Origin of the sequence: Burkholderia sp. BCC1993, from assembly GCF_905339865.1 — a bacterium.
In the GTDB taxonomy this organism is placed as follows: Bacteria; Pseudomonadota; Gammaproteobacteria; order Burkholderiales; family Burkholderiaceae; genus Burkholderia.
The window spans coordinates 1-57,671 of sequence record NZ_CAJPGZ010000024.1 but is presented as its reverse complement, the minus strand read 5'-3'; the positions used below and the strand labels follow the sequence as shown (position 1 = coordinate 57,671).

Annotated in this window: 41 protein-coding genes (1 of these 41 running past the window's edge); 32 read left to right on the top strand and 9 right to left on the bottom strand. The window is 66.9% G+C overall.

Annotation, left to right across the window (positions count from 1 at the left end; genetic code table 11):
* The 6 genes from U4Y91_RS32620 to U4Y91_RS32595 all read left to right on the top strand — a co-directional run.
* A protein-coding gene (locus U4Y91_RS32620) for an efflux transporter outer membrane subunit (RefSeq protein ID WP_321808565.1) crosses the window boundary here: on the top strand, positions 1-931 show its 3' portion. 497 nt of this gene lie to the left of the window's left edge; the window shows 931 of its 1,428 coding nt (coding positions 498-1,428); its start codon lies off the left edge, out of view; it ends in the stop codon at positions 929-931.
* Between the two features lie 191 nt (positions 932-1,122).
* Positions 1,123-2,982 (top strand): FHA domain-containing protein, encoded by a 1,860-nt coding sequence (locus U4Y91_RS32615; protein ID WP_321808519.1) that lies wholly within the window; start codon positions 1,123-1,125, stop codon positions 2,980-2,982.
* A complete protein-coding gene (locus U4Y91_RS32610; protein ID WP_321808518.1) occupies positions 2,969-4,378 on the top strand; it encodes an HlyD family efflux transporter periplasmic adaptor subunit in 1,410 nt (469 codons plus the stop codon). Before U4Y91_RS32615 ends, U4Y91_RS32610 begins: the two co-directional genes overlap by 14 nt.
* A 101-nt stretch (positions 4,379-4,479) precedes the next feature.
* A complete protein-coding gene (locus U4Y91_RS32605) occupies positions 4,480-5,232 on the top strand; it encodes a peptidylprolyl isomerase (protein WP_321808517.1) in 753 nt (250 codons plus the stop codon).
* 18 nt (positions 5,233-5,250) lie between these two features.
* Entirely contained in the window at positions 5,251-8,322 is a 3,072-nt protein-coding gene (locus U4Y91_RS32600; protein WP_321808516.1) for a peptidase domain-containing ABC transporter, read from the top strand.
* Complete coding sequence (locus tag U4Y91_RS32595; protein ID WP_321808515.1) at positions 8,319-9,647, top strand: sigma-54 dependent transcriptional regulator; 1,329 nt, start codon at positions 8,319-8,321, stop codon at positions 9,645-9,647. The genes U4Y91_RS32600 and U4Y91_RS32595 overlap by 4 nt, the downstream gene beginning before the upstream one ends.
* A gap of 15 nt (positions 9,648-9,662) precedes the next feature.
* On the opposite strand, the gene U4Y91_RS32590 is transcribed toward U4Y91_RS32595, so the two are convergent.
* The gene (locus U4Y91_RS32590; RefSeq protein WP_321808514.1) at positions 9,663-10,433 is read right to left on the bottom strand and encodes a PP2C family protein-serine/threonine phosphatase; all 771 of its coding nucleotides are present in this window, start codon (positions 10,431-10,433) and stop codon (positions 9,663-9,665) included.
* Between the two features lie 84 nt (positions 10,434-10,517).
* The gene (locus U4Y91_RS32585; RefSeq protein ID WP_321808513.1) at positions 10,518-10,802 is read right to left on the bottom strand and encodes a hypothetical protein; all 285 of its coding nucleotides are present in this window, start codon (positions 10,800-10,802) and stop codon (positions 10,518-10,520) included.
* 482 nt (positions 10,803-11,284) lie between these two features.
* Between U4Y91_RS32585 and U4Y91_RS32580 the strand changes: the two genes are divergently transcribed.
* The gene (locus U4Y91_RS32580) at positions 11,285-11,806 is read left to right on the top strand and encodes a lecithin retinol acyltransferase family protein (RefSeq protein ID WP_321808512.1); all 522 of its coding nucleotides are present in this window, start codon (positions 11,285-11,287) and stop codon (positions 11,804-11,806) included.
* A gap of 42 nt (positions 11,807-11,848) precedes the next feature.
* Positions 11,849-12,091 (top strand): hypothetical protein, encoded by a 243-nt coding sequence (locus U4Y91_RS32575; RefSeq protein ID WP_257772335.1) that lies wholly within the window; start codon positions 11,849-11,851, stop codon positions 12,089-12,091.
* 30 nt (positions 12,092-12,121) lie between these two features.
* On the opposite strand, the gene U4Y91_RS32570 is transcribed toward U4Y91_RS32575, so the two are convergent.
* Entirely contained in the window at positions 12,122-12,340 is a 219-nt protein-coding gene (locus tag U4Y91_RS32570) for a hypothetical protein (RefSeq protein ID WP_124645719.1), read from the bottom strand.
* Between the two features lie 441 nt (positions 12,341-12,781).
* Here U4Y91_RS32570 and U4Y91_RS32565 point away from each other — a divergent pair, with 441 nt between their 5' ends.
* Positions 12,782-14,896: a serine/threonine protein kinase gene (locus U4Y91_RS32565; protein ID WP_321808511.1), complete on the top strand. Its 2,115-nt coding sequence runs from the start codon at positions 12,782-12,784 to the stop codon at positions 14,894-14,896.
* Positions 14,897-14,913: 17 nt separating this feature from the next.
* On the opposite strand, the gene U4Y91_RS32560 is transcribed toward U4Y91_RS32565, so the two are convergent.
* Together U4Y91_RS32560 and U4Y91_RS32555 are read right to left on the bottom strand one after the other, a co-directional pair.
* Positions 14,914-15,372 (bottom strand): (2Fe-2S)-binding protein, encoded by a 459-nt coding sequence (locus U4Y91_RS32560; RefSeq protein WP_321808510.1) that lies wholly within the window; start codon positions 15,370-15,372, stop codon positions 14,914-14,916.
* Complete coding sequence (locus U4Y91_RS32555; RefSeq protein WP_321808509.1) at positions 15,300-17,684, bottom strand: xanthine dehydrogenase family protein molybdopterin-binding subunit; 2,385 nt, start codon at positions 17,682-17,684, stop codon at positions 15,300-15,302. The genes U4Y91_RS32560 and U4Y91_RS32555 overlap by 73 nt, the downstream gene beginning before the upstream one ends.
* Before the next feature lie 281 nt (positions 17,685-17,965).
* Between U4Y91_RS32555 and U4Y91_RS32550 the strand changes: the two genes are divergently transcribed.
* Positions 17,966-20,311, top strand: coding sequence for a hypothetical protein (locus U4Y91_RS32550; RefSeq protein WP_321808508.1), 2,346 nt, complete (start codon positions 17,966-17,968; stop codon positions 20,309-20,311).
* Between the two features lie 11 nt (positions 20,312-20,322).
* Positions 20,323-21,294, top strand: coding sequence for an NAD(P)/FAD-dependent oxidoreductase (locus U4Y91_RS32545; RefSeq protein WP_321808507.1), 972 nt, complete (start codon positions 20,323-20,325; stop codon positions 21,292-21,294).
* A 149-nt stretch (positions 21,295-21,443) separates the two neighbouring features.
* Here the strand turns inward: U4Y91_RS32545 and U4Y91_RS32540 are convergent, their stop codons facing one another.
* Positions 21,444-21,704 (bottom strand): hypothetical protein, encoded by a 261-nt coding sequence (locus tag U4Y91_RS32540; RefSeq protein WP_321808506.1) that lies wholly within the window; start codon positions 21,702-21,704, stop codon positions 21,444-21,446.
* A 118-nt stretch (positions 21,705-21,822) separates the two neighbouring features.
* Here U4Y91_RS32540 and U4Y91_RS32535 point away from each other — a divergent pair, with 118 nt between their 5' ends.
* On the top strand, positions 21,823-22,107 hold the full coding sequence (locus U4Y91_RS32535) for a hypothetical protein (protein WP_321808505.1): 285 nt from the start codon (positions 21,823-21,825) through the stop codon (positions 22,105-22,107).
* 386 nt (positions 22,108-22,493) lie between these two features.
* On the opposite strand, the gene U4Y91_RS32530 is transcribed toward U4Y91_RS32535, so the two are convergent.
* Entirely contained in the window at positions 22,494-22,754 is a 261-nt protein-coding gene (locus U4Y91_RS32530; protein WP_124570417.1) for a hypothetical protein, read from the bottom strand.
* A gap of 388 nt (positions 22,755-23,142) precedes the next feature.
* Here U4Y91_RS32530 and U4Y91_RS32525 point away from each other — a divergent pair, with 388 nt between their 5' ends.
* Both U4Y91_RS32525 and U4Y91_RS32520 read left to right on the top strand, forming a co-directional pair.
* On the top strand, positions 23,143-24,738 hold the full coding sequence (locus U4Y91_RS32525; protein WP_321808564.1) for a GMC family oxidoreductase: 1,596 nt from the start codon (positions 23,143-23,145) through the stop codon (positions 24,736-24,738).
* Between the two features lie 384 nt (positions 24,739-25,122).
* Positions 25,123-26,136: a hypothetical protein gene (locus U4Y91_RS32520; RefSeq protein ID WP_321808504.1), complete on the top strand. Its 1,014-nt coding sequence runs from the start codon at positions 25,123-25,125 to the stop codon at positions 26,134-26,136.
* Between the two features lie 177 nt (positions 26,137-26,313).
* Here U4Y91_RS32520 and tagH read toward each other — a convergent pair whose 3' ends face one another.
* Together tagH and U4Y91_RS32510 are read right to left on the bottom strand one after the other, a co-directional pair.
* On the bottom strand, positions 26,314-27,726 hold the full coding sequence (tagH, locus tag U4Y91_RS32515) for a type VI secretion system-associated FHA domain protein TagH (RefSeq protein WP_321808503.1): 1,413 nt from the start codon (positions 27,724-27,726) through the stop codon (positions 26,314-26,316).
* 47 nt (positions 27,727-27,773) lie between these two features.
* Positions 27,774-28,160 carry a TssQ family T6SS-associated lipoprotein gene (locus U4Y91_RS32510; protein ID WP_321808502.1) on the bottom strand — a complete coding sequence of 129 codons (387 nt, stop codon included), beginning with the start codon at positions 28,158-28,160 and terminating at the stop codon, positions 27,774-27,776.
* A 630-nt stretch (positions 28,161-28,790) separates the two neighbouring features.
* On the opposite strand from U4Y91_RS32510, the gene tssJ reads away from it, so the two are divergent.
* The 18 genes from tssJ to U4Y91_RS32420 all read left to right on the top strand — a co-directional run bounded on the left by tssJ (position 28,791) and on the right by U4Y91_RS32420 (position 57,190).
* Positions 28,791-29,306, top strand: coding sequence for a type VI secretion system lipoprotein TssJ (tssJ, locus tag U4Y91_RS32505; protein WP_321808501.1), 516 nt, complete (start codon positions 28,791-28,793; stop codon positions 29,304-29,306).
* Entirely contained in the window at positions 29,303-30,685 is a 1,383-nt protein-coding gene (tssK, locus tag U4Y91_RS32500; protein WP_321808500.1) for a type VI secretion system baseplate subunit TssK, read from the top strand. The genes tssJ and tssK overlap by 4 nt, the downstream gene beginning before the upstream one ends.
* Before the next feature lie 15 nt (positions 30,686-30,700).
* Entirely contained in the window at positions 30,701-32,020 is a 1,320-nt protein-coding gene (locus tag U4Y91_RS32495) for a DotU family type VI secretion system protein (protein ID WP_321808499.1), read from the top strand.
* 1 nt (position 32,021) lies between these two features.
* A complete protein-coding gene (gene tssM, locus U4Y91_RS32490) occupies positions 32,022-35,651 on the top strand; it encodes a type VI secretion system membrane subunit TssM (RefSeq protein ID WP_321808498.1) in 3,630 nt (1,209 codons plus the stop codon).
* Positions 35,633-36,328, top strand: a complete 696-nt coding sequence (gene tagF / locus U4Y91_RS32485; RefSeq protein ID WP_321808497.1) for a type VI secretion system-associated protein TagF — start codon at positions 35,633-35,635, stop codon at positions 36,326-36,328. The genes tssM and tagF overlap by 19 nt, the downstream gene beginning before the upstream one ends.
* 65 nt (positions 36,329-36,393) lie before the next feature.
* Positions 36,394-38,619, top strand: coding sequence for a serine/threonine-protein kinase (locus U4Y91_RS32480; RefSeq protein ID WP_321808496.1), 2,226 nt, complete (start codon positions 36,394-36,396; stop codon positions 38,617-38,619).
* On the top strand, positions 38,606-39,730 hold the full coding sequence (tssA, locus tag U4Y91_RS32475) for a type VI secretion system protein TssA (protein WP_321808495.1): 1,125 nt from the start codon (positions 38,606-38,608) through the stop codon (positions 39,728-39,730). Before U4Y91_RS32480 ends, tssA begins: the two co-directional genes overlap by 14 nt.
* A 61-nt stretch (positions 39,731-39,791) precedes the next feature.
* Positions 39,792-40,346, top strand: a complete 555-nt coding sequence (gene tssB, locus U4Y91_RS32470) for a type VI secretion system contractile sheath small subunit (RefSeq protein ID WP_321808494.1) — start codon at positions 39,792-39,794, stop codon at positions 40,344-40,346.
* Positions 40,339-41,856 (top strand): type VI secretion system contractile sheath large subunit, encoded by a 1,518-nt coding sequence (gene tssC / locus U4Y91_RS32465; protein WP_321808493.1) that lies wholly within the window; start codon positions 40,339-40,341, stop codon positions 41,854-41,856. Before tssB ends, tssC begins: the two co-directional genes overlap by 8 nt.
* 71 nt (positions 41,857-41,927) lie before the next feature.
* Positions 41,928-42,419 carry an Hcp family type VI secretion system effector gene (locus tag U4Y91_RS32460; RefSeq protein WP_059525502.1) on the top strand — a complete coding sequence of 164 codons (492 nt, stop codon included), beginning with the start codon at positions 41,928-41,930 and terminating at the stop codon, positions 42,417-42,419.
* A 16-nt stretch (positions 42,420-42,435) separates the two neighbouring features.
* Positions 42,436-42,984 (top strand): type VI secretion system baseplate subunit TssE, encoded by a 549-nt coding sequence (tssE, locus tag U4Y91_RS32455; protein WP_321808492.1) that lies wholly within the window; start codon positions 42,436-42,438, stop codon positions 42,982-42,984.
* A 4-nt stretch (positions 42,985-42,988) separates the two neighbouring features.
* Positions 42,989-44,860: a type VI secretion system baseplate subunit TssF gene (tssF, locus tag U4Y91_RS32450; RefSeq protein WP_321808491.1), complete on the top strand. Its 1,872-nt coding sequence runs from the start codon at positions 42,989-42,991 to the stop codon at positions 44,858-44,860.
* A complete protein-coding gene (tssG, locus tag U4Y91_RS32445) occupies positions 44,857-45,981 on the top strand; it encodes a type VI secretion system baseplate subunit TssG (protein ID WP_321808490.1) in 1,125 nt (374 codons plus the stop codon). Before tssF ends, tssG begins: the two co-directional genes overlap by 4 nt.
* A 12-nt stretch (positions 45,982-45,993) precedes the next feature.
* On the top strand, positions 45,994-48,660 hold the full coding sequence (gene tssH / locus U4Y91_RS32440) for a type VI secretion system ATPase TssH (RefSeq protein WP_321808489.1): 2,667 nt from the start codon (positions 45,994-45,996) through the stop codon (positions 48,658-48,660).
* A complete protein-coding gene (gene tssI / locus U4Y91_RS32435; RefSeq protein WP_321808488.1) occupies positions 48,657-50,861 on the top strand; it encodes a type VI secretion system tip protein VgrG in 2,205 nt (734 codons plus the stop codon). Before tssH ends, tssI begins: the two co-directional genes overlap by 4 nt.
* A 15-nt stretch (positions 50,862-50,876) precedes the next feature.
* On the top strand, positions 50,877-52,142 hold the full coding sequence (locus U4Y91_RS32430; protein ID WP_321808487.1) for a hypothetical protein: 1,266 nt from the start codon (positions 50,877-50,879) through the stop codon (positions 52,140-52,142).
* Positions 52,143-52,154: 12 nt separating this feature from the next.
* Positions 52,155-56,645, top strand: coding sequence for an RHS repeat-associated core domain-containing protein (locus tag U4Y91_RS32425; RefSeq protein WP_321808486.1), 4,491 nt, complete (start codon positions 52,155-52,157; stop codon positions 56,643-56,645).
* On the top strand, positions 56,645-57,190 hold the full coding sequence (locus U4Y91_RS32420) for a hypothetical protein (protein WP_321808485.1): 546 nt from the start codon (positions 56,645-56,647) through the stop codon (positions 57,188-57,190). The genes U4Y91_RS32425 and U4Y91_RS32420 overlap by 1 nt, the downstream gene beginning before the upstream one ends.
* The last annotated feature ends 481 nt before the right edge of the window (positions 57,191-57,671 follow it).

Below are 57,671 nucleotides of genomic sequence, written 5' to 3'. Positions count from 1 at the left end.
CGTCGCCGACGTGTCGAGCACGTATTTCCGGATCCTCCAGTTCGACGACCAGATCGAGCAGGAACAGCGCACGCTCGACAAGAACCGGAAGATCCTCGCGATCTACCAGTCGATGCTGGCGAACGGCATCGCGCCGCAGACCGAAGTGCTGCGGCAGAGCGCGGAGATCAACGGGCTGGCGAACGAACTGATCGAACTGCACCGCTCGCGCGACACGGCCGAGAACGCGCTCGCGACGCTGCTGGGCGTGCCGGCCGGCGAATTCAGGATGCCTGCCGGCCATCTCCGCCAGCGCGTCAAGCTGCCGGACGTGCCGATGGGGCTGCCCGCGCAACTGCTGGCGCGCCGGCCGGATGTCGTCGCCGCGCAGTATCGCGTGCTCGAATCGTATGACGAAGTGGGCGCGGCGAAGCTGGCGCAGCTGCCGTCGATCAGCCTGACGGGGCGTGGCGGCACCGCGGCGTTTGCGCTGTCGGATCTCTTCAAGGCCTTCACGTTCAGCTTCCTGCCGAGCATCAACCTGCCGATGTTCGACCCGGGCGTGCGCGCGCACATCAAGACGACCGAGGCACAGACCCAGGTCGCCGTGCAGCAGTACCGGCAGACCGTGTTCACCGCGTTCAAGGAGGTGGAAAATGCACTCGTCGATCTCGACGCGCACAAGCAGCAGCGCATACAGCTTCAGCAGCAGAGCGCGCGTCTGCGCACCGTCGCAGCGCAGGTCGAGGCGCAGCTCAAGGAAGGGCTCGTCTCGCAACTCGAGGTGCTCGAATCGGAGCGCTCGGTGGCATCCGCGGAACTCGCGCTGCTCGCCAATCATCAGCAGATTCTGAGCGACACGGTCACGCTCTACAAGGCGATCGGCGGCGGCTGGCGCGCGGTCGAAATCTCGAATGCAGGCAGCGAGCCGGCCGGCCACGCGCTGCAATGAACACGCCAGCCCTGCGCAGCCGCGCGATCGGCGCCAGCCGATTGACTACCGCCATCCGTCGCCTAAACTTTTTTCACGATCGTGCCGCCACGTGCGTTGGCGGTGCGGCTTCACTCAGGTGGTTCGAAAGCGCGTCGCGTTTGCTGCGCCGCGTGTCCATTGGCGGGCGCATGTCGATCGTTGGCCGAATCATGGTTCCAGACGCCGCTTCGATTGCCGAGAAACACGCCGCGCTCGACCGGCAGTTCGACATCGTGCTCAAGCCGGTTTCGCATCCGGAGCTGAGCGAGATCCGGGTCGACAAGGCGCTGTTCGCCGTCGGGCGGACCAACACGCCGTTCGCGTCTGCCAGGCCCGAACTGGTGGCCGACCTGTCGCGCCGCCATGCGCGCATCTTCTTCGAAGGCAGCGCGGCCTATGTCGCCGATCTCGGCAGCAAGAACGGTACGGCCGTCAACGGTGTCGAGGTCGGCGACAAGCCGCACCTGCTGCGCGACGGCGACGAACTGCGCTTCGCCGGCGCGCTCGCGTACCGCGCCGCGTTCGTGCCGCGCGCGACGCATCAGCCGGCGCAGCCGGCCGTCGTCACGCTGGCGCCGGAGCGCGGCGATCTCGGCCTGCAACCGGTCATCATTACCGCCTTCCCGTTCCTCGTGAGCAAGACCGACGACACGTTCGCCTGCTACCGGAACGCGTATCCGCATCAGGTCAACTACCTGTCGCGGCGTCATGCGCACCTCTACGTGCAGGACGGCGACGTCTTCGTGGAAGACCTCGGCAGCACGAACGGCACGTTCGTCGACGGCCGGCGCCTCGACGAGCATGCGGTGCCGCTCGGCGACGGCGCGCTGCTCGCGTTCGGCGGCGATCATTTCGTCTATCGCGTCGGGGTGCAGCGCGAGCCGGGGCCGGACTCCACCGTGACGGCCGCATCGTCGCCCGGCGCCGCCGCGCATGCGGCCGCCGCGGACCCCGACCGGACCACCTTCGTCGATACCGCGCATTCGTTTCTCGACATCTTCTGCACGGTGCCGACCGTTCAGCCGGACGACGAGGTCAACCCGCACGCCGCGCACGGCGCCGCCGAAACCGCGCATGACGCGCGCCACCGGCGCGGCAGGATCGAAGTCTTCCTGTCGGAGCTGAGCGAGGCGTTCGGCGGCAGCGGGCACGTCAACCTGCGCCGGCTCGGCGGGTGGAGCGGCGCACTGCTCGCGGCGGTCGTCCTGCTGGTCGCGACGCTGTATTTCCAGGACGCGCCGCTGCGCGAGATGCACGCGCTGCTGGCGCGCGGCGACGCCGCGCAGGCGGCGCAACTCGCCGACCGCCATCTCGCGAGCCATCCGGACGACCCGGCGTTCCTCGCGCTGGGCACCGAGGCGCTCGTCCGGTCGAAAGTGCCGGACTGGATCGCCGCCATGAACGCGCGCGCCTTCGACCGCGCCCGTGCCGTCGTGCAGGACATGCGCACGCTGGCCCGTCACAACACCGACGCGCGGCCGCTCGTCGACGAAGTCGCGTGGATCGGCGAGCTGCAGGCGTTCGTTGCCGGTCGCGGCGGGGCGGAAGCGCCGATCCGCATCTATCGCGACGAAGCGCCGATCAAGGCCCTGACCGGCCGCTGGAACGACGACCCGGGTGCGCATCAGCGGCTGCTCGACCGGATTTCGTCATACGTTCCCGCGTTCGGCGTGCTGTATGCCGACGCGCTCAGTCAGCTGCGCCGGCTGCAAAGCGACAACTCCGTCTACGTGGCCGCGCTCGAGCGGCTGCAGCGCGCGATTGCGTCGGCGCTCGACGACGACCGGCTCGACGGTCTCCCGGCGCTGCTCGCCGACGACGAGCAGCGCTATCCGCGCCTCGGCGGCCTCGACGCCGTGCGGGCCGACCTGCAGCAGTACCTGCAGTTCGAGAGCGACGCGCGGGCCGGCCACGGGCCGGCCGTACTGGATCGCCTCAAGCAGTTCCGCTTCGCGACGCCGCAATTCGCCGCCCATGTCGCGACGCTGGAGCGGCTCGCTTCGTCGGGAGGGCGCAGTGAAGCTCGATAGTCTCCTCAAGCGCGCACGCCAGGCGCCGCCGCCGGAGCCGCCACGCTCGCTGGGCGAGGCGCTGGAGGATCACAGCATCGAAGGGATCGCGATCCTGACGGCGCGGCCATGGCGGCTCACGCAGGCGACCATCATCGCGATGGTCGGGCTCGTCGTGTGTGCGCTGCTGTGGTCGTTCGTCGGCCGTGCCGACGTCATCGTGACGGCGCAGGGCGCGCTCGCGCCGGAGTCCGAGGTGCGCCGCATCTACGCGCCCGTCGACGGCGAGCTGGTGGACATCTACATCGCCGAAGGCCAGCCGGTCGAAAAGAACGACGTGATCGGCCGGATCAACGCGCGCGGCGCGATCGAGGCGGCGACCAACGCGCTCGATGCACGCCTCAAGCTCGACGACGCGGAGCGCGAATGGAAGCAGTTTCCGGACAAGAAGCAGCTGATGGAGCGCAAGGCCGACGCGCTGAAGCAACAGATCGAGGTCGAGGAGCACCTGCACCAGAACCGCATTGCCGAAGGCACCAGCAAGCTCGCGCAGTCGCAGCACGCGCAGATCGACGAAGCGCGCAGCAATATCGACAACGCCCGCCACGCACTCGATCTCGCGAAGGACGAACAGGACAAGTACGCGCGCCTGTTCGCGCTGCCGGGCGGCGGCGGCGTGTCGCAGAGCCAGGTGGAACAGAAACGCAGCGCCTACCTGCAGGCCCAGGACAGCTACCGCGTCGCGCAGGCGCGGCTTACGCAGCTCGAGGCGCAGCAGAGCCACGAGTTCGCGCAGGCGAAGGCGCAACTCGAAGGCAGCGGCGAGACGCTCGCCGGGCTGCGCATCCAGTACGACGCGACCGTGCGCGACATCGCGAACACCGAAGAGAAGCTGCGTCTGCAGGTGCAGACGGCGCGCCTCGCCGCGGATGCCGCCGCGCGGATCCGCTTCGAGAACATCGACAAGGACAATTTCCTGCTCGTGCTGGCGCCCGTCTCCGGCGTGATCACCGATGTGACCACGACGCAGCCCGGCGACAAGATCCTCGCCAACACGCCGCTCGGCAGCATCGCGCCGTCGGATGCGCGGCCGGTGGTGAAGGTCGCGATCGCGGAGCAGGACCGCGCGTTCCTTCACGAAGGCCTGCCCGTGAAGCTCAAGTTCAATGCGTTTCCGTATCAGCGCTACGGCGTGATCGACGGCACGCTCGAATACATTTCGCCGGCGACGAAGCCGCAGGCGCAGACGAAGGAACCCGTCTACGAGGGCCGGGTGGCGCTCGTGCGCAACGCGTACACGATTGCCGGCACGACCTACCCGCTGCGCTACGGCATGACGGCCACGGCGGAAATCGTGGTGCGCGAGCGCCGCCTGATCGGGTTCGCGCTGGACCCGTTCAGGCAGATCGCGGGCTGACGGGCGCCGCCACGGCGTAGTGGAACGCAGGCAAGCGGTGAGGCGAGGCACCGGCGGCGCATCGCGGCGAACCGCCGCTGACAGGGATGAAGGGGAACGAAATGACGGCAATAGTGCGTATCGACGACGAGGTGATCGGCACCGACGACTTCATCCGCGTGCTGAAGCTCAGCGGGCAGTTCGAGGGCCTCGTCGAACAGCAGGTTCGCGACCGGCTGACGGTGATCGCGGCGAGGAAGATGGGCATGCAGGTCACGCCGGAAGAAATCCAGGAGCGTGCCGACCAGTTTCGCCGCGTGCGCGGGCTGCACCGCGCCGCGGACATGAACCGCTACCTGGACGTGTTCGGCGTCAGTCTCGACGAGTTCGAGCGCTTCATCACCGATACGCTGTACCAGGAAAAGACGCTCGACACGGTGTGCAGCGATGCGGCCGTCGACGCGTACTTCAAGCTCAATTCGCCGAAGTTCGACAGCATCGAGGTCAGCCACATCGTGCTCGATTCGGAAGGCAAGGCGCGCGAGATGATGGCGATCCTCGAGGACGACCCGGGCTGCTTCGGCGACATGGCGCGCGAGCATTCGATCGCCGACACGAGCGAGCGCGGCGGCGTGATCGGCAAGGTGCTGCGCGGCTCGCTGAAGACGGATATCGAGGCCAAGGTGTTCAACGCGCGCGTGGGCGACCTGCTCGGGCCGTTCGCGGCGCCCGACGGCGCGTTCTTCGAAATCTTCTCGGTGACCGCGAAACACCCGGCCGCGCTCGACGCCGACGTCGCGTCGGAGGTGCGCCGCCTGCTGCGCGAGGAGTGGCTCGCCGAGCGCGCGCAGGAACACATCATCGAGGCACGCTGATCACGGAGAACCGCATCGATGGACGCACAAGCCCCCGCCCCGGCCAGCACCCCGTCGCTCGCGGCGTTTCTCGCGTCGGTGGAGCCGCTGTCGCTCTTCTCGCACGACGAACTCGATCGCATGGCCGCCCATGCGCAGGTGCGCACCTACGCGTTCGGCGACACCGTCTGCAATCGCGGCGACCTCGCCGAGGGCCTGTATGTGCTGCGCTGCGGGTCCGTGCGCCTGATCGCCGACGAGCGCGGCAAGGAAACCAGCGTCGGCGTGCGCAAGGAACGCGAAGTGTTCGGCGAAATGGCGATGCTGCGCGAGTACTGGCACGAGGTGTCGGTGCGCGCGTCGACCAGGACCGAGGTGCTGTGCATCCCGCGCAGCGCGATCGAACCGATCCTGCGCGACAACCCGGCCGCGCAGTCGTTCGTGACGAGCTATGTCGCGATCAGCTCGGCCGGCGGTTTCGTGACGCGGCTGTTCGACCTGCGCGGCAAGCTGACGCGCGCCGAGCTCGAGGAATACGTGTCGAGCGTCGGCGTGAAGCGCGTGCCGGCCGGCAAGGAGATCGTCCGGCAGGGCCCGGGCGGCGACCTGCGGCTGTACGTCGTGCGCCAGGGCGAGGTCAGCGTCTCGTGCCGCGAGGACGGCAACGACTATCCGCTCGCGACGCTCGGCGCAGGCGAGATCTTCGGCGAGCGCGCGTGCCTGCTGCGGCAGGAGCAGGCGGCGACCGTCACCGCCGTCACCGATACGCGCCTGCTCGTCATTCCGGAAAAGACCGTGCACTTCATGCTCGAGCGCAACCCGAAATTGCGCGAGGTGCTCGAGGAGCGCATCCGCTTCGTCGACCAGGAGCTGCAGCGGCAGAAGAAGCTGGCCGAACGGCGCCGCCATCCGCTGCAGATCGACATCGGCGCCGACGCCGCGTTCGGCGAGCGCATGATCAAGCGCTTCGTGCTGGTGGAGCAGGCGGAGGAAATGGATTGCGGGGCGGCGTGCCTCGCGATGATCTGCCGTCACTACGGCGTCGCGATGACGCTCGGCAAGTTGCGCGATCTGGCGAACGTGACGACCCAGGGCGCGACGCTCGACAGTCTCGCGCGCACCGGCGAGGCGGTCGGCTTCGCGACGCGCGGCGTGCAGTGCACGTACGAGGCGCTGCTCGGGTTCGACCTGCCGTTCATCGTGCACTGGGAGGGCTACCACTACGTCGTCGTGTACGGCGTGTCGAAGTCGTGGGTGCGGATCGCCGACCCGGCGCTCGGCTTCAGGAAGCTGAGCGTCGAGGCGTTCGAGCGCGGCTGGAGCGGCACCTGCCTGCTGTTTACCGCGAGCGGGCCGGCCGCGGCGCCGGCCGAGTCACGCTCGCCATGGGTGCGCTTCATCGGCTATCTGCGCCCTTACCGGAAGATCCTCGCGCATCTGTTCCTCGCGACGTTCGTGATCCAGATGCTGGGCGTCATACCGCCGCTCATCATCCAGAACATCCTCGACGGGGTCGTCGTGCACCAGAACGTCAGGCTGCTGCACCTGCTGATTGCCGGGCTCGTCGTTTCGCACGTGTTCACCCAATTGATGACCACGATCCGCGCGCATCTCTCCAACTTCATGGTGCGCAGTCTCGACTTCGCGATGATGTCGCAGTTCTATAAACACACGATGTCGCTGCCGTATTCGTTCTTCGCGCGCCGCAAGAGCGGGGACGTGTTCGCGCGCTTCCAGGAAAACCAGACGATCCGGGCGTTCCTGACGGAGTCCACCGTGACCACCGCGCTCAATCTGCTGATGATCTTCATCTACTTCACGATCATGTTCCTCTACAACGTGAAGATGACGCTGGTGCTGATTGCGTTCGTGATCCCGATCATGGCGCTCACGGCGCTCGCGACCCCGAAGCTGAAAGGCTATGCGCGCGAGGTGTTTGCCGCGTCCACCGATGCGAAGTCGCTGCTGATGGAGACGCTCGGCGGCGTCGAGACCGTGAAGGGCATGGGCATCGAGCGGTCGGTGCGGCTGAAGTGGGAGCGCAAGTATGCGAAGGCGCTCGACGTCCAGTACCGCGCGCAGGCATTCCATATCGTTGTGGCGCTGGGCGGCCAGTTGCTGAATGCGGCGACGACGATCGTGATCCTGTGGGTCGGTGCGAACCTCGTGCTCGCCCATGAACTCAGCATCGGGCAATTGATCGCCTTCAATGCGTTCATGGGCAGCGTGCTGGCGCCGCTGATGGGACTCGTCGGCATGTGGAGCCTGATGAACGACGCGGCGGTGGCGATGGAACGGCTCGGCGACGTCCTCGACATCGAGCCCGAGCAGCAGCCGTCCGGACTGGCCTCGCGCGTGCTGCTGCCCGACCTGCAGGGCGACATCGGCTTCGAGGGCGTGTATTTCCGCTACGGCGGCAATGAAACGCCTTACGTGCTCGAGAACATCAACTGCACGATCAAGCGCGGCGAGATGGTGGCCATCGTCGGGCGCAGCGGTTCGGGGAAAACCACGCTGGCGAAGCTGCTGGTGGGATTCTATGCGCCCACGGACGGCAAGATCGTGGTCGACGGATACGACCTGAGCGCGATCGACAAGGCGTACTACCGCCAGCAGATCGGCTATGTGATGCAGTCCAATCTGGTGTTTTCCGGCACGATTGCGGAGAACATCGCCTGCGGCGACACGAGCCCCGACTGGCGCCGCATGGAGGAGGTCGCCCGGATGGCCGACGCGCACGCATTCATCAGCAAATTGCCGCTCGGCTACGAGCAAGTGGTGGGCGAGCGTGGCGTGGGCCTGTCGGGCGGCCAGATCCAGCGGCTCTGCATCGCGCGCGCGCTGTATCACGACCCGCGCCTGCTCGTGTTCGACGAGGCGACGTCGTCGCTCGACACGCAATCGGAGAGCAACATCCTCGCGAACATGCACGAAATCCTGCAAGGCCGCACGGCGGTGATCATCGCGCACCGGCTCAGCACCATCATGCGTGCCGACAAGATCCTCGTGCTGTACGAAGGCGCGATCGTCGAACAGGGCTCGCACGACGAGCTGGTCGCCCTGCAGGGCATGTATTACCAGCTCGTGCAGAAACAGCTGGGCGCATCATGAAACTCTTCGACCCGCACGGATTCGGCAACTCCGCGGTCTCGTATGCCGGCCTGCTCGAGAAGATCGAGATCCTGCGCTCGATGCTGCGCTGGGCACCCAAGCTCGAGCGTGCCGACATCGAGAAGCTGCTCAATCAGGCGAACGTGCTGCGCGACGAAGTCATGCAGATGTCGCGCAAGGAGCGCTTCGTCGAGGCCGCCGTGGCCGCGCCGCAGGCGCCCGAGGCAGCCGATTCGGCCGATGCGCCGGAGGCGCCCGCGCCCGCGGTGCAACGACGGCGGCAGGCGCTGATCGAGCGCAGCTTCATCTTCGAGGGCATTTTCGGCGACAACCCGAAGCTGCTCGCCGCGCTCGAAATTGCCGAGAAGGCCGCGCCGACCGATCTGCCGGTGCTGATCGACGGCGAGAGCGGGACCGGCAAGGAACTGATGGCAAAAGTCATCCACGCGAACGGGGCGCGCGCCGACCGGCCCTACATCTCGGTGAACTGCGGCGCGATTCCCGACAACCTGCTCGAATCCGAGCTGTTCGGCCATCGGCGCGGCGCGTTCACCGGCGCGTCGAACGATCGCAAGGGCAAGTTCGAGAGCGCGCACACCGGCACGATCTTCCTCGACGAAATCGGCGAATTGCCGCTGTCGGGCCAGGTCAAGCTGCTGCGCGTGCTGGAATCGCACGAGATCCAGCGGGTCGGCTCGGACGAGCCGATCAGCGTCGACACGCGCATCGTCGCCGCCACCAACAAGAATCTGCGGCAATTGAGCGAGCAGGGGCTCTTTCGCGAGGACCTGTTCTACCGCCTGAGCGTCATTCATCTGACGTTGCCCGCGCTGCGCGAGCGTCGCGACGAAATTCCGCTCTTGCTCGCCTACTTCGGCGACGAGGCGGCAGGGGCACTGAAGCGCAGGCCCCTCAAGACGACGCCGAAGCTGCGCGACTTCCTGCTGACGTACGCGTATCCGGGCAACATCCGCGAACTGCGCAACCTCGTCTACCGTCTGTCGTGCCTGGCCGGCGAGGTCGCAGATATCGAGCACCTGCCCGAGGACATCCGCCCGAAAACCGGGTCGGCCGCCGTTCGCGCGACCGATGACGGCGCGTCAGGCAGGCCGATGTCGCTCAGCGACGCGAAGCGTGCGGCAAGCGACGAGGCGGAGCGTGCGTTTCTCGAACGCGGGTTGCAGGAGACCGGCGGCACCGTGGCCGAACTGGCGCGCCGTTGCGAGATGAACCGGTCGCACCTGCAGATGCTGCTCAAGAAGCACGGCATCCGTTCGAAAGCGTTCCGTCATCAGGACCCCGTGACGCCGGACAAGGACGCGTAGGCGTCGCGCGATCATTCAGCGTTGCACGGAAGGATTGGCGAGCGTCCGGTCCGACGCATCGGGATCGGACGCGCGGATCACGACCGCGGTGACGTTGTCCCGGCCGCCCGCGCGCAACGCGAGGGCGACGAGCTCGTCCGTTGCGCGCGCGCAATCGCCGCAGGCGAGGGCGGCCGAGATGTCGGCTTCGTCGAGCTCGTTGCTCAGGCCGTCGCTGCACAACAAAAACATGTCGCCGTCGCATACGTCGATGCGTCGTTCGTCGAGATGCAGCTGCTCGGCGGCGCCGACCGCGCGCGTGATCACGTGCTGCGACGGGTGATGGCGCGCCTGCTGTGCGCTCAGGTGGCCCTGCGCCTGCAGTTCCGCGACGTGGCTGTGATCGAGCGTGAGCTGCGTCAGGCGCGCGTCGCGGTACAGGTAGATCCGGCTGTCACCGGCCCACAGCCAGCCGCATTGGCGGCCGCTCGCCAGCAGCACCGCCACCGTGCTGCCGATCATGCGCACGCCGCGCCGGGCGGCCGATTCGCGCAATTGCGCGTTGACGGCATCGAGCGCGGTACGCGCCGCCGCGATGAAGTCCGCCAGCGTGGCCGGGGTGGCCAGCCGTTCCAGCGCCTGCACGATCATCCGGCTCGCGAGGTCGCCGGCCGAATGTCCGCCCATGCCGTCCGCAACGGCCCACAGGCCACGGTGCGGCAACGCGAGGCAATCGTCTTCGTTGATCTCGCGAACCCGGCCCACGTCGGTGCGTGACGCCGAAGTCCATTGCAGTTCTGCGCTCACGGCGCGCCATTCCTTTTCGTTCAGGGCGGGTTCATGCCGATCAGGGCTTGCGAACGCGCGTTGCCGGCTGGCTTGAAACCGGCGCTAGACGAGCCGGTTCCTGCCGTCCGCGCCGACCCCGACCACGATGTTCGCGCCAGGCGCCGAGTTCGCGACGTCGATGTTCTGAATCTGGTTGAGAACCTGGTTCGCGTAGAACGTGTTGTACGTCTGATAGAGGTTGACGACGGGCCCGAACGCAGGCGCCGGCGGCGCGTAGGGCTGGATCCAGCCAAATACCCACGGCGCACCTGCGCCGCGGATGAACGACATCGTCTTGCGGTCGATGTCGCGCTGCATGTGAAGGTCGGTAATTGCGAGCGTGGTCATGATGCATCTCCGAATGGGGCTTGCCGACGAACCGGGTACCCGATACGTGCAAACCTCGTGCCATGCGTGACACGACCCGCGTGCGTGGCCCGGGCGCGGGCGTCGATCCGCCCGGGCGCCACACGTGGCAAGGCAAGGCGCGATCGACACGCGTTGCTTGCATCCTAGTGCGTCGCGGCCTCGTCCTGCAATGGTTGTACGCGAGCCAACAGTCGGGGCCACGAACGTGGCCGCGAAACCGACACGTGCTCCGGCACATGCCAACGGCGGTCGGGCGCGCCAACTGGTGCTGTCGCACCAACAAAATCCCCGCTAAACGGTTGGCCGCGCGGCAACAGCGCGGTGCCCGGTTCGCCGGGCGCTTCCCGCCAGGCCTTGCACGGCGGGCGCCGCGGATAGTGGCACGCTTGATGCAGGTTAGTTGGCAACCGGCTGACCCATGGGCAACACGGGCGGCCGCCAACCTGCAGACGGAGCCCGTCATGGAACGCGACCTTCAACCAGTGAACAGCGCTGCAGACGCAAGCGCGCAGGCGGCTTCGCTGCCCGGCGGCGTCGACGCACTGCCGCTCGGCGCGCACCTGGTTTCCGATCGCGGCGCCTACAGCCATCACGGTATCTACGTCGGCAACGGGCGCGTCGTCCACTACGCGGGGCTGTGCACGTCGCTGCATCGCGGCCCGATCGAGGAAGTCACGCTCGAACGCTTCGCCGCCGGTCACGCGGTCCGCGTCGTGCCGCATCCGTACGCCACCTATGCGGGACGCACCGCGGTGCTGCGCGCGCGTTCCCGTCTGGGCGAAAACCGCTATCGCCTGCTGACGAACAACTGCGAGCACTTCTGCACGTGGTGCCTGGAAGGGATGGGCCACAGCGAGCAGGTTCGCACCTGCGTCATGCATCCGCGGACGGCCGTCCGGTTCGCGCTGTCCGTCTGCCGCGCGCTGCTCGCGGCGCGGCGCGCGGGCGGACGAGCCGCCGCGGCCGCCATCGCCGCTGCATGAGCGACGTCCCGGCGCGTTCGACATCGTCATCAGGGGGCTCAAATGAACGGAACCGAATCCTCGCTGCGCATGCAGGTCGACAAGTGGCTCGCGCCGAGCGCGCGCGTGCCGGCGCGCATCGTGCGCTTCAGCCGCCTGCCCGCGCAACGGCGGCGCTTCGTCTGCGTCGAGGCCGTGCATCCGGCCGGCACGATCGCGATCTTCTTCTTTCGTCACGACGACGGCTCGTGGTGCGTGTTCCCGCCGGCCGATCGGCGGCCCGCGATGACGCCGCAGGCGGCCTGACCGTGCATGCGCGGCCGGGTGGTGCCTCCGTCAGCGCAACAGTGTCGGGCGCGCCGGGGACGCCGCCGCTTCGGCCGCCGGTGCATGCTTCAACGCGGCCCCGCGGGCGTCGGTGTGCAGATAGGGGAAAGGCTGCGGCGCGAGCATCGTCTGATGCGCACGGACCCTCGCGCCACCGCTGATGGCGGCCATCGCCTGTCGGTCGAGGTCGACGCTTTCGGGAAGATCGTTGATGACGAGCACGCCCATGGTTGACTCCGCGAAATCGGATGGAAGAGGGGCAGCCATGCAGCATCGTGCGATGTGCCGACGTACCGGGAATCTGTCCAGTATAGGTTCGCCGCACGACCGCGCGCGCTGGAAAATAGACCCGGCAGCGCGCGCGTGGACGGCGAAAACCTGAAGCCGGTTCGCGATTGATCGACGTGAATTCTAGTTCCGGCACCGATTGCACAGGGCGTGACCGCAGACTAGTATGATTTGTTAGACGTCCTGTCAGAAGGCCTGCGGCCGGTGCGGCGCGCAGCCGAATTCGTCTGACGATGACGTGGCGGCACGCAGGTTCGATGGTGTCCGGTGCATCACCGACATGTCGCGCTGCACGGGCACGTCGTGGACGGTCATCGCCCTGGCGGCGCCGGAAGACGCCGAAGCGGGTCGGCAAGCTGAAGCTGAGTAGACGGCATACGAATGATGAGCTTTGCGCAGCTGATTCAGACATTCCAGAGCGGGACGCTCTCGCAGGAAGCGTTCTTCTCGGAGATCGACCGTGTGCTGGCGACCGATCAGGTCGATTGCGCGCGGTTGCGCGAAGTGCTCGACCAGACGCAAACCACGCGGCCGTTGTCCGACGATATCTATGCGGAAGTGCTGAAACGCCTCGAGCGGTGTCGTGACAGAACGGCATCCGCGGGCGACGCAACCCGGATCCAGGAGAGCCCGCTTCGGGCGGACGCGCGTCCGGGCATCGTGCCCGCGCCGTCGGGCGACGCACTGTCCGTTGACGGCGAGCGCGTGAAAGGCATCGGCGATACGCTGAACGGGCGCTTCGTGCTGGAGGAGTGCCTGGGCGTCGGTGGCATGGGTACCGTCTACAAGGCGCTCGACCTCCGCAAGCTGGAAGCGTCGGATCGCAAGCCGCACATCGCGATCAAGGTGCTCAATGTGCAGTTTCGCGGCCAGCCGACGTCGCTGATCGCGCTTCAGCGTGAGGCCCGCAAAGCGCAGACGCTCGCCCATCGCAACATCGTCACCGTCTACGACTTCGATCGGGATGGTCCACTCGTCTACCTCACGATGGAGTATCTGTCGGGCCGGCCGCTCAGCAAGGTGCTGCGCGCGCCGGACTTCAAGGGCATGCCGCTCGATGCCGCGTTGCCGATCATCGCCGGCATGGGCCAGGCGCTGGCCTACGCGCACGAGCGCGGCTTCGTTCACTGCGATTTCAAGCCCGCCAACGTGTTCCTGACTGACCGCGGTGACGTGAAGGTGATCGACTTCGGGATTGCACGCGCATTCCAGCGGCGCGACGAGGATCCCGACGTGACCGTGTTCGACCCGGCGAGCCTTGGCGGCATCACGCCGGCCTATGCGAGCCCGGAGATGTTCGAGCATCTCGAGCCGGATCCGCGCGACGACGTCTACGCGCTCGCCTGCGTCACCTACGAATTGCTGACCGGGCACCATCCGTTCAATCGGCTGTCGGCCACCCAGGCGCGTCACGACCACTTACGGCCCGAGCGTCATCCCGGTCTCGATCGCACGCAATGGCGAACCTTGAGCGCCGCGTTGTCGTTCGACCGCGCGGCGCGCACGCCCAGCGTCAACCTGTTCCTGGAAGGCATGGGCGTGCTCAAGCAACCCGCTCGGGCATCGGGCGTACGCGTGGGGGTGGCCGTGGGCGCTTGCACGGCGGCGGCGGTCGCCGTGCTCTGGTACGGCTACCAGGCGCTTTCGCGCAGCGGTGATGGGCGCCCCGCCGCGGATACGGTCACGCACGCGACCGCCGGCGGCGGGAATGGCGCGACGGCGAGCGCCAGTGCCGGCAGCGCGCCCGCTGCCGCCGCGAACGCCGTGCCCGCTGCTGCCAGCGTGCCGCCGCCGGCAGCGGTACCGGCACCCGCACCGGCGATCTCGCTGGCGGCCGTGACGGCTGCGCTGGCGCGCGTACCGTGTTCGGCGCTGGTTGCATCGGTGCAGGATCGCGTGCTGCAGGTGCGCGGTTATACGGAAGCCGGTGTCGGCATCGGCCGCGTGCGCAGCGCACTCGGCGGCCTGGCGGGCGGGCAGACGGCCAGGCTCGACGTGCGTCCGGTCGATGCGCGCGATTGCGAAGTCGTGAGCGCGCTGGCCCCGTACTGGCGATCGAATCAGGCGTCGTCACACGCCGCGTCGCTCCGTACGCGAGCGCCGGACGCGCATCTCGCGGAAGGCAGCCCGCTGGTCATCGACATCACGACACCCGGTTACGAGTCGTACGTGAACGTCGATTACTACGTGCTGAACGGCAGCGTCGTGCATCTCGTGCCAAGCAGCCGCGAACGCGACAACCAGGCGCCGCCGAATTACGCCGCGACGATCGGCAGCATGGGCGAGTGGGTGATCGGCCAGCCTTTCGGGACCGAGATGATCGCGCTCCTCGTCACGCCCGCGCCGCTGTTCGACGGGTTACGGCCTTCATCCGAACCGCGCGCCGCCTATCTCGCGGCAGTCGAGCGGCAATTGAAGCTGTTCGAGGCCAAATACGGCGAGGGGCGCATCGCTGCCGATTTCATCCAGATCACGACGCATGCCAACGGCCACTGATCGAGCGGATGCGCCGGTCAGCGGCCCAGCGCTTCCGCCGCCTGGTGAATGGCGCGGCGGATGCGGGGAAACGTGCCGCACCGGCATGCGATGTTCTTCATGGCTTCGTCGATCTGGTCGTCGTCGGGGCGAGGGCAGCGCATCAGCAGCGCCGTGGCGGCAATCAGCTGGGCGCTCTGGCAATAGCCGCATTGCACGACGTCGACGGCAATCCACGCGTTCTTCAGCGCCCGCGCTTCGACGCCGTCCAGCCCTTCGATGGTGGTGATGCGCGCGCCGTTCAGCGTACCGACCGGCAGCTGGCACGCGGGCACGGCCTGATCGTTCAGGAGCACCGTGCAGGCACCGCAGACGCCGACACCGCAGCCGAACTTCGTGCCGGTCAGCTTCCGTTCGCACCGAATCACCCAGAGCAGCGGCGTGTCGGGCTCGGTATCGAGGTCAGCGGTTTCCCCGTTGATACGGACTGACACCATCGGTCGTCTCCTTGCCCGGGCGGGCTCGGCTTGATGAGCGGCAGGGTGCGATGACGCACACCCGTGAGCGCATACAGCGCATTCGCCACGGCCGCCGCGATCGGCGGCGTGCCCGCTTCGCCGACGCCGTGCGGCTCGGTCCCGCAGGCCAGGACCTGCGTGACGATCTCGGGACAAGTCTCCATGTTGACCAGCGGATAGCTGTCGAAATACTGCTGCGCGACTTGCCCGTTCTCGATCGTGATCGCCTGCTCCAGCGCGGCCGACAATCCGAAGATAATCCCGCTCTCCATCTGCTGCTCGACCAGGTTCGGATTCACGGCCAGCCCGCAGTCGATCACGCAGACCACGCGCGTCACGCGAAAGCCGTCACCGTCCTGCCGGACTTCGGCGACTTGCGCGACCACGCTGCCGAACGATTCGTGCATCGCCACGCCGCGTGCGCGCCGCGCGCCGGTCTTGTCACGCCACGCCAGCGGCGAACGCCAGCCGGATAGCGCGACGAGCGCCCGCAACACGGCCACGTGGCGCTGGTGCGCCGGCTGCTTCAGCATGTCGAGGCGAAACTGGATCGGGTCTTTGCGTGCCAGCACCGCCATCTCGTCGATGAAGCTCTCGACGAAGAATGCCTGATGCGAGTGTCCGACGGAGCGCCAGTAGCCAACGGGAACCGGGAGCGTCACGGTATTGTGCTGGACGAGAATGTTCGCGCATTCATAGGGCAGGTCGAATGCGCCTTCCGCCGTGGTCGCGTCGGGCAGCCATTTCGCGGCGAGGCCCGGCATGCCGAAGGCGCGCGGCATCGCCTGCGCGCTGATCGACTGGCTCGCCGACACGCCTTTCCAGGCAACCAGCCTGCCGCTCGCATCGATGGCGCCGCTGTATCTCGCCACACAGGCCGGGCGGTAGAAGTCGTGCGTCATGTCCTGCGGGCGCGACCAGATCGTCTGGACGGGCCGTCCCTTCGCATGGAGCGCGATGGCGGCCGCCTGCGTGATGAAGTCGACCTCGAGCCGCCTGCCGAATGCCCCGCCGATCAATTGCTGGTTCACGACCACCTTGTCTTCGTCCAGGCCCAGCAGCGCCGCGACTGCCCGGCGTGCCACCATCGGAACCTGCGTGCCGCACCAGATCGTTGCCGCGTCGTCGTCGACCCGTACCGTGCAGTTCATCGGTTCCAGCGGCCCGTGAGCCAGGTAGGGCACTTCGTACTGCGCGACGAACGGCTTCGCGTGGCCCAGCGCCGCATCGGCGTCGCCGGCGGCGTAGAACACGTGGCGCCCCTCATCGCCGTCGAGGGCGCGCGTCAGCGCCGCGCGGACGTCCGCGGTATTCACGCCGGCAGCCGGCCCGTGATCCCATGTGACCGGCAACCGGCACAACGTTCGCATGGCGATGAAGGGATTGTCGGCAATGACGGCCACGCCTCCCGTTCCGCCGTGGTATGGCGCGATCGTGAAGACGCCGGTCACGCCCTTCAGGCCGGCGACCCTGGACCGGTCGACCGCCAGCGCCGTTCCGCCGAGTGTCGGGCACATCGTGACGCTCGCATACAGGAGCTTGTCCGGAAGCACATCGATGCCATAGCGCGCGCTGCCGTCGAGCTTCGCGTGCGCCTCGATGCGGCCCAGCCGTTTCCCGACCAGCATGAAGGTCTTCGGGTCCTTCAGATCGACATGTGCCGGGCGCGGCACGTCCCGCGCGCGCTCGACAAGTTCGCCGTACGTCGCCGAGCGCCCCGACCGATGCAGCACCACGCCGGCTTTCGTCTCGCATTCGGCAACGGGCACCTGCCAAAGCTGCGCCGCGGCGCTGCGCAACATGATGCGGGCCGTGGCGCCCGCTTCGCGCATGGGGCCCCACAGATCGATCATGCTCGTCGATCCGCCCGTTACCATCGAACCCAGATAGCGTGCTCCGTGGCGCACCAAGGCCGCCGCGCCGCGCGCGAGCAGGCTGTCGTCATCGGGACGAAACGGCAGGCCGTCGGCCAGTGATTCGCGGTCCTTGTAGATCGTGTCGAGCGGGGACATGACGATGCGCACCCGCGACCAGTCCGCATCCAGCTCTTCGGCCAGCAACATGGCCGCGCCGGTATGTATCCCCTGGCCCATTTCGGATTTGCTCATGACGATCGTCACGTCGTTAGCGGAACTGATCATCACCCAGCCGTTCAGCGGCATATCGACGCGCGACATCGCCAACTGCGCGGGTATGGCCTGCCGGTCGTCGCGGCGCCACCACGCCCAGCCGATCACCAGCGTGCCCGCCACGCCCGCACTGCCCAACACGAAGGTTCTGCGCGTCAACATGAGGTGGCCGCCGACATGTGTTGATTGAGTCACGGCGCCGCCGGCGAATCACGCCACGCGCCTCCGGAATTCAATGTTTCGAACACAATCCGACATTTCATTGCAGCTGCAATCACCTATATTAGTCACTGATCTCGGCAACCGAGAACCTGAATGTGAGGTTCGTTTGAAACAAGCGCTGAAGACGCGGCCTGCCGCGACCGGATCGACATGCGTGGGGTTCCGGGACGCGAAGCGCATCGAGCCGGCCGCTTCGAACGCACCACCGCCGGAGGCCGTCGATGCTCGTCGATGAGGTTCACGCGTTGCTGCTCGGGTTGCCGGCTCCGTGGCGAGCAGCGTTCGAACGTCACGGTCTCGACCTGTCCGATTCGGGCACGCCCGAGGAGACGGCGAAGCGACTGAGCCGGCCGCTGCCGATCGATTGGGACGATCCGCGCATTCACGATCTCTGCCCGGACACCACGCGGGCGATCGAGCCCGGCGACCCGGCACGCAGTCTGGTCTATCACATGCTTGCACTGTCCACGTGCCCGGCGCCGGATGCCGGCGTGCGCCTCGAGGCAATCGACTTGCTGGAGAACTACATCGATTCGCTGGCGCCGTTGCCGCCCGACTGGCAGACGCTGGACATCGCGGTGCTGGCTTACCAGTACCGGCCCGCGCGCCGTACCGGACATCAGCAGCATGCGGACCTCGTGTTCTCGCGACTCGGCATTGCCCGCAACGGCGACGTCGACGCAAGCTACGACGAGCAGACCCGCAGCTTCGTGCCGCACGTGCCGGACGGGATCGAGCATGTCCGCGCGATGCCGGCGCGCTATGGCGCGTTTCTCGTGCGCCGGGTCACCGGCCCCGGCACGCTCGCGCTGATCGAGGGCAGGCAAGCGGGCGACGATCGGCGAACCTTCATCGAACCGGTGCGCAAGCTGTTTCCCGATGAATGCCTGCCCGGACGCCGGTTGACGTTGCAATATGGCCACTGCCATCGCGGCGAGAAGCTGAAGCGGGCCGTCGAGGCACGCTGGGGCGTGCGGCCGTCGCCGTCGGGCGATCTGGGCGGCGCACCGTATGCGATCTGCTCTCAGGACGCCGGCACGGCACCGCCTGCCGGCGCGAGCACACCGGCCGTCGCGCTGAAGCGTTCGGGCGCGGCCGTGCTCTTGATCCCGGCCGCGCGGCCGCTGATCGAGCCGGTGAACGCCGCCAACTTCGGCGTGCACGGCTTCGGCGTGCCGGCTCGATGGCGGCTGGCCCCGCTCGCCAACCGGCGCTTCACGACGATGAGAATCATCACGAATCTGTGGAAGCTGGTGCTGGCCGCCGTCGACGACGTGCGGCAGCACTATTTTCCGCATTTCGCGCCCGCATGGCTTCGATTTCCCGAACCCCGCAATGCACCGGAGTTCATCAACATCCGGCACAAGGCGCACGAGGACGGCTCCTGCACGGATATGCGCGCCCATCCCGTCGACCGACAGGCATTCCTCGGGGAAGTCGGCAAAGGCGGCTATCGCGCGCAGTTGTTTCTGGATCACTGCAGCGAAGGCGTCGTGACGATCCGTATCGCCGAGCTGGCGGGATACGCGGTACACCCGGCCTATTCGGTCGTTGCCGCGCCGGATTTCTACCCGTACGCCGACCAGGCGGAACTGCAGCGCTGGTTCACGGACCGGCGGATCGATCCGAAGTCGCAGTTCAGGAGCGGCTCGCCGATATCGCTCAGCGCCGAGCGCCTGCCGGCCAATCCCCATCACATCGATCCGTTCAGCCATACGCAGGCGTTTTCGCCGCGTGACGAGACGATCGCCGTCGCGTTCAGCCGGGCGGCACGCTCGGCGCGGCGGCGGGACCGGGAAGTGCAGATGCCGCGCATGACCTCGTTTCTGTCGGACGCGTCTTCGGGCGTGTTTGCGCCCGGCTGGGACGTCACCTATGCGGGTAACCGGCGGGGCATCTTCCTCGCCACCTTCGGGTTGGGCAGCCCGTTCGCCGAAGATATCAAGCTGTGCGCGGCCTCCAACAGCTTCTGGCCCGCCGTGAGCCCTGATGCGTCCAGAACCTTCAACCGGAGCGACGCGCCGACCGCCATCCCCATGCTCGACCATGAACTCGGCCTGCATCCGTGTCATCCGCTGGTCACGCGCGGCGACGAGTCGAACACGCGGCGCGGATGGGACGGCGAATACGGCCCGTACCTGACGCCCGACGGCAGCGTGGATTACGCGGACATCGAACGCTCGGACTACGTCGCCAACGCGCTGCACGGCGAGATGCTGTACGGCGCGTTCGAGCATGTCGATTCGGCCGAGCTGGTCCGGCGGATCGGTGCATTGCGCCATGCCGTCGCCGCATGCGACCACGGGCAAACGCCGTCGCATACGAAGCTGTGGCTGGTATCCGCACGGGCACTTCGCGAAGCCGACGCTGCGGACGCGCCGGGCGTTGCCGGGCGCTATCGCTTTCTTTTCGTTCTGCCTGCTGCCGATGCGACGCCGGAGCAGCCCATGCCGGGACGGCTGCGCGTGCGCTACGGTGAGGCGATCCGTTGCGATGCGACCGAGGCCCGGGTGATCGGGCACGTGCTGCGCTGCGCACCGGGGCCGGACGCGCTCGGGCTTTACTGAAGGGAACCGCGATGAATGCGATCGACGTGCTCGTGGTCGGCGACGGGCCTGCCGGATGCGCTGCCGCGATCGCTGCGGCGAGAGCGGGCGGCACCGTGTGGATGCTGGGCCGCGGGCGTTCGCGGGCGGCGCCGGAATGCATGTCCGGCGACGCGCTCGCGCTGCTCGATCGGCTGGCGCCGAGCCTCGCCCGGCAGCCGCATACATGGCTCGATGATGTGGCCGATGCGCAGCGGGGACGCGCGGTCATCCGCAGCCGTCTCGACGACGGCCTGCGTGCCGAAGCGCTGGCTGCCGGCGTTCGCTATGCGCGTGCGCCCGCCGGCGGACTTCTCGCGCGTGTCGAACACGGCACGGTCATGGGCATCACGCACGGCGACGGCGATATCGGCGCAAGCACCGTGATCGATGCAACCGGCGTCAACGGGTGGCTGCGTCGCGCGATGCGGCTCGATGTGGCGACCGACTCTTCGCTGTTCTGGCTTCGCCGCGGCTACGCGCGCGGGCCTGGCACGCACCCCGGCACATACTGGAACATCGCGCATGGCGGCTGGCTGTGGATGAGGGCGACGTCCACGTTCCGGATCTGGACGTCGCTATCGACGCTGCGCGATGGCGAGATCGCGTGGCCGGCGGACACGACACCTGTCGGACCTGTGTGGCGCGAGGGCAGGCGCTGGCAGTGCGTGCGCCAGACCGCGGGCCCGGGCTATATCGTGTGCGGCGATGCGGCGGGTTATCTCGACCCCGCGACAGGAGACGGTTTGCGTTTTGCCATCGCTTCCGGCCTACGCGCGGGTGCAATGGCCGTCGACGTTTCGCGTCATCCCGGTCGGGCAAGCGTGCTGGCCGCGCTGTACTGCGACTGGGTGACACACAGCTACGAGCGCAGCAGAGCCGTGTTGGCACGGAGTTACACGCGTGCGGGGCTCGATCTCGGATGGCGCGAGGCAGTCCGCTGCGCGGCAGTGGATGCGGCATGAAGGCCGGTTGCGCTTTCGACCATGCAAAGAAGCCCGCCAGCGGGAACTGGCGGGCTTGAAACGCCGCGGGACGAACCCGCGGCGGGCTGAGGAACTTCGGTACGACTCGATCGAAACACTGCTGCCACTGCAAGCAAGCATCGCGAAACTTACAGGCCCAGCTTCGCGATGACCTGGCCGCCGAGATTGCTGATCGAGTTGGTCACGCTGGTGAGATCCTGGTGGGTCGATGCATCGACCTGCGTCACCGGCGCCGTGATGGTATTGGCGCTGGCGAATGAGAATCCGCCGCCGGTCGCGATGTTGTTGATACCTGCGTTCTGGAACACGCTACCCCCGCTGACGGAAGCCATTTCCTTGCGGCTGAGTTCGTGGGCGTGGGACAGATCGTTGATCATCAGTGCGGACATGGTCAATCTCCTTGAGTGTGCTGCGGTTTGGAAAGAGCACGTTTCGTTGCGCTCGCAGCTACAAATGCACGGGGCGTGCCAGCCTCTGCTCATGGGCGCGGGAAACATATCCAACCTCATGAAAACAAAAGAAATTCAATTCGCTCGACGCGATTTCACCGGTTTCGCCGGGCAAGATCGAAGCACGGCGGTGTCGGGTTCTTCCAGACGGTTTCCGCGGCTGCTGTTCTATCCCGGCCAACAGGAACGGGACGTGGCGCTGTCGATTCGCGTCGAAGGCATCGATGCGCAGCCGCAGCGTGTGAGCGCCTGCGCAGGAAAGCCATCGACGCGATGGTGCGCCGACGGTCGGCAGCAACCAGCATTGACGCAACGATCGTCACGAAGTACTTCGGATCACTGAATTTAACGCGTACCATCCGGAATGGCGCAACGCATCGGGGATGCCGCGCCGAAGGCCAACGACGCATCGATGCGACCACGCGGCACCATGACGGGCGCCGCGGCGCCATCCGCCTCGACGAGGTGAAGCGGATCCGCGTGCAGGGGAGGGAGGTGGAAGGCGCGGCGGGATCAGCCCGGCCGCTGATGGGGGCGAGCGGTGCTGCTGACGGGGCGTCGGCCCATCTGCCCGTTCATGCCTGCTTCGTTTTTATCATGCAGGGAAGCCCGCCAGGGAATACGGCCTGGCGGGCTTTGAACGCCGCGAGGACAACCCCGCGGCGGGCTGGAGCGCTTCGGTACGACGCTGTCGGACACGGTTGCCGCTGAGCGGACATCCGGCGCAGCTTAGAGGCCCAGCTTTCCGACGACCAGGCCGCCGAGGTTGTTGATCGAGTTGGTCACGCTGGTGAGATCCAGGTGGGTCGATGCATCGACCTGGGTGACCGGGGCCGTGATGGTATTGGGGCTCGCGAACGAGAAGCCGCCGCCGGTTGCGATGTTGTTGATTCCGTAGTTCTGGAACACGCTACCGCCGCGGACGGAAGCCATTTCCTTGCGGCTGAGTTCGTGGGCGCGGGACAGGTCGTTGATCATCAGTGCGGACATGATAAATCTCCTAAGTTTGCTGCGGTTTGGAAGAGAGCACGTTTCGTTGCGCTCGCAGCTACAAACGCATGGGGCGTGCCAGCTCGCACCACGCCGGCACGATGCGCGCTTAACCCAATGAAAACAAAGGAAATTTCATCCGGCTTCCGACAATTCGCCGGGTGCGCCGGGCAAGATCGAGGAAAGACGATGTCGGGTGTTGCCAAACAATTTGCCGGGCAGCTGTTTCGCGCCATCCAACACGAAAGCGGCCTGACTGCCCACATCGGCTTCGCGCTGCCCACATCGGCTTCGCGCCGTCCGGCATCGCGATGCCGTCGGAAATCCGGGGATGCTGCGGGTTGTTCGTATCGGAACCGTGGCGCACCTGCGTCAGGAGATCGTCGTCATGAGCGCGCTTGAATACGATGTCATCGTGGTCGGCAGTGGCTTCGGGGGCGCGGTGGCGGCCTGCCGCCTCGCGGAAGCGGGATGGAGGGTGCTGGTGCTGGAGCGTGGCCGGCGCTGGACGCCGAAGACGTATCCGCGCGACGAGACCGACCCGTGGCTTTGGAACCAGCAGAACCCGCAACGATTCCATGGCTGGGCCGACCTGCGGGTTTTTTCCGACATGTCGGTGGTGACTGCCGCTGGCGTGGGCGGCGGGTCGCTGATCTACGCCAACGTCTCGGTCGAGGCCAACCCCGACGCCTTCGAGCATGGCTGGCCGCCGGAGATCACGTACGAGGCGCTCGAGCCTTATTACCAGCGCGTGGGCTGGATGCTTTCGGTCCAGGAGGTGCCCTACAACCAGATCAGCGAACGCACTCGCTTGTTGCGCGACGCGGCCGACGCCTGCGGCTGGGGCGATCGGTATCGCAAGCTGCCGCTCGCCGTGTCGTTTTCGTCGACTTACGATCCGTCCTTGCCCGACGCGCGCGACGACCGGCATTCTGTCAGACACGTCAACGTGCACGGGGTATCGCAAGGCACGTGCGTACACTGCGGCAATTGCGACATCGGATGCCAGGTGTCGGCGAAGAACACGCTCGATCTCAACTATCTGGCCGTGGCCGAGCGCCATGGCGCAACAATCCGTCCGCTGCACGTCGTGCAAAAGCTCGAGCCGCTCGGCCAGGGATGGCGCGTGCATTTCAACGTCATCGATCCCGCCGCGGGCAGTTTCATGCCCGGATCCGTCACCGCGACCAGGGTGATCGTCAGCGCCGGATCGATCGGCAGCACCGAGTTGCTGCTCCGCTGTCGCGACGCGCATCGCACGCTGCCGAATCTGTCGCCGCGGCTCGGCTGGGGCTGGGCCTTCAACGGCGACTTCGTGACGCCGGCCTTCTACGCCAACCGGAAGATCTCGCCGTCGCATGGCGTCACCATTTCCGCCGCGATCGACCTGCTCGACGGGGCTGCTGACGATGGTCAGCGCTTGTTCGTCGAGGATGGCGGCGTGCCCAATCTTGCGCATGATTTCGTGCGCCGCCATCTGCAGCGCTCGCACGGCAGGGCGATGCGTACGTTCTGGCGAGCGTTCGCGCGCCACTTCGATTGCGACGACCCGGTCGAGAACATGATGCCCTGGTTCGGCCAGGCGATCGATCCGGGAGACGGGCGCATGCGTCTCGGTCGCTGCTGGTTTGCGCCGTGGCGTCGCGTGTTGCGGCTCGACTGGTCGTACACGCGATCGCGGGCGGTGGTCGATGCGATGGTCGACACGCACCGGCGCCTGTCGGCTGCCACGGGCGGCGAACCCTTCGTCCCTCCGACGTGGAGCGACTTCCACAGGCTGATCACCCCGCATCCGCTCGGTGGTTGCAACATGGGGCTCACGCACGCGGACGGCGTGGTAAACGCGGACGGAAAAGTATTCGGTTACGACGGGCTCTACGTGATGGACGGTGCGACGATCCCGCGTGCGCTCGGGCTGAATCCGTCGCGCACGATCGCCGCATTGGCCGAGCGCAATGTCGCCGTGTTGCTTGGCCGGCGTTAAGCGAAGGTGTTCCGGATCGGCGACGGTTGACGGGGCATCCTGATTGTCACAACGGATAGCGTGGAAACGCGCGCCGAACGCATCGGGATCGGACCGAAACCCGATACGATTTCCACGCGCGTACCGTTGGGCGGTCCTGCCTTTGCGAAACGGCAGGTATTGCAGGAGGCAAACACCTATTGTTGGTTGCAAGACAGAGCGATATTGCTTCATCACGAGCAACCGAGTGAAGCTGCGCTGCACGGTGGCTGCGGCGAGGCGGAGATTGCGTTTGATTGTTTGAAGGCAGGAGAGCCGATGCTCAAGCGCCCGGCATCAAGGGCGATGCGACAAATGGCGTTGTGTCAAACCAGGTCGAGGTTACCAAGGTCAGGGAGAATCCAAATGGGACAGTGCCGTCGCAACTATGCGCGCTTCGTCGTCACCAGCTCGATCGCCGGTCTGGTCATTCTGGCGGGCGCGGGCCACGCGCACGCCGAGGACAGTCCTGCGAGCTCGCCGGCCGGCTTCAAGCCAGCGGAAAGAAAGATCGACGTCTACGCGGTGTATGGCGACGGCCGCGCGACCGAGGGCGGCGATATGCATTGGCGTGCCTACGAAGTCGGCTTCGGCGACGTCTTGAACGACTACTTCTCGGTCTACCTCGCGTATCTGAACGAGGGCCATCCGCTGAATCACCACCGCGATGGCTTCGCCGCGCTGGGTTCGTTTCGTTGGCCGCTCGGCAATCGCTTCGCGCTCGAATTGTCGGCCGGGCCGTATTTCAGCATGGACACGACACACGTCGACAACCAGCCGCGCAACGACAAGCGATGGGGGGTGCGTGCGTCTGCAGCGGTGCGGTATTACGTCGTTCCCGACCGCTTCTTCCTCAAGGTGCAGTACAACCACGTCCAGATGATCGGCGGATTCAACTCCGACGCGGTGCTCTTCGGCATCGGCTCGGATTTCGGCGGCGGTTCTGGCCCGGCGTTGTCGGACGGCAGGACGCAGGTCAGCGTTTGGGCCGGGACGTCGCAGACGAACCGCCCGCAAGTGCCGATCGAAAAGGGCTATATGGTCGAAGTCAAGCGGCCGCTCGGGAGTGCGTGGGCCTATTCGGCGAGCTTCATCTACGAAGGCAACAATGGCGTTGCCGGCCGAAGAGGTGTGGCAGCGCAATTCTGGTACGTCGCGCCGATCAGGAGCAAATGGACGCTTTCTGCAGGTGTCGGTCCGTATCTCTCGCATGATCGGGACGAGGTCTCGAGCAAAACGAGACTCAATGCGTTGCTCAGTGCGCAGGTGACCTATCAGGTCACGAATGACTGGGCGGCGAGCTTGCGCTTCAATCGTGTCGCAACCGGCAACAACAAGGATCAGGACATGTTCATGGTCGGCGTGGCACGCAATTTCTAGGGCTTATTTCACGCGCAGGTGCATTCTGTACAGAGAGCCTTGCTCGGCAAGGCGAAGGACGCGGCGGTCGGCGAGTGTACGCGGGCACAGGCAGCGCGCTTGAGCACGGGTGGTGCCTCAACGTTCCCGCGATGCAAATTGAGACGCATGCCCGTGCGCGGGCCGGTCGCCCGCCGCTCAATGCCGGCTGCTGCCGCGATAGCTTTCCACTTCCGCGTCGTACGCGGCGAGAAACGCCTTGCCGAATACCGACGCGAAATCGTCTTCGATCGCGAACACCGTGTCGCGATGCGTCGCCGCGTAGCGGTCCCACATCCTCGCCTTGTACAGCGCGGGCACGCGCTTCTCGTACCAGCGCATCGCATCGTCGCGCTCACGCAGCCGTTGCGGCGAAAAGCGCGTCAGCAGGTCCATCAGCGCGGCGCGCATGCCGGCGACCATGCCGATCTGGTGCGCGTGCAGATCCTGGAACGCGTCGCTGACCGCGCTCTGCGGCGACATGAAGCCGGGCAGCGGCAGCCCGAACATCTGGCGCAGCACGGCGCCGCCGTCCGGCAGCAGCTTCAGCGGATTGTTCTCGCGATCGAGCAGCATCGTCATGTGCGCCTTCACCTCCCGCTTCAGGATGCTGCGCGACGACAGCAGCTCGACCGTGCCGTTCGCGAACAGCGCCAGCAACTGCCCCGCGATGTACAGCTGTTCGGCCGACCATTGATGCGACTCGGCGGCGGTATCGAGTCCGGCGCCTGCGAAGAACGCGTTCAGCAATTCATCGGGCGTCGGCACGCGGTTCGCCTGCGGTGCAGGCTCATCGATGGGACGTGGCTCGGCATGCGCCGTCGCCGGTTGCACACGCACGTGCTGCGTCCACTCGGGCGCATGATCGGCTTGCGTCGCGGACGACGCGCCGCGATCCGCCTTGCCGCGTTCGGACGGAGACGCCGAACCCGATCCACCGATATCGGGCGACGACTGTACAAACAAGTCGAGCGGGTCGGTCGATAACTGATTCAGATCGCGTTGCGATGGCACCGGCGGCGCGGCGCGGCTCGCGGGCTGCGCCGCCTCCCTGCGCGCCGCCGTGCCGGATCGCGTGCCGGTGTCCGCTGCTTTGCCGCGCGGAGCGAGGCGATCCTGCAGCAGGCCCCTCAACCGGTTGCCGGTCGTCTTCGCGTCGACGTGCGCGTGTGCGGCGGTTCCCCGCGTGCCCCGCAGGTCGGCGCTCGCGCTGGAAGCAGCGGTGGGCATGTCGACGACCGGCGCGTCATGTCCGTCGTCACGCTCGGCACGCAGCACGTAGGGTCCGATGCGGATGATGTCGCCGGTATTGAGCGGGCGCTCCTGTGCATAGCCGACGGGCTCGCGGTTCACCTCGATCGTCGACACGCTGCTCAGGTTCTTCAGCAGGCACGCATCGTCACCGACCTGCAGCAGGGCCTGCAGCCGGGAAATCTGCCGGGTGTCGTCGCGCAGCACGAGATGGTTGTCGGTCGCCCGGCCGATGGTGCCGCCGGGCGGGTGGAACACGACGGCGTCGTAGGAGTCGCTTTCGACCGGCTCGCCGGCATGTTCGATCACGATCAGTTGCATGTCATACGTCGCTCGGTAAGGAAACGCTCGCGGGGATTCCGGTTCGGTCAGGATGACGACGCATGTCTGCGGCGCGCGAACTCGAACGCGGGCCCCCAGATCGGATGTCCCTTCTCGGCGGGGGACAAGTCGAAGCGCGGGTTGAGGTCGAGAATCTTCGAGAACTCGGCGCGGCACTGCGCGATGCGGTTCGTCACGCAATAGCTGAATGCGAGCAGCTTGTGCGCGGCGACCTGCGTGTCGGTATCGGCCCCGTCGACCTCCTTTGCCCGGGTCAGGATCGCGATCGTGCGCCCGTAGTCGCCGGCGCCATACGCCGCGCGCGCGCTGTCGACCGCGGCGCGCGCCGCCGACTGCGTGGGGGACGTGCTGCATCCGCCGATTCCCAGCAGCAAGGCGCCGAGGAAAATCACGATCGATGAACGGCCTTTCATTCTGAAATGAAATATTTGCGTTATTGGAAGGTGGCGTACAAGCGCTGTTGGATTCTAGTGCCAATCAAGGCAGGTGATGTCGCCGTTACGTTTTGTTTCATTTGGGAAATCGCGTTCGAGTTGCCACTCAAATCGATTCCGGGTTTTCGACTTGTTAATCCATAAAATCGATTCTATAGTTCGCTGTGCTTTTTGGGATTCGTCAGTTGTTTGCCCGGCGCCGGTCAATGATCGTAGAGGTCGGCCCTCCGTTCGGGCAACGCAAACAGCGTGACACGACCCGCAGGACGTCGCCACCCACCGCCGACGGCCGTCAGGCTTGGGTTCGGCGTCCATACAGCAAGTGTCCATGCAATAGAGCCGGGCCGCCGTGGCGAACCGGTCGGATTAATATGCCTTTTAAAAATGACCGAAATCAATTCAATTCATTGCCATTTCCCCAATTTCGATTCAGTCCCGTAATTGGCGATTTGACCCGTCTTTTTCAAGAATAACTTGCCGAATGAAATTTGAGCGGAAGGATATGCAAGTCACATAATTACCGGTCAATTAATTGTCCCCTTTTAATTCGAGGTGTCGATTTCGCGTACGGAAATCGACGGGGGGATTATTGCGCTGCGAGGGTGAAATATGCGCTGGCGGTCGAGCGGGTTCATCGTATTGGAATGTGCATTGCTGTTGCCCGGATGCGGCGCCACGGAGCGTGCCGCCGCGGTGCCGTATGCGATCACGGTCGACGTGGCGCCCGACGTCAATCCGGACCTCAACCGCAAGCCTTCGCCGATCGTGCTGAAGGTGTTCCAGCTGCGCGCGGCATCGGCGTTCGACGGCGCCGACTTCTTCTCGCTCCAGGGCAAACCCGAGAATATCCTCGGCGCGGACCTGCTCGGCACCGACCGCGTGATCCTGCGCCCGGGCGAGTCGCGCACGCTGCATTACCGCGGCAACGTCGAGGCCGGCGCCATCGGCGTGATCGCCGAATACCGGATGCTCGACAAGAACCGCTGGCGCCTGACGGTGCCGCTGCCGCGCGCGAAGCAGCTGAACGTATACAAGTTCTGGCAGACGTCGCCCGGCGAGCTGAAGCTGTCGATCGCGGTCAGGAACGGCGGTCTCGCGCTGAACGACACGCGGGGGCGCCCATGACCGAACCGACGATGTCCGCGACGCCGGTCGCCGCACTGCGCCAGCGCGTGGTGTGGACCGAAGGGATGTTCCTTCGGCCGCAGCATTTCCAGCAGCTCGAGCGGCACTGGGAGCGCTACGTAGCGCTGCGCTGCCTGCCGCTGCAGGGGTTCTACTGGGGCTTCGACACACTCGAGATCGACCGGGAGCAGCTCGCGCTCGGCAAGGTCGCGCTACGCGCGGCGGCGGGCGTGATGCGCGACGGCACGCCGTTCGACCTGACGCATCCCGACGATCTGCCCGAGCCGCTCGATGTGCCACCCGATGCGAAGGATCAGCTCGTCGTGCTCGCACTGCCGCTGTGGCGCGGCGGCGGCGAGGAGGTGTCGTTCGGCGTGGACGCAGGCGGTAACGGCGGCGCGGACGTCGCGCGCTACGTCGTGCGCGAATACGAAGTGGCCGATGCGAACGCGGTCGCGCTCGGCCCCGCACTGCTGCAAACGGGGCGCCTGAACGTCCGGCTGATGCTCGACACCGAGCTGACCGGCGACTGGCATGCGCTCGGCGTCGTGCGGATCGTCGAGCGGCGCACCGACGCGCGGCTGCTCGTCGACGACGGCTACATTCCGCCGCGCCTGGTCGCGCAGCGCGATGCGGCGTTGCTGGCATACACGCGCGAGCTGCACGGATTGCTCACGCAGCGCAGCGACGCGCTGGCCGAGCGCCTGTCGGAGCCGGGGCGCGGCGGCGTATCGGAAGTCGCGGATTTCCTGCTGCTGCAGCTAGTGAACCGCTATCTGGCGCTGACCTGGCACGCGCAGCAGGACGTCGCGACGCATCCGGAGGCGCTGTTCCGCGACTGGCTGAAGCTCGCATGCGACCTCAGCACGTTCACGGCGGCCGGCCGGCGCCCGCAATCGCTCGCCGTCTACGTGCACGACGACCTGCGCACGAGCTTCGCCGAATTGATGACGGAGCTGCGCCGGTCGCTGTCGACGGTGCTGGAGCAAAACGCGATCCAGATCGAGCTGCGCGACGCGGGCAACGGTATCCGGGTCGCGACGCTCGCCGATCCCGCGCTGCGCGAGACGGCCGGCTTCGTGCTGGCCGTGCGCGCGGACGTGCCGGCCGACAGCCTGCGCGCGCGGTTTCCCGCGCAGGCGAAGCTCGGCCCGGTCGAGCGGATCCGCGACCTGGTGCAGTTGCAGCTACCGGGCATCACGATGCGCCAGTTGCCGGTCGCGCCGCGGCAGATCCCGTATCACGCGGGTCATACGTACTTCGAGATCGACAAGGGCAGCGACCTGTGGAAGCAGCTGGCGCGCTCCGGCGGTCTCGCCTTTCATTTCGCCGGCGAATTTCCGGGGCTCTCGATGGAGTTCTGGGCGATTCGCGGGTGAGGGCGGGGCAGCGCGATGAATTCTTCCTCCGATTCGATTTCCGCCGGCGCAGGCGGATTCGTGCCGCCGAATCCGGGCGGCATGCATCCGCCGGCCGCGTCCGGTGCGACCGGGCCGACGGCCACGCAGCCGCGCCCGGGACGCTGGGCCGCGAGCGGCACGAACCCGCTCGTCGCGGCCGCGAACCCGCTGCTCAATCTCGTGCCCCAGATCCGCTCGACCGTCCATCATCCGAATCCGGCGTGGCTGCGCGAGCATCTCGTCGTCGAGATCCGTCAGTTCGAGGCGCGCGCGCAGGAAGCCGGCGTGCCGTCGGAGGCGATCATCGGTGCGCGCTACTGCCTGTGCACGGCGCTCGACGAAGCAGCCGCGCTGACGCCGTGGGGCGGCAGCGTGTGGTCGTCGCACAGCCTGCTCGTCTCGTTCCACAACGAAACCTGGGGCGGCGAGAAGTTCTTCCACCTGCTCGAACGCCTGTCCCAGCAGCCGCGCCAGCACCTCGACCTGCTGGAGCTGCAGTATTTCTGTCTCGCGCTCGGCTTCGAGGGCCGCTATCGGGTGCTCGACAACGGTCATGCCGAGCTCGACGCGCTGCGCTGGCAACTGGCTCATACGATCCGCTCGGTGCGCGGCGAATTCGCCCCCGCGCTGTCGCCGCACTGGCGCGACGTCGTCACGCGCGACGTGTCGCGTCGCTTCATCGTGCCGCTATGGGTCTGCTTGGCGCTTGCGCTGCTGATCGGCTTCGGCACGTTGGTCGGGCTGCGCATCGCGCTGGCCGGACATTCGGACCGGCTGTTCGCGTCGATCGACGCGCTGCACGTGCCGAAGCTGCAGCCTGCTCAGGCACCGCCGCGCCCGGCGCCGGCGCCGCGCGTCGCGAAGTTCCTGGCGCCCGAGATCGCGGCTGGCCTCGTGTCGGTGCGCGACGACGCCGATCGCAGCGTGATCGTGCTGCGCGGCGACGGGCTGTTCAAGTCCGGCTCGACGTCGGTGATCGACCGTTACGCGCCGGTGCTCGCACGCGTCGCGGATGCGCTCGACCAGGTGCCCGGCAACGTCCGCGTGACCGGCTATACCGACGACACGCCTGTGCATACGGCACGCTTCGCGTCGAACTGGGACCTGTCGCGCGAGCGCGCGGAGGCCGTGCGCGGCATGATCGCCGCGCGCCTCGACCATCCGGAGCGACTCGCGGGCGAGGGGCGCGGCACGCTCGATCCGGTCGCGCCGAACGATACGCCCGCGAATCGCGCGCTGAACCGGCGCGTCGAGATCACGCTGCTGCCGGCGCCCGGCAGTGCCGCCGTCGGCGCGACGCAGGGAGCGCACTGACATGAACCAGGCCGTCGCGCGTTTCGTCCGGCCGTTGCCGTCGCGGGAGATCTGGACCTTCGCCGGTCTCGTCGTGCTCGCGTGTTTCGTGTGGCTCGCCGGGCCGCTGTTCGCGTTCGCCGAAATCCGGCCGCTCGAGAGCGGCTGGGCGCGCGCGGTGACGATCGCGGTGCTGTTCGCCGCGTGGGGCGCACGCGTGGCGTGGCGAAGCTGGCACGCGAGCCGCCTGAACGCGCAGTTGCTGAACCAGTTGCGCGAGGCCGCGCCCGGGCCGGCCAACGCCGACGATCCGGCCAAGGCCCAGCTCGACGAGCTGCGCAGCCGCTTCGACGAGGCCGCGGCGCTGCTGAAGAAAGTCCGCTTCGGGCGGGCGGACACCGCGCGCAAGGGGCTGGCGCGCTGGTTCGACCGGATGTCGCGCCAGTATCTGTACCAACTCCCGTGGTACGTGTTCATCGGTGCGCCCGGCTCGGGCAAGACGACCGCGCTCGTCAATTCCGGGCTCAGTTTTCCGCTCGCCGAGCAGTTCGGCCGTGCCGCGATTCGCGGCGTGGGCGGCACCCGGCACTGCGACTGGTGGTTCACGAACGACGCGGTGCTGATCGATACGGCCGGCCGCTACACGACCCATGAAGGCAACCGCGCACTTGACGAAGCCGAGTGGAAAGGCTTCGTCGAGCTGCTGAAGAAGTACCGCACGCGCCAGCCGCTGAACGGTGCGATGCTGACGATCAGCGTCGCCGATCTGGTCGGCGCGTCGGAAGCCGAGCGCACGCAGCACGCGATGGTGCTGCGCAAGCGGCTGCTCGAGCTGCGCGCCCAGCTCGGCATCCGGTTTCCCGTCTACCTGCTCGTGACGAAGGCCGACCTGCTGGCCGGCTTCGCCGAGTATTTCGGCGGCTTCGGCCGCGCGGAATGCGCGCAGGTGTGGGGCTTCACGTTCCCGCTCGCGCAGAGCGAGGCGCCGGGCTTCGACCTGCGTGCCGCGTTCGACCGCGAATACCGGCTGCTGCACCAGCGGCTGAACGACGGGCTGCCCGAGCTGCTCGCGACGCAGACCGATGCGCGCCAGCGCGAGATGGCGTACCTGCTGCCGCAGCAGGTCGCGGACTTGCAGGACATGCTCGGCCAGTTCGTCGCCGAAGTGTTTTCCGTGTCGAGCTTCGAGCCGATGCCGATGCTGCGCGGCGTGTACCTGACGAGCGGCACGCAGGAAGGCACTGCGTTCGACCGCGTAATGAGCGGCATCAAGCGCTTCCTGAAGATCGAGGGCGTGCCGCCGGTTGCCCAGGTCGGCTCGACCGGGCGCAGCTTCTTCCTGAAGTCGCTGCTGCAGGAGCACATCTTCCGCGAAGCCGCGCTCGCCGGCAGCGACCTGCGCTGGCATCAGAAGCGGCGCGTGTTGCAGATCGCCGGCTATGCGCTCCTCGCGCTCGTGAGCGTGGTCGTGCTGGCTGCCTGGCTGCGCAGCTATGCGAACAATCGCGCGTATCTCGACCGGATCGCGCAGCAGGTACCCGCCGTCGATGGGCAGATCGCCGGCGCGAAGTTCTCGGATGCGACCGACATCGCGCGGCTGCTGCCGGTGCTCGATGCGCTCGGCGGGCTTGCGAATGCCGGCGGCGTCGACCGCTCGCATCCACCGCTCGCGTACCGCTGGGGGCTGTTTCAGGGCGAGAAGATCGACGAGGCCGTCGACGCCGTGTACCGGCGCGCGCTCGACGACGTGCTGCTGCCGATCGCCGCGCGCCGGATGGAGGCCGCGCTGGGCGATGCACGGCCGGACGAAACCGACTACGCGTACGCGGCGCTGAAGGCCTACCTGATGCTGTATGACAGCGCGCATTACGATCCTGCGTTCGTGCAGGCCGTCGTCGACCTGGAAATGGAGCGCTCGCTGCCGCCCGATTTCTCGCCGGCCGAACGCTCGGCGCTGCGCGCGCATCTCGCCGCGCTGTTCGGCAACCGGGTGGCCGTGTCGCCGTATCCGATGAACGAGCGGCTCGTGGCCGACGTACGCGACCGGCTGCGGCAGGTGCCATTCTCGCAGCGGCTGTATCGCCAGCTCACGCGCACGCTGCGGACGGCGACGTCCGCGTTCGATTTCAGCGTCGCGCGCGCGGTGGGGCCCGACGCGTCGCTCGTGTTCCGCCGCCAGAGCGGCAAGCCGCTGTCGGAAGGCGTGCCGGGTCTGTATACGCGCAACGGCTATCGGAACGTGTTCGCGCCGCGCCTCGCGGGCGAGGTCGACGCATACGGGCGCGAGGAGGTGTGGGTGCTGAATCTCGGGCTGTCCGAGATCCCCGGGCCGAACGACGCCGCCGCATGGGCGCGCGACATCCGCCAGCTGTACCTGAACGACTATCTGAAGATCTGGGACGACTATCTCGCCGACATCAAGCTGCAGCGCACGGCGACGCTCGCGCAGAGCATCCAGGTCGCGCGCGCGCTGTCGTCGGCGGATTCGCCGCTCACCCGGCTGATGATCGCGCTCTCGCGCGACACGGCGCTCGGCGATGCGCCGGGCGGCGCGCGCAATCTCGCGTCGCGCGCGCAGGACAAGGTCGACGAGGCGCGCAGTTCGCTGTCGCAGATCTTCGCGGGGCAGGGCGCGAGCGACGCGAATCCGTCAGCCGCGGCGCCCGCGAGCCCCGAACAGGTGGTCGACAGCCACTTCGCCGGGCTGCGCGCGTTCGCGCCGGGCAGCGGCGATCAGGCGCAGGCATTCGACGCGGTGCTGAAGTCGATCGACGCGCTCTATACGTACCTGACGGCCACCGACGATGCACTGCGCAGCGGCGCCCAGCCGCCGCCGTCCGACGCGCCCGCGCGGCTGCAAGCGCAGGCCGGTCGGCTGCCCACGCCGTTCCGTGAAGTGCTCGACGACCTGTCGAACGTCGCGAACGGCAGCGTCGCGACCGTCGAGCAGCGCAGCGTCGCGCAGCGGGCCGGCGCGAACGTCGGTGATTTCTGCCGGCAGGCGATCGCGGGTCGCTACCCGTTCGCGCGCGGATCGTCGCGCGACGTCGCACCGGCGGATTTCGCGCAGATGTTCGCGCCGGGCGGCCTGATGGACGATTTCTACCAGAAGAACCTGCAGTCGATCGTCGATACGACGTCGCACCCGTGGCGTTTCGCGAACCGCAATGCGGACGCCGATCCGGCGGCCGCCGCGATGCTTTCGTCGTTCGAGAAGGCCGCGGTGATTCGCGACGTGTATTTCGGCGGCGGCGCACGCACCGCGCAATTGAAGGTGCAGATCCAGCCGCTCGAAATGGATCCGTCGCTCACGGAGATGGTGCTCGATGTCGACGGCCAGATCGTCCGTTATGCGCACGGCCCGCTCGTGCAGAGCGCGGTGGACTGGCCGGGCACGCGCGGCAGCAACCAGGTGCGCCTGCAGGTGTCGGGGCAGGCCGGCGCGACCGACGGCTTCACGACCGACGGGCCGTGGGCGCTGCACCGGCTGTTCGACCGCGCGGCCGTGTCGGCCGGGCGCGGGTCGGACCAGATGGTCGCGCGCTTCACCGTCGACGGCAAACCGCTCGTGCTGCAGGTGAATGCGGGCAGTGTCCGCAATCCGTTCAGGCTGCCCCAGATGGAGTCCTTTACATGCCCTCCGAAGCAATGAGCCGCCTCCCGCCGCTCGCGCGCGCCGATGGCGACGCCCCGGCCTGGTACGGAAAGATTCCCGGCGCCGGCGACTTCGTGAACAGCCGGCTGCCGCATGCGCTCGCGCAGTGGTGGGAACGCTGGCTTCAGCAGGGGATGGCCGCGATGCGCCAGCGCGGCCCGGACGAGATCGCGCGCCACTACACGGTCGCGCCGGTCTGGAATTTCCTGGTGCCGGCGGGCGCCGGCGCGTCGTGCGTGCAGGCAGGTTGTCTCGCGCCGAGCTGCGACCGCGTCGGGCGTTACTACCCGGTGATCGTCACGCTGGCGATGCCGGCGGCTGATTACTGGAACGGGCTGCCGGACGCCGCCGACGCGTTCTACTGGCAGATCGGCCATGCACTGCTCGACGCGATCCGGCATGCGCGCGCGCCGGTCGACCTCGAGGAGACGCTCGACCGCGTGCGGCTCGCACCGGGCGACGGGCCGACGGCGGACGTGGTCGACGGGATCACGGCGACGCTGCCGGAGCGGCCGGCGCTCGCCGCATGGCCCGGGCTGTCCGGCTATTTCGATCCGCACGGCGGGACGAGCTTCTGGTGGACCAATCGCGCCGACGGCTCGCCGCTGCGCACGCATGCGCATACGGGCGCGCCCGACAACGCGCTGTTCCTGACGCTGTTCGGCGGTCGCTGACGGTGCCGGTCGGCGGTCGGAGGCAGGCAACGCAGGCAATACGGATGCGGTATCGCGAGGTAGACATGAAGGACCCTTCATCGAGAGACAACGAGCACGACACGGCGACCCGCGGCGACGCGCCCGAATTCACGGTGCGGCCGCTGCCGCTCGGTCATCGCCTGGGCGAGCTGCAGCTCGACGAGGTGCTGGGCATCGGCGGTTTCGGCATCGTCTATCGCGCGTTCGACCGCACGTTGCGGCGCGCGGTCGCGATCAAGGAATACATGCCGTCGATGCTCGCGACGCGCGGCGGCGACTACACGGTGTCGCTGCGCTCCGAGCGGTTCGCCCAGGCGTTCGACGCGGGACGCGGCGCGTTCCTCAACGAGGCGCGCCTGCTCGCGCAATTCGACCATCCGGGGCTCGTGAAGGTGCTGCATTTCTGGGAGAGCCATGGCACTGCATACATGGTGATGCCGTTCTACGAGGGGCGCACGCTCAAGCAGCTGCTCGACGGCGGTGTGCGGATGAGCGAGACGCAATTGCGCAACATCGTCGGCGCGCTGCTCGGCGCGCTCGACACGCTGCATCGCGCGCAGTGCTTCCATCGCGACGTTGCGCTCGACAACGTGCTGATCCGCCCGAACGGCAGCGCGATCCTGCTCGACTTCGGCGCGGCGCGCAAGCGGATCGGCGATCTCGTCGACGACGGCGCGATGATGATCAAGCCCGGCTACGCGCCGATCGAGCAATACACCGACGACCCCGCGTTCAGCCAGGGGCCATGGACCGATCTCTACGCGCTCGGCGCGGTGATGCACGCGTTGATCACCGGTGAACTGCCGCCCGCGGCCGTCGTGCGCAGCATCAAGGACACGTACCGGCCGCTCGCGTCGCGCGAGTTGCCGGCCGGCGAGGTGTACAGCCCGGCGTTCCTCGCGGCGATCGATCACGCGTTGCAGTTGCGGATCCCGGATCGGCCGGAGTCGGTCGCGGCGTTCGCGACGGAACTCGGGTTGCGCGATCTCGACCGGACGGGCGGCGGGTATGGTGCGGCCGTTGTGTCGCCGGCGGCCGATGCCGGGGGCGGCGGAGCAGGGAAGGTTGGTTCCGGCGTTTCGGGTGCGGCTGCGGGAGCGCCGGCTTCACAGGCGTCGTCCGCTTCTTCAACTGCTTCGTCATCCGTATCGCAGGCGTTGTCGCCCTCCGCGAAAACGGGGCTATCCGATGGACGTGAAGATGATGAGGAGCATGCAAAGGAAGCGTCGCACAACGACCGGTCGGCTTCGAAGACCGAAATGCATGGCGATGCCGGCATGCGATCGGCAAGCGCCGGGGCGGACAGTGAGCAAGGCCGTGCAACGGATACAGGGAACCTGAACGGAACGGCACTGCCGATTGCTGGCGCTGCTGGCGCTGCTGGCGCTGCTGGCGCTGCTGGCGCTGCTGGCGCTGCTGGCGCCTCCACATCCACGCCCTCGCCGGGTGCATTGCCTCCGATCCACCCGCCGCGCCGCCCATCGTTCATCGCGGCGGGCAACCGGCGCACGAAGACCTACGTGGGTGGCGCGCTGGCAGCACTGATCGTCGTTGGCATCGCCGCGACCTATCTGTCGCATCCCGCGAAAGTCGCGGGCGAACCGGAAGCGGGCGCAAGCCAGCCGCCGGCCGGCGTCGCGTCCTCGGCCGGTGCGTCGGATGCGATGCTCGCGCAGCACGGCCCGACGCCGATCGTCGTGCCGCCGTCGAGCATGCCGGGCGGATCGTCCGCGCAGGTGCCGCCGCCATCGCTGGCCGCCGCGCCGGCCAGCAAGCCCGCCGCGGTGGCTGCCGTTTCCGCGCCGCAGGTCGCGACGACCGCCACGGACATCGCGGGCGTCACGCCGTCGCAAGCGGGTTCGAGCGCGACCATCGCGCCGGCCGGCAGCCTCGACGCATCGGAGCGCGTCGTCAACGTGTCGCCGTCGGAGGCTGCTGCGTCGCCGTCGGCCGCACCGGTGCCAGCACCGGTGCCCGCGCCGGCGTCGCCATCGGAAGCGGCGACAGCCGTCGCGGCGATCAACGCGCCGGCCGTCGAGCAGCGCCCGCCGAAACAGGAGACCGTCCAGGTCCGTTTCAACGTGCGCCCGTGGGGCGACGTGTACGTGAACGGCGCACGGCGCGGCGCGAGCCCGCCGCTGCGCTCGGTGTCGCTGACACCGGGCGTCTATCAGATCGAGATCCGCAACGGCTCGCTGCCGCCGTTGCACCGCACCGTGGCGATCGACTTCGGCAGCAAACCGGTCAACATCGACTATGCATTCGAATGACGTCAGCCAGGCGGCGCTGGCCGCCGCCGCATTGTCCTCGCCGTCGCCCGGTTTGCCAGCCGCGACGCCGCGCGCCGGGTTGGTCGACCGGCTGCTGGCGGCGGTCTCGCCCGAAGCCCCGTGCGGTCCGAACCTCGAATACGACGCCGACTTCCTGCAGCTTCAGGAGCGGGCGACACCGCGCGCCGAGCAGCAATACGGCGACACCGTGATTCCGGCCGAGACGCCCGACTGGCGCGCGGTCGAGCGCCTCGCACTCGCGCTGGGCGAGCGGACGAAGGACTTGCGTGTCGCCGCGTATCTCGCGCGCAGCTGGACCGAACAGCACGGCATTCCCGGCTACGCGGACGGGCTCGCGGTCGTCGCCGGCCTGATCGCGCGCTGGTGGGACGACCTCCATCCGCGTCTCGACGCCGATGGCGAACCGGATCCGACATTGCGAATGAACGCGCTCGCCGATGTCGCCGGCGCGCACGAATGCGCGCGCGCGGCGCGGCGCCAGCCGCTGTTCGACGGCGGCCCGAGCGTGCGCGACGCCGAACGCGCGCTCGACGGCCGCGACGAAACGGGCGACCCGGCGGCAGGCAGCCGCGACGGCCTGGTCGCCGCGCTGTCGACCGCACGCGACGACGGCCGCGCGCCGATCGACGCGGTGCGCGCGGTGCTGGGTGCGCTGGATGCGATCCGCACGCACGTCACGGACCGGCTCGGCAGCGAATGGTCGCCCGATGCGAGCGACACGGAAAAGGCGTTGCAACGCATCGTGCGCGAAATGCCGGAGCCGGCACCGGTGCAAGCGGCACGGCCGGCGGACGGTTCGATTCCGGCAACGCCGGCCGCATCCGGCGCCGCGCACGCCGCGTCCGCGCCGGCCGCGTTGCCGAACGGACAGGCCTGGCGCGATGCCGAGGTCGCGAGCCGCGACGACGTGCGGCTCGGCCTCGACAAGATGTGCCGCTATTTCGAACTGCACGAGCCGAGCCACCCGGCGCCGCTGCTGCTGCGGCGCGCGCAGCGGCTGCTCGCGCTCGACTTCTACGAAATCATCCGGGACCTCGCTCCGGAGAGCCTGCCGAAGCTGGACCTGCTGAGCGGCGAGCGGAGCGAATGAGGCAAGCCGCCCGGCGGCGGCGACGTACATGCACAATCTGATCGATGTGAAGGAGCGGACGATGACGGACAGAACCAAGGCGGCAGGCAGCGGACAGAAGTTCATCGCGCGCAATCGGGCGCCGCGCGTGCAGATCGAGTACGACGTCGAGACCTACGGCGCCGAGCGCAAGGTGCAGCTGCCGTTCGTAATGGGCGTCATCGCGGACCTGGCGGGCAAGCGCGCCGAGCCGCTGCCGGATTTACCGGAGCGCAAGTTCCTGGAGATCGACGTCGACAACTTCGACGAGCGGATGAAGTCGGTCGCGCCGCGCGTCGCGTTCCACGTGCCCAACACGCTGACGGGCGAAGGGATGCTCAACGTCGACATGACGTTCGAGCAGATCGACGATTTCTCGCCGGCGGCGATCGCGCGCAACGTCGACGCGCTGCGTCGGCTGCTGGATGCGCGCACCGAGCTGTCGAACCTGCTGTCGTACATGGACGGCAAGCACGGCGCCGAGCAGCTGATCGAGCGCGCGATCAACGATCCCGACCTGCTGAAGACGCTCGTGCGCGAACCGCGCGCCGACGCGCAGGCCGGCGACGCGACCCAACCGGAGGCCCGCGATGAATGACCCCGTCCAGTCCCGCGCAGAAACTCGCAACACCCGCGACGCCGCGCAGCCGGCCGTCGCGCACGGCGAGTTCGCCGCGCTGCTGCAGAAGGAGTTCAAGCCGAAGACCGCCGAGGCGCGCGAGTCGGTCGAGCGCGCAGTGCGCACGCTCGCGCAGCAGGCGCTCGAACATACGGTCGGCATGACGACCGACGCATACGGCAGCGTGAAGCAGATCATTGCGGAGATCGACCGGAAGCTATCCGAACAGATCAACCAGATCCTGCATCACGACGAATTCCAGACGCTCGAAGGCGCATGGCGCGGCCTGCATTACCTCGTCACGCACACCGAGACCGACGAGCTGCTGAAGATCAAGGCCTTGCCGGCGTCGCGCAACGAGGTCGCGCGGATGCTCAAGCGCTACAAGGGCGTCGCGTGGGACCAGAGCCCGCTGTTCCGCAAGATCTACGAGGAGGAATACGGGCAGTTCGGCGGCGAGCCGTTCGGCTGCCTCGTCGGCGACTTCTACTTCAATCACAGCCCGCCGGACGTCGAGATGCTCGGCGAGCTGTCGAAGATCGCGGCGGCCGCGCACGCGCCGTTCATCGCGGGCGCGTCGCCGGAACTGATGCAGATGGATTCGTGGCAGGAGCTGTCGAATCCGCGCGACCTCACCAAGATCTTCCAGAACACCGAATACGCGGGCTGGCGCAGCCTGCGACAGTCGGAGGATTCGCGCTACGTCGGCCTCGCGATGCCGCGTTTTCTCGCGCGGCTGCCGTATGGCGCGCGCACCAATCCGGTCGACGAATTCGACTTCGAGGAAGACACCGACGCCGCGAATCACGACCACTACACGTGGGCGAACTCGGCTTACGCGATGGCCGCGAACATCAACCGCTCGTTCAAGCTGTACGGCTGGTGCTCGTCGATCCGCGGCGTCGAGTCGGGCGGGGCGGTCGAAGGGCTGCCGAGCCACACGTTCCCGACCGACGACGGCGGCGTCGACCAGAAATGCCCGACCGAGATCGCGATCAGCGACCGCCGCGAGGCCGAGCTCGCGAAAAACGGCTTCATGCCGTTCGTGCACCGGAAGAACTCGGATTTCGCGGCGTTCATCGGTGCGCAGTCGCTGTACCAGCCGGCCGAGTATCACGACCCCGACGCGACCGCGAACGCGCGGCTGTCCGGCCGCCTGCCTTACCTGTTCGCGTGCTGCCGCTTCGCGCACTACCTGAAATGCATCGTGCGCGACAAGATCGGCTCGTTCCGCGAGCGCGACGACATGGAGCGCTGGCTCAACGACTGGATCATGAACTACGTCGACGGCGACCCCGTGAATTCGTCGCAGGAAACCAAGTCGCGCAAGCCGCTGGCGGCCGCGCAGGTGGTCGTCGACGAGGTCGAGGACAACCCCGGCTACTACACGTCGAAATTCTTCCTGAGACCGCACTACCAGCTCGAAGGGCTCACCGTGTCGCTGCGGCTCATCTCGCGGCTGCCGTCCGCGAAGGCGGTGAACGAGTGAGCGGCAACGGGGATTCGATACGGCATTCGACCCGGCATTCAACCTGATTTCGCACCGAAACGGAGACGGCAATGGGCGTGGCAATGTTTATGAAGGTGGACGGCGTGACCGGCGAATCGGCGGACGCGCAGCACAAGGGATGGACCGACATCGAATCGTTCACGTGGGGCGCGAGCCAGCCGGGCGCGATGGCGAGTGGCAGCGGCGGCAACGCGGGCAAGGCGAGCTTCAACGATCTCGTCGTGGCCGCATACATGGACAAGGGTGCGCCCGCGATCGTCAAGAACTGCGCGAGCGGCAAGCACCTGCCGAAGGTCGAGATTTCCGCGTGCAAGACCGGCGGCACGCAGGTCGAGTTCATGCGCGTGACGCTGCAGGAAGTGCTCGTCACGTCCGCGCAGGTCGCGGGCATCGATCCCGGCGACGCGGCCGACCGGCTGATGATGCACTACGGCTTCCAGGCCGCGAAGGTGAAGAAGCAGTACTGGCAGCAGAACGACAACGGCGGCAAGGGTGCCGAGGTGTCGGTCGGCTGGAACATCAAGGAAAACACCGAGATGTGACGGCGGAGCGACGACGATGGACGATCCGAACGCCCGCGCCGGCCGGCACGGCGGCATGCGCGACCGGCTGCAGCCCGCGCTGCTCGACCGGCTGACCGACGACGCGCCGCAGCGCACGGCCGATCTGCCCGGCACGCAAGGGATCGGCGCCGAGCGCCTGCGCGCGGCCGTGCTGCGCGATCTTGCGTGGCTGCTCAATACGCGCAACGCCGAGGACGGCTTCGTCGACTGGACGGCGTTCGCGCACGCGCAGGCCTCGGTGCTCAACTACGGGATGCGGCCGCTCGTCGGCAAGCCGATGTCGGGTGTCGAGCGCATGTCGGTCGAGGCGTCGATCCGCGACGCGATCGTGCGCTTCGAGCCGCGCATCGCGCCCGACAGCGTCGAGGTCCGCAGCATCGCCGATGCATCGGACGGGCGCGCCGGCGAACGGCGTCACAACGTGCTGCTGTTCGAGATCCGCGGCACGCTGTGGTCGATTCCGCATCCGGTCGAATTCGTGCTGCGCTCCGACCTCGATCTCGAGACGGGCGCGATGTCGCTGCGGCCGGCGGCAGGAAACTAACACGATGGATACGCGCCTGCTCGACTACTACAACCGCGAACTCGCGTACCTGCGCGAGCTCGGCGACGAATTCGCGCAGCAGTTCCCGAAGGTCGCCGCGCGGCTGCGGTTCACCGAATCGGGGCCGCCCGATCCGTACGTCGAACGGCTGCTCGAAGGCTTCAGCTTCCTCACCGCGCGGGTGCAGCTGAAGATGGATGCCGAGTTTCCGCGCTTCACGCAGGCGCTGCTCGATGCCGTGTATCCGGGTTACCTCGCGCCGTTGCCGTCGATGGCGATCGTGCGGTTTGCGCCGATGCTGAACGAAGGCAGTCTCGCGCAGGGCTGGCGGCTGCCGGCCGGCACCGCGTTGCGCGCGCGCCCGGCCGCGTCCGAACAGACTGCGTGCGAATTCCGTACCGCGCACGACCTGACGCTGTGGCCGCTCGAGCTGACCGATGCGGCCGTCACCGGCGCGCCGTCATGGCTGCCGCGCGGCGCCGTGCCGGCACGCCAGGACGTGCGCGGCGCGCTGCGCATCCGGCTCAAGGCGCGCGGCGGCGCCAGGCTGGCGCAACTGCCACTCGAGCGGCTGGCCTTTCATCTCGCGGGCCCCGAACGCGACGCGCTGCACCTGCTCGAACTGATCGCCTCGCATGCGCTCGGCGTCGTCTGCCATGACCCGGGGCAGCCGCCGCGCTGGCTGCACACGCTCGACGCCGACGCGATCGTCCACGAGGGATTCGATCCGGCGCAGGCGATCCTGCCCGACGACGGGCGCAGCTTCCACGGCTACCGGCTGTTGCGCGAGTATTTCGCGTTTCCGGCGCGCTTTCTGTTCTTCAGCATCGGCGGGCTGTGCGCCGCGCTCGCGCGCGCCACCGGCGACGAATGCGAGCTGACCGTGCTGTTCGATCGCCACGACGCCGCGCTCGAGGCGGCCGTCGATGCGCGGCATCTGGCGCTGAACTGCACACCGGCCATGAACCTGTTCGCACGTCGCGGCGACCGCATCCTGTTGCAGCCGGGCGCGCGCGAGCATCATGTCGTCGTCGACCGCAGCCGGCCGCTCGATCACGAAGTCTATGCCGTGCAGCGGCTTGCGAGCGAGCAGCGCGACGATGGCCAGTCGCGCGAATTCCGGCCGTTTCATGCGTCGTTCGCGCGCGACGACGGCAACTACGGCGCGTACTACACGGTGCGGCGCGAGCCTCGGCTGGTGTCCGCGCAGGCACGCGCGAACGGCACGCGCACCGGCTACGTGGGCAGCGAAACCTACGTGTCGCTCGTCGACAGCCAGTGCGCGCCGTACGACGAGACGATGCGCTACCTGTCCGTCGACACGCTGTGCACGAACCGCGATCTCGCGCTGCTGCTGCCGCCGGGCGATGCGAACGCATTCACGCTGCGCATCTCGGCGCCCGTCGAGCGCATCGTCGCGATTCGCGGCCCGTCGCGGCCGCGCCCGCCGATCGCCGACGCACAGACGGCCTGGCGGCTCGTTCGCCATCTCGGGCTCGCCCGCCAGACGCTGACCGATCTCGACGACGACGAGGGCGCGCATGCGCTGCGCGAGCTGCTCGGCCTGCACGCCGACCCGGCCGATGCCGCGATGCGCCGGCAGATCGACGGCGTGCGGCGCGTCGCGTTCTCGCCGGTGTTCCGGCGGCTGCCGGCGCTCGGCCCGCTGATGTTCGGACGCGGCGTGCAGGTCGACGTGACCGTCGACGATCATGCGTTCTCCGGCGACAGCCCGTTCCTGCTCGGCGCGGTGCTCGAACAGTTCTTCGCGCGGCATGTTTCGATCAATGCGTTCGCCGAATGCGTGCTGACCAGCGTGCAGCGCGGCACGCTCGCGCACTGGCCTGCGCGCATCGGCAGACGGCCAGCGATATGAAACACGGCACGCCACCCGGCGCTCGATCGGCCGTCGAATCCGCCCGCCGCGATGCGTGGTGGGCGCAACTACGCGCCGCGCCGCATGGTTACGACCTGTTCCAGGCGTTGCGCTGGCTCGACGCGCTGTCGTCCGGCCGCGCACCGCTCGGCCATGCCGCGCGGCCGCGCGACGAACCGGTGCGGCTCGGGCAACAGCCGTCGCTCGCATTCGCGGCGTCGATGGTGGCCGGCGCATACGATGGGGACGGCGGCGCCACGCGGCCGCGCATCGCGATCCACGGTTTCGGATTGTTCGGACCGAACGGTCCGCTGCCGACCCACCTGACCGAATACGCGCACGAGCGCGCGGCCCAGCATGACGACCCGACCTTCGCCGCGTTCGCGGACCTGTTTCATCACCGGCTGATCCTGCTGTTCTACCGCGCATGGGCCGACGCGCAACCGACGGTGAGCCTCGATCGTCCCGGGCGCGCACGGTTCGACGCGTATGTCGCGAGCCTCATCGGGCGCACCGCGCATGACGACAGGCCGGCCGCGCAGGCCGATGCGGAACGCACGGCCGCCGACACGCTCGCGCCGCATGCGCTTTATTTCCACGCGGGTCATCTCGTGCGACACACGCGCAACCCGGAAGGGCTCGTGCAGATCCTGCGACGCCATTTCGGCGTCAACGCGCGCATCGTCGAGCACGTGCCGCGCTGGGTCGCGATCGAGCGCTCGCAGCGCTGCGTGATCCGTGCGACGCGGCCGACCCTGCGCGTCGGCGGCGTCGCGCTCGGCATCGCGGTGCGCGACGCGCAGTCCCATTTCCGGATCGTGCTCGGGCCACTGTCGCTCGACGCGTACCGGCGCTTCCTGCCGGGCGGCCCGCACGCGCGGCAGCTCGCGCACTGGGTGCGCGAATACGTCGGCATCGAGTTCGACTGGGACGTTCAGCTCGAACTGGCGGCCGACGCGGTGCCCGCGATCGCGCTCGGCGTGCCGCAGGGCCTCGGCCGTACCGCGTGGCTCGGGCAACGACTCGACGCGGGGCCCGCGCGCGATCTCGTCGTCCGTTACGACGCGCGCCGTGGCGGCCCACCGCGCACCGGCGCCGTCCCTCATCGCGAAATCGCCTAAACGGGAACCGTCATGTCCGATATCGGCCGCGTCAACCTGTTCGGAAAGCTCAACCCGCTCCTCTACGAGACGCTCGAGCAGGCGACCGGATTCTGCCGGCTGCGCGGCAATCCGTACGTGGAACTCGCGCACTGGTTCAAGCAGCTCCTGCAGCGGCCCGACGGCGACCTGCAGCGCGTGCTGCGCCGGTTCGAGATCGACGAGGCCGCGATCGAGCGCGGCCTCGTCGCGTCGCTCGATCGGCTACCGCGTGGCGCGGGATCGGTGTCGGACCTGTCCGTGCACATCGACGACGCGGTCGAGCGTGCGTGGGTCTATGCGACCTTGAAATACGACGCGACGCGGATTCGCGGCGCGGTCCTGCTGCTCGCGATCCTGAAGACGCCGCAGTTGCGCAACGTGTTGTACGCGATCGCACGCGAGTTCGAGCGCATCGTGCCCGACGTGCTCGCCGACGAACTCGCATCGATTGTCGACGGTTCGCCCGAGGCGCAACCGGCTGCGCGTGGCGACTCGGCCCTTGGCGCCGACGCCGCCGCGATGCGCGGTGTGCCAGCCGCGGAAGGCTCGGCCCTGGCGCGCTTCGCCGTCGACCTGACCGCCCGAGCGCGGGCAGGCGAGATCGACCCCGTCGTCGGGCGCGACACGGAGATCCGCCAGATCGTCGACATCCTGCTGCGGCGCCGGCAGAACAACCCGCTGCTGGTCGGCGAGGCCGGCGTCGGCAAGACCGCTGTCGCGGAAGGCTTTGCGCTGCGCATCGCCGCCGGCGACGTGCCGCCGTCTCTGCGAGACGTCGCGCTGTGCCTGCTCGACATCGGGCTGCTGCAGGCCGGCGCGAGCGTGAAGGGTGAATTCGAGAGCCGCCTGCGCGGCGTGATCGACGAAGCGATGTCGTCCGAGCGGCCGACGATCCTTTTCATCGACGAAGTCCATACGCTCGTCGGCGCGGGCGGGGCGGCCGGCACCGGCGACGCCGCGAACCTGCTGAAACCGGCGCTCGCGCGCGGCCTGCTGCGCACCATCGGCGCGACCACCTGGTCCGAGTACAAGCAGTACATCGAGAAGGATCCCGCGCTGACGCGGCGCTTCCAGCTCGTGCATGTTCTCGAACCCGAGGAGGCCGCCGCCGTGACGATGCTGCGCGGCCTCGCCGCGAAGCTCGAAGCCCACCACCGCGTGCTGATGCTCGACGATGCGCTTCAGGCCGCCGTGACGTTGTCGCATCGGTATATTCCCGCGCGGCAGTTGCCGGACAAGGCGATCAGCCTGCTCGACACGGCCTGCGCGCGCGTCGCCGTCAGCCAGCACGCAGTGCCCGCTCCGATCGAGGACGCGCGCCGACGCATCGACGGCCTGCGCGTCGAGCGGGAACGGATCGCGCGCGAGTGCGCGCTCGGCAGCGGCGACACCGCGCGGCGCGACGCGATCGATGCCGAGCTTGCCGCCGTGCAGACGGAGCTCGATCGGCTCGATACGCGCTGGCAAGCCGAGCGCGACGCATTGGCCTCGATCGTCGAATCGCGCGCCGCGCTGCTCGACGACGCGCCGTCGCGCGCGCTCACCAGCGACGCACGCGCCGATGTCCTGTCGCGTCTCACAGCCGCGCAGCAGGCGCTGGCCGAGATGCAAGGCGACGCACCGCTCGTGCTGCCCGCCGTCGACACGCATGCGGTCGCCGCCGTCGTCGCCGACTGGACCGGCATCCCGCTCGGCCGGATGGTGCGCGACGAGACGCAAGCCGTGCTCAAGCTCGCCGAAACGCTCGGCGAACGTGTCGTCGGCCAGCACCATGCGGTCGAACTGATCGCCCAACGGATTCAGACCGCACGTGCGAAGCTCGACGACCCGACCAAACCGCACGGCGTGTTCCTGCTGTGCGGGCCGTCCGGCGTCGGCAAGACCGAGACCGCGCTCGCGCTGGCCGACACGCTGTATGGCGGCGAGCGCAACGCGATCACGATCAACATGAGCGAGTTCCAGGAGGCGCACACGGTATCGACGCTGAAGGGCGCGCCGCCCGGCTACGTCGGCTACGGGCAAGGCGGGGTGCTCACCGAGGCCGTGCGCCGGCGGCCGTACAGCGTCGTGCTGCTCGACGAGATCGAGAAGGCGCACCGCGACGTGCACGAGATGTTCTTCCAGGTGTTCGACAAGGGCTGGATGGAAGATGGCGAAGGGCGCGACATCGACTTCCGGCATACCGTGATCCTGCTGACGTCGAACGTCGGCGCCGATCGCGTGATGCAGCTGTGCCGCGACCCCGAGCGCCTGCCCGACATGCAGACGCTTGCCGATGCGCTGCGCGCGCCGCTGCTCGACGTGTTCCCCGCCGCGCTGCTCGGCCGGCTGACCGTCGTGCCGTACTACCCGCTGACCGATGCGACGCTCGCGCGCATCGTCGAGTTGCAGTTGCGGCGCTTCGAGAAGCGGATCGATCTGCATCACGGGATCCGGCTGCGCTGCACAGATTCGGCGACCGCGCTGATCGTCGAGCGCTGCCGGACGATCGAATCCGGCGGCCGCATGGTCGACGCGATCCTCACGCATACCGTGATGCCGCGCATCGGCCGCGCGATCCTCGAGGCCACGCTCGAAGGCCGCGCGCTGGCTTCGATCGAGGTGAGCGCGGCCGGCGGCGAATTCGCTTACCGGTTCGACGAGGAGGGAACGACGTGAATCGCGTATTCACACTCGACAGCCCGCACGGCGACGACCTGAAATTCCATACGCTCGACGGCAGCGACGAACTCGGCCGCCTGTTCGAATTCCGGATCGAGGCGCTGGCGGACAGCCATAGCCTGTCGCTGAAGGACATGCTCGGCAAGCCCGTGACCGTGCGGATCGAGCAGCAGGACCTGTCGACGCGTTACTTGAACGGCATCGTCGTGCGCGCGACGCTGGCCGGCCGGCGCGCCGAACGGCACTACGGCTACGAGCTGATCGTGCGGCCGTGGCTGTGGCTCGCGACGCGCCGCTCCGATTGCCGAATTTTCCAGAATCGCACCGTGCCCGACATCGTGCAGGAAGTGCTCGCGCCCTACGGCTTCCCCATCGAGAACAAGCTGACCGATGCGTACGTGCCGCGCGAGTTCTGCGTGCAGTACAACGAGACCGACACCGCGTTCGTGATGCGATTGATGGAGTTCGAGGGCATCTATTTTTATTTCCGGCACGCGGCCGACAGTCATACGCTCGTGCTGTGCGATGCGATGTCATCGCACGTCGCGTTGCCCGGCTACGAAACGATCCCGTACATCGCGCAGGATCGCACGGCGATCGCCGACGAGGAACACGTCGACGGTTGGCTGCCGGCGCAGGAGGTGAGCGTCGGCAAGCATCAGACCAGCGACTACGACTATACGAAGCCGCGTGCGGATCTGTCGTCGCAGAAGGTCGATCCGCGTGGGCATGATCACGACAGTTTTGCGTCGTTCGAATGGCCGGGTGGGTATCGCGACGATGCGCCGGGCGCGCATTACAGCCGTGTGCGACTCGAGGAACAGCAAGCCGAGCATGAGCGGGCGAGTGCAGACACGGACGTGCGGGGGGCGGCGCCCGGGTATCTGTTCACGCTCGAACATTGTCCGCGTGCCGACCAGAATCGGGAATATCTGATCGTTCGATGCCAGTACCGGTTTCAGGAGAACGCGTATGCGAGTGACCAGGGCGCAGAGGCCGTCGTCCATCAGACGATGATGCTCGTGCAGCCGTCGAGCCTGCCTTACCGATCGCCGCGAGAGACGCCGAGGCCGCGCACCAATGGGCCGCAGACGGCGACCGTCGTCGGGCCGCCCGGCGAGGAGATCTGGACCGACCAGTACGGGCGCGTGAAGCTGCAGTTTCGCTGGGACCGGTATGGGCAGAGCAACCAGGATTCATCGTGCTGGGTGCGGGTGTCGAGCCCTTGGGCCGGGGGTGGCTTCGGTGGCGTGCAGATTCCGCGCGTCGGCGATGAGGTTGTTGTCGATTTTCTCAATGGTGATCCGGATGAGCCGATCGTGACGGGGCGGGTTTACAACGGCGAGAAGATGCCGCCGTGGGGACTGCCGGGCAGTGCGACGCAGAGCGGGTTGCTGTCGCGCTCGTCACCGGGCGGGACGACCGACCATGCCAACGCATTCCGGTTCGAGGACAAGAAGGGCGCCGAGCAGCTGTGGATGCATGCCGAAAGGAATTTCGATGCTGAGACCGAACTCGATCATTCGCTTTCCGTCGGGAACAACCACACGCATACGGTCGGAAACGACGAGACGATGCAGGTGAAGAACAACCGGCAACGGAGTGTCGGGCAGAACGAGACGGTGACTATCGGCAAGAACCGGGTCGCGCAGATCGGGGTGGATGAGACGCATGGGGTGAGGGGGAATCGCACGCGAACGGTCGGCAATAGCGAAACCGTGACGATCGCCGCGAATCGCGACGCGACCATTGGTGGAATACATACCGAGACGGTTGCGAAAGCCAAGACTGAAACGATCGGCGAAGGCAAGACGCTGAACGTCGGACAGATGTATCAAACGACTTCGCAAGACATGAAGACGCTGGTTGCGTCGTCGCATACTGAGGAAATCGGTGCACGTACATCGACGATTGCGAACGCCCATACGCACACGGTCGGCGGCGAACACACCGTCAACGTCGGCGCGAACCAGACGACGAACGTGCAGCATCAGGTCACCGTCAACGCCGGCGATCAGCTTTCGCTCGTCTGCGGGATGTCCAGCATCGTGATGAAGCGCGACGGCACGATCACGATCCAGGGCGTCAACGTCGCATCGACCGGCTCCCAAAGCCATAGCGTGCGCGGAACGACGGTCACGTCGTCGGCCACGGGCGAGCACACGGTCGAAGGCACGGTCCTGAAACTCAATCCGTGACGGAGGTTCACGCGAATGCCGAACTGGAAGCCGACCAATCCGGTGGAACGCAGGTTCATGGATGCGCATACGGACTGGATGCGTTTTGCGAAGGATCGCGATGCGCGATTGATGATCTGGCAGACCGACGAGAAGGATGCGCCGCTCGTGCGGCTGTATTTCCAGGTTCAGGACGAGACGTCGTGTGCGGTAAGGACGATGAGGGCGGCGTTCGTGAGCGAAGCCGGTTATGCGTCGGCGCTGACGGATGAGCTCATCGCTTTCTACGACAGCCGGCGCGACGCGTCCGCCGCGCAGGGCGTGCGTGCGGATTGGCAAGCGCCGTATGACGATGGCAAGCACCCGGTGCTGTATCTCCTCACGGTTGCCGACAGCCTGATGCAGCACCATCCGGAAGTTTTTCCGGCGATGGTGTTCGTGCTGGAGCCGGCGCACGTGCGGGATGACGCGGCATGGGTGCGATGGATGGACGGCTTGTTGTCGGTCATCGGCGCCGCACCGAAGCTGGGTGAACGCGTGCGCTTCGTCGTGCCGCGTACCGGGATCGCGTCGTTCGCAGCACTGATGCAGCGGTATCCGGCCACAGTGCGAGTCGTACAAGGCAAGTACGCGATGGCGAGCGTGCCGCGTGAGTTGCTCGCGGAATCGGGCGAGCGCGGATCAAGCGGCGAATTCCGCCGACTGTTCGTCGCGATGAGCGAGACCGTCGAAGGCGGCAATCCCGCGCGCCTGGAGGAACTCCGCGCGGCTGCGCTGAAGGCGGCCGAGCGCGAAAAGTGGTTCGACCAGTGTGTCGTCGTGCATTTGATTGCCGGTGCCGCGTATCTGAAATGGCGCAATCGCGAGCAGGCCGTCGACGCGTATCGCCATGCAGCCGAAAGCGGGGCGCATGCGGTGAACACCGGCCATCCGGCCGGCCACAAGCTCGTCGCGAACGGCTTGTTCGGCGAGGCGAGCGTGCACCTGACGTACAACGATCATGCGCACGCCGCCTACTGCTACGAACGGGCAGCCGCATCGACGACCGCGGCGCAGGATGCGCTGATGACGGTCGAAGCGTGGCGCATGAGCGCCATATGTTGGGAGCGCGCAGGGGCGCGCGAGCATGCGCTGGAAGCCGGCTTCAACGCACTCGATGCGGGATTGGCGCTGGATGACTCGACGCGTGTCAACAGCAACCTGCAGTTCGTCATCGAGTGGATGGCGTCGCAGGTCGGGGCGTTCGACCGGCGCCGCGCCGAACTCGGCGAGAAAGTCGCCGCGTTGCGCGGTGCCCGCTGATCGGAGACACGCATGGGGCTGCCGGCGGTCAAGCATCTCGATCCGGTCGTCGGCGTCGACTTGCATTCAGTCATGGTCACACCGAGCCCGACGCCCGTGTTTCTGCCGCACCCCCATATCGGGTTCATGCTGGATCTGCGCGAGTATGTGAACGCCGCGCTGGGCGTGATCGGTGCAATCGCCTTCACGATCGTCGAAGAAAAAGCCGTCGAGTATCTCGAGGATCATCCGGACGACGCGAAGCAACTCGGCGACACAGTCAACGCCGCCTCCAACGAAGCCAAAAAGCTCGGAAGCAATCCGACCGTCGCATACGTACTGAAGGGCGCGACCATGGCCGCCGACATCGCGAATGCGGCGGGCGTCGGCGTCGGGATGGGCAGCATCGCCGGCCGGCCTATCTTCGTGAACGGGATGCTGCGCGCGACAGCGGGCACGCACGCGTTTCATGTGCCGTCGCTGCACTTTCCGCTGGGCGCATCGTTCGCGCCGCCCGATCCGGACCCATCGAACGACGCGGAAGCGTACATGGGCAGCAAGACCGTGCTCGCGAACAACGATCCGATGGCTTTCCTGGCGCTGCCTGCGATGAGCTGCTGGGCGGTCGGGCTGGAACCGCCAACGCATAACGGCGCCCATACGAAGCGCGAGCATCTGTCGCTGCCGACGTCGTTCATGCTGCCGATTCCGACCGGACGCCCCGTGCTGGTGGGCGGGCCGCCGATCGTCAACATGGCGGCGCTGGCGAAGGGGCTGTTCAAGGCGTTTCGCGGGTCGGAGTGGGCGAAGTCGCTGGCAGACAAGCTGAATTTGAAACCGGGGTTTTTGAGGTGCACCGTACTGAAGGCGGAGCCGGTCGACGCGACCACCGGAGAGGTCGTCGTTCAGCAGAGCGATTTCACGGTGTCGGGGCGTCTGCCGCTCGAGTGGGACCGGTGCTATGCGAGCCATGAGCGGTACGTGAGCGCGATCGGCGTTGGCTGGCTGACGCCGGCCGACACCCGACTCGAACTGATACGGCACGAGCATGGCGTCGGCGCGGCGGCGTATTTTACGGATCACGCGACGGCGTTCGACACGCTGCCTGACGAGGCGGGGTGGCAGGCCCGTGTGTACGACTGGCAGCATGGGTACGCCCTATACCGCCGAGGCGCACACCTGGTGCTGCGAACGACCGCCGGAATCGAGTACGCGTTCGTGTTGTCGCCCGACCGTCAGGTTCAGTGGTGCGCAATGGCAAGTGAGCCCGACGAGCGTGCCGGGCTGGTCGCGCCGGTCGATCGCATGGCCGATCTCAACGGCAACGCATGGATTTTCGAGCGTGAGTCGGACGGCAGCCTCATACGCCTGGTCGAATGCACGCATGACGGTCCAACGAAGCGCGTCATCGAGTGCGGCCGGGGCCATCCGCCGCACGCCGCACGGCTGACGTCATTGACCCTGATCGATGCGGATGGCCGCGTGCATCCGCTCGCACGTTACGAGCACGATCACGAGGGAAACCTGGTCGCCGCAATTGATGCGATGACACAACCGCATCGTTTCGAGTACGCCAGCGACCATCGCATGGTGCGTCATGCCAGCGCGCGCGGCGTGTCGTTTTACTACAGCTACCTGAAGCACGACGACGGCGTCTGGCGCGCGGATCGTGCGTGGGGAGACGAGGGCGTCCTCGACTATCGCTTCGTCTACGATCGCGAGCGAATGGAAACGCGGGTCACCGATTCGCTGGGCCACACCACCGTCTTGCAGCTCAACGCGCGCGGCGTGCCCGTGGCCGAAACCGATCCGCTGGGTGGGGTGACGACCTATCGATACGATGCACAATCCAGAGCGAGCGCGCGCATCGATGCAGCCGGCCGCGCGACGACCTGGGAATACGATGTGTACGGCAATCTGCGGGCGCAGACACTGCCGGACGGCAGCACCTTGCGCAACGATTACGACGAGGATCTCCGGCTCGTTTGCGTGACGGCGCCGGGCGGCAGGGTGTGGCGCTATGAATGGGATGCGTGCGGCAACTTGCTCGCCCAGACGACGCCGGCGCAGGCAACCTCGCGGTACGCCTACGATGCGTGCGGACAGCTCATTGCGCATGTCGGGCCACGCGGCGGAGTGACCCGGTTCGAATACGATCGCGACGGCAATCCATCGACACGCTGCGATGCGCTCGGCCGCTATACGCAGTACGTCCATGACTCGCACGGCAATCTGATTCAAGCCATGAACGCCCTCGGCCAGACGAGTCGTTACGAATACGATCGCAACGGCAATCTTCTTCGGGCCATCGAGCCGGGTGGACTGGAGATCCACTGCATCTACGACGCCGACGGCAATCTGACGCGCTATCGCGACCCGCTCGGACATGTGACACAGCTCGAGTATTCGGCGCTCGGGCATGTCAGCAAACGCCTGACGGCCGACGGAAATGCCGTCGAGTACCTGTACGACACCGAAGCGCAACTGGTCTGCGTCGTCGACGAGCGCGGCAGGCGCTACGAACTGCAACGCGATGCGATGGGGCGGATCGTCGAAGAAGTCGACTACTACGGGCAGTCGCGCCAGTATGGCTATGACTTGCAGGGCCAGCTACTGCGCAGTATCGACCCGCTTGGACAGGCAATCGTCTACCGGACCGACGCACTTGGGCGCATCGTGCAAAAGCAGGTGCCCGACTCGCGGCAGCCTGACGGGTTTCGCATCGAAACGCTCACGTACGATAGCGGCGGAAATCTCGTCATCGCGGAGAATCCGGATAGCCGCGTCGAACTCACCTATGACCTGGCGGGACGCGTCGTCGAAGAAAGACAGGGCGATGATTTCACGATTGCCAACGTGTACGACGAATCGGGAAACCGAATCGAGCGCACGACCCGGCTTCTCGCCGGGATGGCCGTGCTCAGTCATACCGTCCGATACGCGTACAACGAGCTGGATGAAGTCACGACGATACGGATCGGCGACGAAGCGCCGATAACGCTGGAGCGCGACGAACTCGGACAGATCCGCGTCGAGCATCTAGGCACGGCGTTACGCCGCGAGTTGTCGTACGGGATAGACGGGCGACCGGCGAGACAGGCGTTTTTGAACGGTACCGGCGTGCTGTTCGCAAGCGAGTATACGTACGACGCAAATGGCGACATGCTCGAAAAGCGTGACGCTCGCCTCGGTATCGAGCGCTTCGAATACGATCCTGTAGGACGACTGACGCATCACGTCGACCCGACCAGTGGGCTGCAACGCTATTTGTTCGATCCGGCGGGCGACCTGCTGAAAACGCCGCCGCACGCGAGTCACGAACGACACGCGCAGACGCGTGAAGGTAGCTATGCCGGCTGCCACTACACGTTCGACTTATCCGGAAATCTCGTGCGCAGGCGGGACGCCACGCAGGATCTGCTGCTGCACTGGGACAGCGACGGGTTATTGATCGAAACCGAGGCAAGACGCATTGCGACCGATGGCGAATCGAACACGCGCACGCGCTACACCTACGATGCGCTTCACCGGCGGATCGGGAAGGTGTCGCATACGCAGTTCGGCGGAATGCCGGCTTCGCGACAGCATTCCCCTTCGAAACGGCGTTCACGTGTCAGCCGCTTTTTCTGGGACGGGGACGCGCTGGCGCGGGAGTTCGTGGTCGATGGCACCGGACCCGACGTCAGGGACCTAACCGGATCCATCGACACGCAAGACGTGAACGATCAAGAATGGATCTACTACCCTGAAACGTTTTGTCCCCTGGCGTTGTTGAAGCATCGGCACGACGCGAGCTTCGATGGGGGAGACAGACAGCATCTCTTCTATCAAACCGATCCGAACGGATCGCCGGTTCGCATCGTCGACACGCGCGGGCAGGTGAGGTGGGAAGCGTCGTATACGGCCTGGGGCGGATGCCGCACGATCGACACGTATGCCGGATTCCGTCAGCCCCTTCGTCTTCAGGGGCAATATTTCGACGACGAGTCGGGGCTGCACTATAATCGCTATCGCTATTACGATTCACTCGCCGGAACATACATTTCACCGGATCCGCTCGGTTTTCGGGCCGGAGAGAATATATACGGCATCGCTCCGAATGTTTTCGACTGGATCGATCCGCTGGGGTTGAAGCGGAAGAGTTCGCGGAACTGGAAGGCCTTGAAGTGGATGCCGACCAAAACAGGGCATCAACGCCAACACATTATTCCGCACTCGCTTCGCAACCACCCCATATTCCTGGCATCGGGCGCCAATATCGATGCCCCATCCAACCTGATGTATATGCCCAAGCATTGGTCGCGCGTGACCGATCCACATCAACTGATCGGGCTGCATCGAGGATGGACGAAGAAGCACAAGGAGTACAACGAAATGGTCGAAATTTATCTGGATGATCTCGAGGAATTGGCGCATCAGTCAGGCTGGGACCGCCAGACCATCAGGCAGGAGATATACGGGCTTCAAAGCGAGCTGCGGCGAGGTAGCCGTGACGGCAGGTTCACCTGTGCGAAATTCAAATAATGAATATTTACTCGATACGGACGACGGTGCAATCCGAGTTTGCCATCGTGGATTTCTCCCGAGACCCGAAGGGCATCTCGAATTATTTTATACATGGCCGTGGAGATTTGCGCGATCTGAGCATTCCGTTAAAGGCCGTCGCACAGAGCGGATATACGAAATCCAATATCCAGGCGACCGACTATATCGCGGCCTCCATTCGAGTTCCCATTTTTTCGACTCGATTCCAGGACGTTCTTGGGGAGAAGTTTTCGGGAGAGCTGGAATTCGTCCCCTGTGTAATCGCGTGCGATGGGCAACCATTCCAGTTTAGTGCCGGCCGGATATTGCGGTCGCTGCCGCTGATCGACACCGAAAAATCGCAATATCGAAAGCTTGCGTCGGGGGCGTCTCTGCTATTGCGTGCTGTCTACCGGTCGGAGATCGAATCCAAATTCTTCATCTGCAGGGACAACGACAGTCATGGCCGATTCGTCGTGTCGGAAGCGTTCAAGACGCTTTGCGAAGCGCACGATTTCAGTATCGAATTCGGCTCGCCTGTCTGATGTTGATCGGAGATCGAAGGCAGGTGACCGGCTCGCATCGCTTTTCGCACGTGGGAGCAAGGGGTGGCTTGTCGACATGCCGGACTCGTGCCCGATGCGTGTACAAGCAGGAGCGCGGCGCATCGAAAACCGCACAAACTGGCTCCGCCGATTCGTTCCGGCAGATCTGATCGATTACCTCGTCCGCGCGATGCCTTCCGACATCGCGCGCACTCTCGCCAAATCTGTGTCCGGATTCGCTAGACCGCTACACCAGAACGCAAGCGTGATCTCGGGAACCTTGTTGAGCCAGCGTGTGATGGGCTTGTCGGTAGCGGTCGACATAGCGCGACTCCTTGGCAGTTGAGTGTCACGCAGTCTAGTTGGACAGACTTAGGGGAACCTTAGCGTGGGGTCCTGGAGGAGTCAGACAGCCGGCAGTCGTCATGCGTGTTGGTCGATGATGTGTATTTTACATAATGCTGATGATCGAACTTTTTGA

Coding starts and splice junctions, on each gene's coding strand:
- U4Y91_RS32520 (WP_321808504.1), top strand. CDS start 25,123: ATGGGACAGTGCCGTCGCAACTATGCGCGCTTCGTCGTCACCAGCTCG.
- tssM (WP_321808498.1), top strand. CDS start 32,022: ATGAACCAGGCCGTCGCGCGTTTCGTCCGGCCGTTGCCGTCGCGGGAG.
- U4Y91_RS32580 (WP_321808512.1), top strand. CDS start 11,285: ATGGAACGCGACCTTCAACCAGTGAACAGCGCTGCAGACGCAAGCGCG.
- tssK (WP_321808500.1), top strand. CDS start 29,303: ATGACCGAACCGACGATGTCCGCGACGCCGGTCGCCGCACTGCGCCAG.
- tssH (WP_321808489.1), top strand. CDS start 45,994: ATGTCCGATATCGGCCGCGTCAACCTGTTCGGAAAGCTCAACCCGCTC.
- tagH (WP_321808503.1), bottom strand. CDS start 27,726: ATGCAACTGATCGTGATCGAACATGCCGGCGAGCCGGTCGAAAGCGAC.
- U4Y91_RS32540 (WP_321808506.1), bottom strand. CDS start 21,704: ATGTCCGCACTGATGATCAACGATCTGTCCCACGCCCACGAACTCAGC.
- U4Y91_RS32605 (WP_321808517.1), top strand. CDS start 4,480: ATGACGGCAATAGTGCGTATCGACGACGAGGTGATCGGCACCGACGAC.
- U4Y91_RS32550 (WP_321808508.1), top strand. CDS start 17,966: ATGCTCGTCGATGAGGTTCACGCGTTGCTGCTCGGGTTGCCGGCTCCG.
- U4Y91_RS32565 (WP_321808511.1), top strand. CDS start 12,782: ATGATGAGCTTTGCGCAGCTGATTCAGACATTCCAGAGCGGGACGCTC.
- tssF (WP_321808491.1), top strand. CDS start 42,989: ATGGATACGCGCCTGCTCGACTACTACAACCGCGAACTCGCGTACCTG.
- U4Y91_RS32430 (WP_321808487.1), top strand. CDS start 50,877: ATGCCGAACTGGAAGCCGACCAATCCGGTGGAACGCAGGTTCATGGAT.
- tagF (WP_321808497.1), top strand. CDS start 35,633: ATGCCCTCCGAAGCAATGAGCCGCCTCCCGCCGCTCGCGCGCGCCGAT.
- U4Y91_RS32615 (WP_321808519.1), top strand. CDS start 1,123: ATGGTTCCAGACGCCGCTTCGATTGCCGAGAAACACGCCGCGCTCGAC.
- tssA (WP_321808495.1), top strand. CDS start 38,606: ATGCATTCGAATGACGTCAGCCAGGCGGCGCTGGCCGCCGCCGCATTG.
- tssB (WP_321808494.1), top strand. CDS start 39,792: ATGACGGACAGAACCAAGGCGGCAGGCAGCGGACAGAAGTTCATCGCG.
- U4Y91_RS32425 (WP_321808486.1), top strand. CDS start 52,155: ATGGGGCTGCCGGCGGTCAAGCATCTCGATCCGGTCGTCGGCGTCGAC.
- U4Y91_RS32460 (WP_059525502.1), top strand. CDS start 41,928: ATGGGCGTGGCAATGTTTATGAAGGTGGACGGCGTGACCGGCGAATCG.
- tssJ (WP_321808501.1), top strand. CDS start 28,791: ATGCGCTGGCGGTCGAGCGGGTTCATCGTATTGGAATGTGCATTGCTG.
- U4Y91_RS32560 (WP_321808510.1), bottom strand. CDS start 15,372: ATGGTGTCAGTCCGTATCAACGGGGAAACCGCTGACCTCGATACCGAG.
- tssE (WP_321808492.1), top strand. CDS start 42,436: ATGGACGATCCGAACGCCCGCGCCGGCCGGCACGGCGGCATGCGCGAC.
- tssC (WP_321808493.1), top strand. CDS start 40,339: ATGAATGACCCCGTCCAGTCCCGCGCAGAAACTCGCAACACCCGCGAC.
- U4Y91_RS32545 (WP_321808507.1), top strand. CDS start 20,323: ATGAATGCGATCGACGTGCTCGTGGTCGGCGACGGGCCTGCCGGATGC.
- U4Y91_RS32585 (WP_321808513.1), bottom strand. CDS start 10,802: ATGACCACGCTCGCAATTACCGACCTTCACATGCAGCGCGACATCGAC.
- U4Y91_RS32530 (WP_124570417.1), bottom strand. CDS start 22,754: ATGTCCGCACTGATGATCAACGACCTGTCCCGCGCCCACGAACTCAGC.
- U4Y91_RS32570 (WP_124645719.1), bottom strand. CDS start 12,340: ATGGGCGTGCTCGTCATCAACGATCTTCCCGAAAGCGTCGACCTCGAC.
- U4Y91_RS32555 (WP_321808509.1), bottom strand. CDS start 17,684: ATGTTGACGCGCAGAACCTTCGTGTTGGGCAGTGCGGGCGTGGCGGGC.
- U4Y91_RS32495 (WP_321808499.1), top strand. CDS start 30,701: ATGAATTCTTCCTCCGATTCGATTTCCGCCGGCGCAGGCGGATTCGTG.
- U4Y91_RS32420 (WP_321808485.1), top strand. CDS start 56,645: ATGAATATTTACTCGATACGGACGACGGTGCAATCCGAGTTTGCCATC.
- U4Y91_RS32575 (WP_257772335.1), top strand. CDS start 11,849: ATGAACGGAACCGAATCCTCGCTGCGCATGCAGGTCGACAAGTGGCTC.
- U4Y91_RS32535 (WP_321808505.1), top strand. CDS start 21,823: ATGAAAACAAAAGAAATTCAATTCGCTCGACGCGATTTCACCGGTTTC.
- U4Y91_RS32525 (WP_321808564.1), top strand. CDS start 23,143: ATGAGCGCGCTTGAATACGATGTCATCGTGGTCGGCAGTGGCTTCGGG.
- U4Y91_RS32595 (WP_321808515.1), top strand. CDS start 8,319: ATGAAACTCTTCGACCCGCACGGATTCGGCAACTCCGCGGTCTCGTAT.
- U4Y91_RS32510 (WP_321808502.1), bottom strand. CDS start 28,160: ATGAAAGGCCGTTCATCGATCGTGATTTTCCTCGGCGCCTTGCTGCTG.
- U4Y91_RS32480 (WP_321808496.1), top strand. CDS start 36,394: ATGAAGGACCCTTCATCGAGAGACAACGAGCACGACACGGCGACCCGC.
- U4Y91_RS32600 (WP_321808516.1), top strand. CDS start 5,251: ATGGACGCACAAGCCCCCGCCCCGGCCAGCACCCCGTCGCTCGCGGCG.
- tssG (WP_321808490.1), top strand. CDS start 44,857: ATGAAACACGGCACGCCACCCGGCGCTCGATCGGCCGTCGAATCCGCC.